The following is a 41,172-nucleotide window of genomic DNA, read 5'->3' on the forward strand; positions in this document are numbered from 1 at the left end:
GGCGGTGGCCGGGGGGTGGGGGGGGTGGCCGGGGGGTGGGGGGGGCGGGAGGGGGCGCCCCAAAACGTACGGCTAAAGGCCAAATGCCGGACCTAATCGGTGCCACCGGCAATTCCCCTTTCGAGGCCGTGGCGGGAATTGAACCCGCGTACATCGCTTTGCAGACGATTCCCTGAGCCACTCGGGCACACGGCCAGTGAATTCAGGATGGCGGACCGGCCGAATGGGGTCAATGACGTTGTGTAAATTCTGTGTGGCAATGTGTGCTACGGTCGGAGCAGGTGGTTGATTCCCCGCCACCCCGGACGAGCGCGTCGTACCCGGTGACGACAAGACGGCGCAGTTCAGCGGCAATCCGGCCGCTGTGGACTGCGGAGGTACGGCCGTCATGGCTTGGCTCGTTCTGATCGTCTCGGGTCTCCTGGAGACCGTCTGGGCAGTGGCCCTGGAATCGTCCAAGGGCTTCTCCCGCCTCGTTCCCAGCCTCGTCTTCGGCGTCGCGCTGCTGTTCAGCATGGGCGGGCTGGCGTACGCGATGCGCACCATCCCGATCGGCACCGGCTACGCGGTCTGGGTCGGCATCGGCGCGGTCGGCACCGCGGTCTACGGCATGGCCGTCCTGGGCGACGCGGTGACCATGGCCCGGATCGGCTGCCTGCTGCTGATCGTCTGCGGCGTGGTGGGGCTCAAGGTGCTGCACTGACGCCTGCCCCCGGGGCCGGTCCTAGGCCCTGCGACGGACCCGGTCAGGGACTCCGGTCAGGAGTCAAGGACGCGGACGGCTCTTACGATGTTACGTATGACCACTGCCTCCCCCACCTCGGTCGACTCCCCCTCGATACCCTCCGGAGCTGACCCCGGGGGCGGGGTCATGAGCGGCCGCTTCCGGGCCCTGACGCTCGGGATCGTGTCGGTCGTGCTGGTGATCGCCTTCGAGGCGACCGCCGTCAACACCGCGATGCCGACCGCGGCCCGGCAGCTGGACGGCCTGGGGCTGTACGCCTTCGCCTTCTCCGGTTACTTCACCACCACGCTGTTCGCCCTGGTCGTCTCCGGCCAGTGGTGCGACCGGCGCGGCCCGCTCCAGCCGCTGTTCACCGGCATCGCGGTGTTCGGCGCGGGCCTGGTGGTGGCCGGGACGGCGCCGGGCATGTGGGTGTTCGTGGCCGGGCGGGCGATCCAGGGGCTGGGCGGCGGGCTGGTGATCGTCGCGCTGTACGTGGTGGTCGGCCGGGCCTACCCGGAGCGCCTGCGGCCGGCGGTGTTCGCCGCCTTCTCCTCGGCCTGGGTGCTGCCCTCGATCGTCGGGCCGCTGGTCTCCGGGGCCGTCACCCAGCACCTCGGCTGGCGCTGGGTGTTCCTGGCGGTGCCGGTGCTGATCCTGCTGCCGCTGGCGGTGATGGGCCCGGCGCTGGCCCGCTCCGAGCGGGACCACCCGGTGCTCAAGGGCGCCGACTTCGACCGCCGCCGCACCCTGCTGGCCGCGATGGCGGCGGTCGGCGCCGGCCTGCTGCAGTACGCCGGCCAGCGCCGGGACCTGGTCGGGCTGCTCCCCGGCGTCGCCGGTGCGGCGCTGCTGGCCCCGGCCGTGCTGGGGCTGCTGCCGAAGCGGACCCTGCGGGCCGGGCGCGGGCTGCCGACGGTGATCCTGCTGCGCGGGCTGGCGGCGGGGGCGTTCCTCGGCGCCGAGGCCTTCGTCCCGCTGATGATGACCACCGAGCGCGGCCTCTCGCCGACCCTGTCCGGGCTCACCCTGACCAGCGGCGGGCTGACCTGGGCGCTGGGCTCCTGGCTGCAGGGCCGCCCGGGGGCCGAGCGGTACCGCGAGGCGATGATCCGGGGCGGCTTCGTGCTGACGGCGGTGGCGATCGCGGCCGCCGCGCTGGTGCTGGTCCCGGCGGTCCCGGCCTGGGTGGCCTCGGTGGCCTGGGGCGTCGGCGGCATCGGGATGGGGCTGACGGTCGCGAGCGTCAGCGTGCTGATGATGAAGCTCTCCGCGCCCGAGGACGCCGGGGCCAACTCGGCCGCGCTGCAGATGAGCGACGCCCTGGGCAACGTGCTGCTGACCGGTCTGGCCGGGGTGCTGTTCGCGGCGCTGGGCGGCGGGTCACTGGCCGCGGCGCACGAGGGCGCCGGGGCCGACGGCTCGCCCGGCGCCTTCGCGGTGATCCTGCTGGTGATGGCCGCGGTGGCGGCGCTGGGGGCGCTGCTCGCCGGGCGGGTGCGGGTCCGGGCCTGACCCGGGGTCAGGACGCGGCGGCGGTGGGGGAGGGGGAGGCGGCCGGCGGCGCGGCCGGGGTGCCGAGGAAGGCCTCCCAGCCGCCGGCCGGGGACTGGCCCGGGCCGAGGCCCTGGAGCTTGCGCAGCACCGCCGGGTCCTGGGCGTCCAGCCAGTCGACCAGTTGGCGGAAGGAGACCAGCCGCACCTCGGGCTTGCCCGCGATCGACTTGAGCACGTCCTCGACGGCGTTCATGTAGATGCCGCCGTTCCACTCCTCGAAGTGGTTGCCGATGATGTACGGCGCACGGTTGCTGTTGTAGGTGCGGTCGAAGCCCATCAGGTACGAGTCCCGGGCCTGGGCCTGGAAGCCCGGGTAGAGCGCCGGGTCGGCCTTGGTGTTGGGGCCGCACTGGTTGAACATGATGTTGTAGTCCATCGACAGCACCTGGAAGGTGTGCCCGGGGAAGGGGATGGACTGCAGCGGGAGGTCCCAGAGCGCGCCGCCCTGGATCTTCTGCGGCCAGACCTGGGTGCCGTTGCCGCTGCTGTCGTAGCGCCAGCCGCGCTTGACGGCGGTGGGCAGCAGGTTGCGCTGGCCCTCCAGGCAGGGGGTGCGGCTGCCGATCAGCTCCTTGCGGTAGTCGAAGGGCAGGGCCGGCAGGTCGGTGAAGCCGGTGTTGGTGCGCCAGCTCGTCACGAACTCCATCGCCTGCTGGATCTCGCTCTCCCACTCCTCCGGGGACCACGCGCTGACGCCGGTGGGGCCGCAGAAGTGGCCGTTGAAGTGGGTGCCGATCTCGTGGCCCTCCAGCCAGGCGGCGTGCACGTTCTCCAGGGTGTCGTGGATGTGCTGGTCGCTCAGGTAGCCGATCTCGGAGGCGCCGACCCTGTGCTGCGGCGGGCGGTACAGGTCCTTCTTGGACTCCGGCAGCAGGTAGAGCCCGCTGAGGAAGAAGGTCATCGAGGCGTTGTGCTCCTGGGCCAGCCGGCGGAAGCGCGCGAACAGCCCGTTGTCGAGCTCGCCGGCGCCGTCCCAGGAGAAGACCACGAACTGCGGGGGCCGCTGGCCGGGCTGGAGCCGGTCCGGGACGGGCTGGTGGGGCTGGGGGCCGGTGTCCGAGGTGGAACCGTCGCCGAGCAGGACGGCCTGCGGCTTCTGCGGGACCGCGGCGGGGGTGGCGCTCTGCCCCTCGGACGCCGGGGTGGCCGGGGCCGCGCCGCCGGCCGCGTGCTCCCCGCCCCCGCCGGCCCGGTCGCTGCCGCAGCCCGCCGCCAGGGTGGCGGCGCCGGCCGCTCCGGCGGCCAGCAGGGTTCGGCGGGAGAGCGCGTCCATGGTCACTCCGTTCGTGAGGTGTTCGACGGGCGGGCGGAGTCCGGCAGGCGCGCGCGGGGTGCGTTCGGGGTGCGTGCGGCGCGCGGAGGTCCGGTCGGCCCGGAGGGGGTGGAGCCCGTGACCGGGTCAGGATGGCATGTGGGCCGGAACGGTCGTAGAGGCGCAGCGAACGGTCGTGATCGATCGCCCGATTGACGCAACCGAAACGGCGGGCCGAAACGTCGAAGGTGTTCGTACGGGTGGGAGCGCCGCCCCCGGACGCGGAAGCGGAACGTCACGTACCGTGGCCGCCCACCCACTCCGTGCAGGTCCGGAGCCGTCATCCCTGCCGATCGGCGGGTGCGGATACGACCGTCGTGGGGACGTGCCTTAGGGTCCGATCCGATTGAATGAGTTCCCAGCAAACTCTCAGGAATGGGATCCGGGCCGGCAGAAGGGAGCACCCGTGGGCGTCCAGCAGAGCACGAGCCCCTGGCCGGGCACCCTGGCGGCCGGCGCCGCCCTGGTGCTCGGGGCCTGGCTGCTGCACGGGGGCGGCGCGCCCGTGCTGCCGCCGCTGCCGAGCGGACAGGCGCTGTCGGGCTTCGCCCCGGTCTCCGTCGTCCCCCCGCTCGGCCCGTCCGCCCCGACCCGGATCCGCATCCCGGCCGTCCGCCTGGACGCCCCCGTCACCGAGCTGGGACTGGACCCCGACGGCCACCTCCAGGCCCCGCCCGCGGCCGACCGCAACCTCGCGGGCTGGTACCGCGGCGGCGCCACCCCCGGCCAGCGCGGCACCGCCATCCTGGCGGGCCACGTCGACAACAAGGCCGGACCGGCCGTCTTCTACCACCTGGGAGCACTCCACCGGGGCGACCGGATCGAGATCGCCCGCGCCGACGGCGCCACCGCCGTCTACCAGCTGTACGCCATCGAAGTGCACGACCGAAAGGACTTCCCGGACGACCGGGTCTACCGCCAGGCCGCCGACGCTCAGCTGCGGGTGATCACCTGCGGCGGCGCGTACAGCGAGGAACACGGCTACGAGGGAAACGTCGTCGCCTACGGATTCCTGGCCGACACCACACCGCCGGGCAAAGCCGCATGACCACCCTCACCCTCGCCACCCGCTGGAACCCGATCGACTGGCCGCTCACCCACGGCCCCATCCCGCAAGCCGTCCTGCTGGCCGGCTGGGCGGCGCTGTTCGCGCTCGCCGTCGGCCGCGGCCGCAGCTGGTGGCGGGTCCGGCTGCCCGCCGCGCTGATCACCGCGGCGGCGCTCAGCCTGCTGCTGGAGGTCGTCGTCGACGGCTGGTGGCACCCCTTCCCGGAGGGCACCCCCCGGTACGTCACCTGGTGGATAGCCGTCGCCCTGCTGGGCTTCTGCCTGGCGGGGTACCGGATGCGCCGGCTGTCCTGGCCGCGCCGGGGCCTGGCGCTCGGCCTCAGCGGGCTGGTCCTGCTGATGGCCGCCTCCGAGGTGAACACCGGCTTCGGCCAGTTCCCCAACGGGCGGGTGATGCTGGCGCCGTGGCTGACCAGGACCGAGGGCCTGGTCGCCGCCAAGGTGGCGCAGACCGTCTCCGCCCAGCCGGAGCAGGTGCTGGACGAGGTCTGGCAGCCCCCGGCGAACCTGCCCGACAAGGGCACCGTCTCGGTGGTCCCGATCCCGGGCCTCAGGTCCGGCTTCAAGGCCCGGGACGCGTACGTCTACCTCCCGCCCGCCTACCAGGCCACCCCGCGGCCGCTGCTGCCCGTGGTCGTGATGCTCCCCGGCCAGCCCGGGCAGCCCGGGGACTGGGTGCTCTCCGGGCAGATCAACGCGGCGATGGACGCGTTCGCGGCCGAGCACCACGGCCTGGCGCCGATCGTCGTGATGCCCGACCAGCTCGGCTCGACCTGGGCCAACACGCTCTGCCTGGACTCGAAGATCGCCAAGGTGCAGACCTACCTCGCGGTGGACGTCCCCCGGTGGGTCCACCAGAACCTGCAGACCGCCACCGGCCCGAAGGCCTGGGCGATCGGCGGCGCCTCGATGGGCGGCACCTGCGCCCTCCAGCTCGGGGTCAACGCGCCCGACGTGTACGGCACCGTGCTCGACATGTCCGGGCAGGAGGAGCCCACCCTGGGCACCCGCGAGGAGACCGTCAAGGCGGCCTTCGGCGGCGACGGGAAGAAGTTCGAGGCGGTCGATCCCGCCCACGTGATGGCCCGCCGGAAGTTCCCGGACACCAGCGTCGCGCTGGTCGTCGGCGAACACGACGGGGAGTTCAGACCGCAGATGGAGAAGGTCTACCAGCTCGCTCAGGAGGCCGGTATGAAGGCGAAGTTCGAACTCATGCCGGGAGGTCACGGCTGGGTCGTCTTCCGCCCGGGCATCGTCCGGCAGATCCCGTGGCTGGCCCAGCAGACCGGGCTGACCCGGTGATCGGGACGGCGGCGCGCGTCGCCAAGGGGCGGGAGCGCGCGGAGGGGCGGGACGCGGAGGCCTCGCAACCGCAGGACGCCCACCTGGCCCCGGTCACCCCGACGCCGGAGGTCGGGCCGCAGCGGATCCGCCGGGCCGTCCGGATGCTCGGCGACCGGCTGCGCTCGGCGCCGCTGACCCTGGCGCTGCTGGCCGGGTTCTGGGCCCTCGGCGCGGCGACCGGCAGTCTGTCCGGCGGTCCGTCCGGGCGGCTGCTCGCCCGGGTCGGCGTCGGCCTGCCCACCCTCGGCGAGGGCCGCTGGTGGACGCCGGTCAGCTCGCTGTCCTTCTCCACGGGCATCGGCTCGTACGTCTTCACCAGCCTGCTGCTGCTCCTGGTCGGCCCGGCCGCCGAGCGCCGGTTCGGCCGGCTGCGCACCCTCGCGCTGCTGGTCGGCGGGCAGGTGGCCGGCACCCTGCTGGGCACCGGGCTGGTCGCGTTCGGCTCCTCGGCGGGGGAGCAGTGGACCGCCTCGGTGGCCGACCAGACCTCGGTCGGGCCCGCCGTCGGCCTGTTCGCCCTGGCCGGGGTGCTCGGCTACCGGCTCACCGTGCTCTGGCGCCGCCGGCTGCACCTGCTGGTGCTGCTCGTCCCGCTGGTCATGACCCTGTACGTGGGGCACCTGCAGAGCGTCCAGCGCTGCGCCGGCGCGCTGTTCGGCCTCGGCCTGGGCGCCCTGCTCAGCCGCGGCCGGCCGTACCTGCGCACCCACCGCTCCTCGCACGGCGAGACCCGGGTGCTGGTCGCGCTCTGCCTGGTCGCCGCCGCCTGCGGGCCGCTGATCGCCTCGCTGTACGACAACGCCAGCGGTCCGTTCAACACCTTCTCCGAGCTGTACCTCTCGCACCGGCTCAGCCCCGAGGAGGTGGCCGACTTCTGCGCCGCCTCGGCGCACGACTGCGCCCGGGCGCACGCCGTCGAGCGGATATTCGACACCCCCGCCCGGCTGATGGCCGCGCTCTTCCCGGCCCTGCTGCTGGTGCTCGCCGAGGGGCTGCGCCGGGGCCTGCGGTTCGCCTGGCGGATCAGCGTCGTCACCGAGGTGCTCTGGGCCGCGCTGCTGGCCTGGCTGTACTTCGAGGCCGGGCCGGTCAGCGGGGACGCGGTGCAGTACTTCGTCGAGGCGATGCTGCTGCCGCTGCTGACCACCGTGCTGCTGCTGGCCACCCGGCAGCGGTTCCGGCTGCGGCTGACCGGCCGGGCGGTGCGCCGGCTGGCCGTCGTGGTCGGCGGGGCCGCGCTGGTCGCCGCGGCCACCTACGTGGGCGTCGGGCGACTGGTGGCCGGGCAGTTCGAGCCGGGCGCGGGCGTGCGCGGACTGGTGAACGGGCTGCCCGCCCAGTTCCTGCCGCCCGCCTACAACGACCTGCTGCCGGACTACCCGATAGCCGTCGGCCCGATGGCGCTGTTCCTGGAGACGTACTGCGGGCCGGCGTTCTGGGTCGTCGCGCTGCTCGCGCTGCTGTCGGCGTTCCGCCGTCCGGTGCTGCGCACCGACACGGCCGCCGCCGCCCGGGCCCGGGCGCTGCTCGCCGAGCACGGCGGCGGGACGCTGTCCTTCATCACCACCTGGGAGGGCAACCACTACTGGTTCGACGAGCAGGGCCGCGCGGCCGTCGCCTACCGGGTGGTCGGCACCGTGGCGCTGACCACCGGCGACCCGTTCGGCGCCCCGGAGGCGCGGGCCCGGGCGGTGGCCGGATTCGCCCGCTACTGCGACGCCCGCGGCTGGACGCCGTGCTTCTACAGCGTCTGCGCCGAGACCAGGGCGGCGGCCGCGCAGCTGGGCTGGCGCTCGGTGCAGGTCGCCGAGGACACCGTGGTGCCGCTGCCCGAACTGGCCTTCACCGGCCGCAAGTGGCAGGACATCCGCACCGCCCTGAACAAGGCCGGGAAGCAGGGCATCACCGCGGAGTGGTGGACCTACCAGGAGGCGCCGCTCGCGCTGCGCGACCAGATCCGGGCCATCTCCGAGGAGTGGGTCTCCGAGAAGGGCCTGCCCGAGATGGGCTTCACGCTCGGCGGGCTGGAGGAGCTGGACGACCCGGACGTGCGGGTGCTGATCGCGGTGGACCAGGACCGGGTGGTGCACGGGCTCACCAGCTGGATGCCGGTGCACGAGGACGGCGTGCCGGTCGGCTGGACGCTCGACTTCATGCGGCGGCGCTCGGACGGCTTCCGCGGCGTGAACGAGTTCCTGATCGCCTCGGCCGCGCTCGGCTTCAAGGGCGAGGGCGCCCGCTTCCTCTCGCTGTCGGGGGCACCGCTGGCCCGCGCCCGGCAGGACGAGGAGCCCGCCGGCCTGCAGCGGATGCTGGACTGGATGGGCCGGGTGCTGGAGCCGGTGTACGGGTTCCGCTCGCTGCTGGCGTTCAAGGCGAAGTTCCAGCCGGAGTACCGGCCGATGTACATGGCGTACCCCGACCCGGCCGCGCTGCCCGGCATCACCAGGGCGATCGGCAAGGCCTATCTGCCGCACCTCACGGCGGCGCAGGGGGTCCGGCTGATGCGCAAGCTGTCCGGCTGAACCGGCTGAACCGGCCGGACCGGTGCTCGGGCGTGCGGCGGCCCCGGCCCCGGCCCCGGGCCCGGGGGCCGCGCCCACGTCAGCCGAGCAGCTGGGCGAGGGCGCGGTCGGCGTCCAGGTGCAGGTGCTCCTCGCCCTCCGGGACGAGCAGGCGGCTGCGCCACAGGAACCGGCGCAGGTCCCCGGTGTCGAACCGGAGCAGCGCGGTGCCCTCCGGTGCCCGCAGCTCGACCATGGTGTGCCGGGCGGGGGCCGGGCGGACGTGGACGTCGCCGACGCCGGCCGGCAGCTCCAGGCCGGCCGAGAGCAGCTGCCGGGCGAACACCCAGACGATGTCCTCGCCGGCCCGCTCGTCCGCGGGCCCGTCCAGCGAGAACTCGGCCGGGAAGGCCATCCGGACCGCGTACGGGTCCTCCGGCAGGTACGACAGGACCACGCGCAGCCGGGCGGAACGCTGGGGGGAGAGGATCAGGCGGGCCTGGACGGTCTCTTCGACGGCGGAGTACAAGGGGTGGGTCCCTTCGTTCGGTGCGGGCCGCCCGACGGCAGGTGGGGTTGGGGCGGCCTCACCCTGGTGAGAGTCCCGGGGACAGTGGGGATTACCCGGTTCCACGGAGGAATCGACGTGACCTGCGTCACAGCGATTTCCGGCCGCCCGGGCCCGGCACGGAGCCCGGCCTGGAGGCCCGAACGGCGCCGGCCCGGTACGCTGGGCGGGTTGTCCGATCGCCGCCCGACCGCGGGACGGGGCCGCCAAACCGCCCCTGACCTGCGATGATCCCCCCTCGGAGACCGTGAGTACTGCCGCCGCCTCCTCGATGCCGCTGTTTTCCGACGCACCGGAGCAGCAGGAGCCCGCCCGGGCCGTCGGCCACGCCGCGCCCGCCGCCTCGCACCACCTCTCCCCGGCCTTCCCCGGTCGTGCCCCCTGGGGCACCGCGGGCAAGCTGCGGGCCTGGCAGCAGGGTGCGCTGGACAAGTACATCGAGACCCAGCCGCGGGACTTCCTCGCGGTCGCCACCCCGGGCGCCGGCAAGACCACCTTCGCCCTCACCCTGGCCTCGTACCTGCTGCACAACCACCTGGTGCAGCAGGTGACCGTCGTCGCCCCGACCGAGCACCTCAAGAAGCAGTGGGCCGAGGCCGCCGCACGGATAGGCATCCGGCTGGACCCGGCGTACTCCTCCGGCCCGCTCTCCCGGGACTACCACGGCATCGTGGTCACCTACGCGGGCGTCGGGGTCAACCCGATGCTGCACCGGAACCGGACCGAGGCCCGCAAGACCCTCGTGATCATGGACGAGATCCACCACGCCGGTGACTCCAAGTCCTGGGGCGAGGCCTGCTTCGAGGCCTTCGAGCCGGCCACCCGCCGGCTGGCGCTGACCGGGACGCCGTTCCGCTCGGACACCAACCCGATCCCCTTCGTGGCCTACGACGCGGGCAGCGACGGCATCCGCAAGTCCATCGCCGACTACACCTACGGCTACGGGCACGCGCTCGCCGACCACGTCGTCCGCCCGGTGATCTTCCTCAGCTACAGCGGCAACATGCGCTGGCGCACCAAGTCCGGCGACGAGCTGGAGGCCCGGCTCGGCGAGCCGATGACCAAGGACCTGATCGCCCAGGCCTGGCGCACCGCGCTCTCCCCGCAGGGCGAGTGGATCCCCTCCGTCCTCCAGGCCGCCGACCGCCGGCTCACCGAGGTCCGCAAGGCGATCCCGGACGCCGGCGGACTGGTGATCGCCACCGACCAGAACGTGGCCCGCGCCTACGCCAAGATGCTGCGCGAGATCAGCGGCGAGAAGGTCACCCTGGTGCTCTCCGACGAGACCGAGGCCTCGAAGCGGATCTCCGACTACGCGGAGGGGACCTCGCGCTGGATGGTCGCCGTCCGCATGGTGTCCGAGGGCGTCGACGTGCCCCGGCTGTGCGTCGGGGTGTACGCCACCTCGATCTCCACCCCGCTGTTCTTCGCCCAGGCCGTCGGCCGCTTCGTGCGCGCCCGCAAGCGCGGCGAGACCGCCTCGGTGTTCCTGCCGACCATCCCGATGCTGCTGGGCTTCGCCAACGAGATGGAGCTCCAGCGCGACCACGTGCTGGACCGGCCGAAGAAGGAGGGCGACGGCCTCTTCGACGAGGAGGACCGGCTGCTCGCCGAGGCCGAGCGGGCCAACGACGGGCCGGACGGCGCGGGCGGCGAGGAGTTCTCCTACGAGGCGCTGGGCTCCGAGGCGGTCTTCGACCGGGTGCTGTACAACGCCATGGAGTTCGGCATGCAGGCCCACCCGGGGAGCGAGGAGGAGGAGGACTACCTCGGCATCCCGGGCCTGCTGGAGCCGGACCAGGTGCAGATGCTGCTGCAGAAGCGCCAGCACCGGCAGATCCAGCGCAGCAAGACCAAGCCCGCCGAGGAGGCCGACCTGCTGGAGCTCCCGGCCGAGCAGCGGCCGGTGGTCACCCACCAGGAGCTGCGCGAGCTGCGCAAGGAGCTGAACGCGCTGGTCGCCGCCTGGCACCACCGCACCAACCAGCCGCACGGAACCGTCCACAACGAGCTGCGCCGCCAGTGCGGCGGGCCGCTGACCGCGCAGGCCACCGCCAACCAGTTGACGGCGCGGATCGCCAAGATCCGGGAGTGGGCGAAGTAACGGTCCGGCAGGCGGATCCGGGCCGCCGCGGCCCGGACCGCCTCCCCCCGGAGTGTCCGGACATCGGACCGGGGTCGAACTGACGCCCTGGTCGGGCCGGTGGATCGGCAGGGTTTGTCCGGAATTCCCGGCGGCGGTGATGCCGATCACGACCGAATTTTGGACAACCACTTCCGCCGCGGGAATTCCTTCACTACCTTTCCCCCACGCTCTTCCGCCGGGCAACCCCCGCGGGACGGGCTCCGCAGGACCGTGCGGTCGTCAAGGACGACGCCGCACGGCCCGAGCGCGGCCACCCCCACCTGCGCGCGACACCGACCTTCTGGCCCGGCGCCGCACGCCCCGCGAGCGCCGCGGAAAGGACTGCCCGTCGTGACAGCAGAGACCTCCCAGACACTGGATCGCGGCGTCCGCGTCCTCAAGCTCCTCGCCGACTCCGAGCGCGGGCTCACCGTCACCGAGCTGGCCGCCCGCCTCGCCGTCAACCGCACCGTGGTCTACCGGCTCCTCGCCACCCTGGAGCAGCACGGCCTGGTCCGCCGTGACATCGGCGGCCGGGCCCGGGTCGGCCTCGGCGTGCTGCGCCTGGCCCACCGGGTCCACCCGCTGCTGCGCGAGGCCGCACTCCCCGCCCTGCGCAGCCTCGCCGAGGACCTCGGCGCCACCGCCCACCTGACCCTGGTGGACGGCAACGAGGCGCTGGCCGTCGCCGTCGTCGAGCCCAGCTGGACCGACTTCCACGTCGCCTACCGCACCGGCCTGCGCCACCCGCTCGGCGAGAGCGCGGCCGGCCGGGCGATCCTGGAGGCCCGCGGCTTCCCCAGCCAGCGCCGGCCCGAACAGGGATTCGTCATCACCCGTGCGGAGGAGCAGTCCGGGGCCAGCGGGGCCGCCGCCGCGCTGCTCGGGCTGAGCGGCATCGAGGGCAGCGTCGGCGTGGTGATGCTCAACGGGCTGGTGCCCGAACGGGTCGGCCCCCGGGTGGTGGAGGCGGCCACCGAGGTGGCCGACGCCCTGAGGTAGCGCCCGCCGTCCGGCGCGGGGCGAGCGGGCGAACCACGCGGGAGTGTCGGGTGTGTTTGGATTCCCCTTGTGTCCGACACCAAGCTGCCCAAGGCCCTCCCGTCCCCGCGGACCCGCTCGCTCGCGATCTGCGGGGTCCTGGTCGCCGCGCTGTTCGGCGTGGCGGCCTTCGTCCCGCTGCCGTACACGATCACCTGGCCGGGCCTGACCGCGGACACCCTCGGCAGCTACCAGGACCGGCCGGTGCTCACCATCACCGGGGCGCCGCTGCGCAGCACCGAGGGCGAGCTGCGGATGGTCACCATCTCGGCCACCAACCCGGGGCAGAAGACCACGTTCTGGCGGGGCCTGCGCGCCTGGTTCGACCCGAAGGAGGCCGTCCGGCCGACCGAGACGGTGTACCCGCAGGGCAACCCGGCCAAGGCGGAGCAGGTGACGGCCCAGCAGATGGCCGAGTCCCAGGACAGCGCCACCGCGGCTGCGCTCGGCTACCTCCACCTCTCGCCGGCCCAGGTGAAGGTCAAGGTCGACCTGGGGGACGTGGGCGGCCCCAGCGCCGGACAGATGCTGGCGCTGGGCATCGTCGACAAGCTGGCCGGTGACGGCAAGGGCGGCGACCTCACCGGCGGGCTCAGGATCGCGGGCACCGGCACCATCGACGACGACGGCACCGTCGGCCCGGTCGGCGGCGTCCCGTTGAAGACCCAGGCGGCGGCCCGGGACGGCGCCACGGTGTTCCTGCTGCCCAAGGACGAGTGCACGGACGCCAAGGTGAACACCCCCAGGACGCTGCGGCTGGTGCCGGTGGGCACGCTCGCCGAGTCGGTGCAGGCGCTCGAGGCGTTGAAGAGCGGCGGCAGCGTTCCCAGCTGCTGAGCCGCCCCGTCCTATTCGGCGGCCGCCTGGTCCACCAGCGGCAGGATCCGGTACGGCACCGGGTTCTCCAGCACGATCGCGGTGGAGGAGCGGACGATCCCGTCGAAGCCCAGCACCCGGTCGATCACCCGCTGGAGGTCGGCGTTGGAGCGGGCCACGATCCGCACCAGCATGTCCCCGATCCCGGTGATCGTGTGCAGCTCCAGCACCTCCGGCACCCGCGCCAGGTGCGCCCGCACGTCCGCGCCCTGGCCCTGGGAGATCTCCAGGGTGGCGAAGGCCGTCACCGGGTAGCCGATCGCGGCCGGGTCCACCTCCGGGCCGAACCCGCTGATCACCCCCTTGGCCTGCAGCCGGTCCAGCCGGGCCTGCACGGTGCCCCGGGCGACCTGGAGCCGGCGCGAGCACTCCAGCACGCCGATCCGGGGCTCCTCGGCGAGCAGCCGGATCAGTCGGCCGTCCAGGGCGTCGATGGTGTCGTTGCCGCCGCCGCCGCCGCCGGTGCCGGTGCCGGCGGCGGCCGGGGCCGCGGGGGCGCCCTGGGGGGCGGACGGGTCGGGGGAGCCCGGGGCGCTCGGGGAGTGGGCGGGGGGCATCGCGGCTCGGTCCTCCGGTGGGCATTCTGTACAGCGGTGCCGCCGATTCTCCCGCTCCGGGGCGCAGCTTGACCAGGAGGAAACGGAACAGTTGCGCGTCGGTCGGCCCGGCGCCACCCTCCAGCCACGATCCCGTGCTCCGGGCCCCACCCCGGGCGCCGGGTGGTCCGTACGCCTACCGGGAGGGCCGTCATGACCGACACCGCCGCCGAATCCGTCCTGCTCGCCGGGGGACCGGAGGACCCGGGGCCGCTGCCGCCCGGCCGCGCCGACGCGCTGGTGTTCGTGGTCGGCGACGCCGAGCGGGCGGCCCGCCGCTACCTGGCGGCGCTCGGGCTGCGCTGTACGGCGTACGCCGGGCCGGGGACCGGTGACCCGGAGGCGGTCTCCTACGTGCTGGCCGGGCCCGGGACGCGGATCGTGCTCACCTCGCCGGTGCAGGTGATCGGCCCGCGCGGCCGTGAGCTGGCGGCGCACCTGGAGCGCTACGGGGACGGGGTGCTGGACCTCGCGGTCGGCGTGCCGGACGTCCCCTACGCGTACGACTACGCGGTGGACCGGGGCGCGCTGTCGCTGGCCGAACCGTACGAGGTGCGGGACCGGTACGGCTCGGTGGTGCTGGCCACCATCGCGGTGCCGGGCGGCTCCCGGCACACCCTGGTCGACCGGTCGGGTTACGCGGGGCCGTACCTGCCGGGGTACGAGGCCTTCGCGGGGTGGTGACGGGGGTGTCCGCGCTGGTGGTGACCGGTACGGCGGGTGCGGTGCCGGGGTCGCGGGCGGCGGCGGGTCAGCGGACCGCCGTCTCCACGACCGGCGGGTGGCCGTTCCAGTAGACGAAGACCGAGTTGGCCTGGTTGTCCTTGGTGAAGTCCACCCGCATCCACTGGTCGCCGTTCCAGACCTGCATCTGCCAGCCCGGGTCCGGGGTGGCGGAGACCAGCGAGGCCCGGTCGGCGCGGATGTCCAGGGCGACCCGGCCGCCGGGGACGGGGTAGCTCTTCACCGTCGACGTCGGGGTGGTGGCGGCGGGCACGGGCTTCCTGGTCGGCGGGGCGGCCGCGGTGGTGACCGGGGCGTGCGCGGCGGTGGCGGCCGCGCTGGTGGCCGGGGAGGACGGCGGGGAGGGTGCGTCGCCGGTCGGCGTCCGGCCGGGGGCGGCGCTCGCTCCGTACGGGGTGCTCCCGACCTTGGGGGAGGGCAGCGGCAGCGCGGTGGGCCGCTCGAACGCGGCTCCGCTGAGCACGGCGTGCACGCCGAGCCAGGACAGCGCCACCGCCGCCCCGGTGGCCGCCGCCCAGGCGCAGAGCTGTACCAGTCCGTTCCGCATCGTCCGCACATCCTGCCGCATTTCCGGGCAGGTCGTGACGGGTACCCCCGGTGTTCGGCAGGGGAGTTGCACCATGTCCGGAGGCCGTGCGCAGCCACCCCCGAGGTACAGACCACTGCCCGCCGATGGCGTACCGTGCAGGGCCATGGCAACAGTGCTCGTGGTCGAGGACGACCCCTTCGTACGTTCCGCGCTCATCCGCCACCTGACCGACACCGGTCACGCGGTCCGCAGTGTGGGCACGGCCCTGGAGGCGCTGCGGGAGGTCGCCCAGGTCGGCTGCGACCTGGTGATCCTGGACCTGGGCCTGCCGGACCTGGACGGCAGCGAGGCGCTCAAGATGATCCGGGGACTGACCAACGTCCCGGTGATCATCTCGACCGCGCGGGACGACGAGGCCGAGATCGTCCGACTGCTCAACGACGGTGCCGACGACTACCTGGTGAAACCTTTCTCCGGGGAACACCTGAGCGCCCGGATGGCCGCCGTGCTGCGCCGGCTCGGCGGCGGCACCGCGCCCGTCGCCCAGGTGCTGCGGGTCGGCGGACTGGCCATCGACCTCCAGCGGCGCGAGGCCGTCCTGGACGGGCGGCTGCTCGACCTGACCCGGCGGGAGTTCGACCTGCTGGCCTTCCTGGCCGCCCGGCCCGGAGTGGTGGTGCCGCGCAAGGAGATCCTCGCCGAGGTCTGGCAGCAGACCTACGGCGGCGACCAGACCATCGACGTCCACCTCTCCTGGCTGCGCCGCAAGCTCGGCGAGACCGCCTCCAACCCCCGCTACCTGCACACCGTCCGGGGCGTCGGGGTCCGGCTGGAGGCCGCCACCGCGGGCCCCGCGACCGGGGGCCCCGCGGAGCACCGGACATGAAGCGGTTCACCCACTCGCTGCGCTGGGCCCTGATCAAGGCCGCCGTGGCCGGGACCACCATGGTCGCGCTGGCCTTCCTCATCCCGCTCGGCCTGATGGTCCAGCAGACCGCCCGGGACCGGGCGTTCACCGCCGCCGAGCGGCAGGCCGCGGCGCTCGGGCCGGCCCTGGCGATCACCACCGACCAGGACGCCGTCAACCGTGCGCTGGCCAGCACCGACGCGGGGGGCCAGGGCCGGATGGCGGTACACCTTCCGGTGCCCGCGGGGGAGTCCTGGGCCTCGGGCGGGGCCGGTGCGGCTGCAGGGTCGGGCGGTTCCGGCGGGGCCGGCCGGGCGGGTGGGGCCGAAGGGGCCGGGGCGGCTGCGGGGGCCGGTGCGACCCGGGCGCCCGCGGGGTCCGGCGGGCCCGACGGGCCGACCCTCGGGGAGGGGCGCGCCGCCGCGGCGGACGTGGCCACGGCCGGCGACCAGGGCCGGGCCTTCACCGTCGCGGTGCCCGGCGGCTACGCGCTGCTCCAGCCGGTCGCGGTGGACACCGGACGGACCGCCGTGGTCGAGGTGTTCGTCGCCGAGAGCGACCTCACCCGGGGCGTCGCCACCGCCTGGCTGGTGCTCTCCGCCGTCGCGCTCGGCCTGGTCGCCCTCTCGGTGCTGGTCGCCGACCGGATGGGCGGCCGGATCGTGGCCTCCGCCCGCCGGCTGGCCGCCGCCGCCCGCTCGCTGGGCGCCGGGGACCTCGCGGTGCGCGTCCCGGTGACGGGCAAGCAGGTCGACGGCAGCCCCGAGGAACTCCGCGAGGCCGCCAACGCGTTCAACGCCATGGCCGACCGGGTGGTCCAACTCCTCGCGGCAGAACGCGAGTTGGCAGCCGACCTGTCGCACCGACTGCGCACCCCGCTGACCGTGCTGCGGCTCAACGCCGCCTCCCTCGGCGACGGCGACGCGGCCGACGCCACCCGGCACGCGGTGGCCCAACTGGAGCGCGAGGTCGACCAGATCATCCGCTCCGCCCGCCGCGCCCCCGAGGACGCGCCCGCCGTCGCGGTCGGCTGCGACGCCGCCGAGGTGATCCGCGAACGGGTCGGCTTCTGGTCCGCGCTGGCCGAGGACGAGGGCCGCCGCTGGCAACTGGCCGGCGCCGAACGCGCCGCGCCCGTCCCCGTCCAGCGCGGCGACCTGGCCGCCGCCGTCGACGCCCTGCTCGGCAACGTCTTCCGGCACACCGCCGTCGGCACCGCCTTCTCGGTGGACGTCCTGGCCACCGAGAACGCGGTGATCGTGCTGGTCGGCGACGCCGGGCCCGGCTACAGCGACCCGGCCGCCGCCCTCAAACGCGGCGAGGGCCACGGCGGCGAGGGCTCCACCGGCCTCGGACTGGACATCGTGCGCAAGCTCGCCGAGTCCACCGGCGGCGACCTGGCACTCGGCCGCTCCGCCGTGCTCGGCGGCGCGGAGACCAGGCTGCGGCTGCGCACCCGCCCGAAGGAGGCCCCGCCCGCGCGGGCCGGACGGCGGCGGACCCGGGGTGCGCTGTTCCCGAAGTGACGGCGGGTCGGGAGGGTGGCCTCTTCCTCCGGGGCCTTCTCCTCCGGCGCCTTCTCCTCCAGGGCGTCCTCCTCCGGCGCCTTCTCCTCCGGGGCCTCTTCCTTAACTGCGGCCTAAGGGAGCTTCACCCCTCGCTCAGCCCGCGGTTTCCGGCCCCCGGGCGCGGCTAGCGTCGGTCGCGCCGGTCACCCGACCGAGCCGGGCCGGCCGCCCGGGACGTCCCCGCGCACCCGTGCGCGGCCCGTCCGGACGGCGGCCGACCGCAGGCACCCGCGAACGGTGCCGACCGCAGGCTCCCGCGGAGGTAACGCGCATGACCACCCGACCCACCCGCCGTTCCGGCCGCCGCAGGCGCAGCCGCAAGGGGACGATCATCGGGGCCTCGGCGGTCGCCGCCGCCCTGGTCGCGGGCGGGACGGTGGTGCTCGCCTCCTCGGCCAGCGCCGCCCCGCTCGGCGCCGTCTACAGCCGGACCAGCAGCTGGGACACCGGCTACACCGGCCAGTACCTGGTCACCAACCCGGCCGCCGATCCGATCGAGGACTGGACGCTCAGCTTCGACCTGCCGGCCGGCGCGAAGATCGACTCGCTCTGGAACGCCACCTTCACCGTCGCCGGACAGCACGTCACCGTCAGGCCGGAGGCCTGGAGCAAGCGGCTGGACCCGGGGAAGGGCGTGGTGGTCGGCTTCGTCGCCCAGGGCGCCGGCCCGGCGCAGGCCGAGCCCGGGAACTGCCTGATCAACAACGCCTCCTGCACGGCCGGCGAGAGCCCCGCGCCCACCCCCTCCGGACGCCCGACCACCACCCCCACGGTGGCGCCCACCGGCTCGGCCTCGCCCACCGCGACCGCGACGGCCGGTCCGACCGCCACTGCCACTGCCACGGCCACCGGGAAGCCGACCCCGACCGCCACCGCGAAGCCGACCGCCACCCCGACCGCCACCCCCACGGTGACCGGTGTGCCCGTCCCCCCGGCCGGCACCGGGGGCGGCTTCGCCCCGTACGTCGACACCTCGCTCTACCCGCCCTACGACCTGGTCGCCACCGCCAAGGCCACCGGGGTGAAGCGGTTCACCCTCGCCTTCGTGGTCTCCGGCGGCGGCTGCGTACCCAAGTGGGGCGGGGTCAGCGACCTGTCCGCCGACGCGGTGGCCGCCCAGATCGGCGCCCTGCGCGCGATCGGCGGCGACGTCCGGGTCTCCTTCGGCGGCGCCAACGGCAGCGAGCTGGCCCTGGCCTGCGGCTCCACCGCGGACCTGGCCGCCGCGTACCGCACGGTGATCGACGCGTACGGCGTGACCCGGCTCGACTTCGACGTCGAGGGCGGTGCGATCGACGACACCGCCGCCAACACCCGGCGGGCCCAGGCCGTCGCCCAGCTCCAGCGCGAGGCCGCCGCGAAGGGCAGTCCGCTCGACGTCTCCTTCACCCTGCCCGCGCTGCCCTCCGGCCTGACCCAGGACGGCGTCGACCTGGTCGCCGGTGCCAAGGCCGCCGGCGTCGCGATCGGTGCCGTCAACATCATGGCCATGGACTTCGGCGACGGCGTCGCCCCCAACCCGCAGGGGCGGATGGGCACGTACGCGATCGCCGCGGCCACCGCCACCCAGGCCCAGGTCAAGAGCGTGCTGGGGCTGGACGACGCGGCCGCCTGGCGCAAGGTCGCGGTCACCCCGATGATCGGCGTCAACGACGTCGCCAGCGAGGTCTTCACGGTGGCCGACGCCGAGCAGCTGGCCGACTTCGCGGCCGGCAAGCACCTCGCCTGGCTGGCCATGTGGTCCGGGACCCGGGACAAGGCCTGCGCCGGCGGCGCCAGGCCCACCGCGGACGCCAGTTGCAGCAGCATCGTCCAGCAGCCGCTGGACTTCACCCGGGCCTTCGGCCGCTACACCGGCTGAGGCCCCCGCGCCGGGCTCCGGCCCCTCGGACCGCCCCGGCCGCCCGTGCTCAGCCCGCAGCCGGGCACGGTCGGTCGGGGCATTGTCGGTCGGGGCACTGTCGGTCAGGGCACGGTCGGTCGGGGCACTGTCGTCACTGCGAGTAGTCGATCGCGCCCAGGACGGGATGGGTCGCATCCGGTATCGTCGCTGGTTGGCCGAGCGGTGGACGGAGTGGACAGGTGACAGCGGTACAAGACGAGCGCAGCCCGGTGCGGACCGTATCCGCCCCGTCGCCCGCTCCCCTGTCCGACCGGCTGCGCGTCGCGCTCGGTGCCCCCGTGCGCGCAGTGCGTGAGGCCCCCCGCCGCCCGATGCTGATCGCCTCGTCCGTGGCGCTGCTGTCGCTGGTCGTGTACGCAGTGGTCCGCCACTTCGTCCACACCTCGATGGTCGACATGATCGTCTACCGGGCCGAGGGCGCCGCCGTCGCCAACGGCACCGACCTCTACGCGCTGCGCGTCACCGAGTGGAACCTCCCCGCGACCTACCCCCCGTTCGCGGCCATGCTGTTCGTCCCGACCACCTGGCTGCCGATCCCCGTCCTCCGCGTGGTGATCACTCTCGGCAACCTCGGGCTGCTCGCGCTGATGTCCCACCTGTCCTTCAAGCTGGTCGGCTGGCCGCGCCGCGAACTCCGGCCGATCGGTGTGGTCCTGATCACCGGCCTCGGCGTCTGGCTCGAACCCGTCTTCACCACGCTCCGGTACGGCCAGATCAACCTCGCGCTCGGCTGCCTGATCCTCTGGGACCTCACCCGGTCCGACGCCCACCGCAGCAAGGGCATCGCGATCGGCATCGCCGCCGGGATCAAGCTCACCCCCGGCCTGTTCGCCGTCTACCTGCTGATCACCGGCCGGGTCCGGGCCGCCTTCACCGCCGGCCTCACCTTCCTCGGCACCTTCCTGATCGGCGCGCTCTTCCTCCCCGACGCCACCTGGGGCTTCTGGACCAAGTACCTCTACGACTCCTCCCGGGTCGGCAAGACCGAGATCGTCGACAACCAGTCGCTGCGCGGCGCCTTCGCCCGGCTGCTGCACAGCGCCGACCCCGGCTTCCTCGCCACCCTCGGGGCGGGCCTGGCCGCGGTGGCCGGCCTCGCCGTCGCCGCCTGGGCCGTCCGCAGCGGCCGCTGGCTGCCCCGGGCCGAGGCCTGGGGCTTCTGCGTCACCGCCGTCACGGCCGTGCTGATCTCGCCGATCAGCTGGACCCACCACTGGGTCTGGTGCGTGCCGGTCCTCGTGCTGCTGGCCGCCGAGGCCTCCGTCGAGCGCGCCCGCCCGGCCGGCGTCCGCCGACTGCGCTGGCGGGCCGCGTTCTGGGCCACCCTGCTGGCCTTCCTGTCCTTCGCGATGTGGGCCGCCAAGCCGGTCGGCGCGGCCGTGCTCCACATGTCACCGCTGAACCAGCTGCCGACCTCGATCTATCCGTGGGTCGGCCTCTGCTTCCTGCTCGCCGCCGCCATCCGGATAAGGGCACGTCGGCGCTCGGCCGGTGCCCCGCTGGTCCGGCTGCCCGGACAGCGCGACGGCGACGGCGGCCCGGACGCCGCCCGCGGTCGTCAGCAGGCCCCCGCGGCCCGCTGAGCCGGCGGGGGCTCTCCGTACGCTCCGCAGCCTCCGCACGCTCCGCAGCCTCCGTACGCTCCGCAGCCTCCGTACGCTCCGTACGCTCCGTACGTTGCGGCGTGCGACCGGCACGACCGGCACGACCCGCATGGCCCGCATGGCCCGCACGTCTACGCGAGCAGCTCGGCGAGCGAGCCGTCCATGTCGAGGGCGGCCAGCTCGCTGCCCGGCGGGACCAGCCGGTGCGCCCGCTCCAGCCAGGCCGCGACGACCGGCAGCGGCGCCTCCAGCAGCGCGTCCCCGGCCGGGGAGCTCAGCGCCATGCACAGCACGCTGCGCCGGCCCGAACGGGTCGGCCAGATCCGCACGTCGCCCTGGCCGCACGGGCGGAAGGTGCCCTCGACCAGCAGCTCGCGGGCGAACACCCAGGTCACCGGGGAGCCGGTGTCCAGGTGGAAGGTGATGTACACGGCGTACGGGTCGTGGCTGCCGTAGGTCAGCCGGGCCGGGACGGGGACGCTGTGCTCCGGGGAGAGCACCAGGTTCAGCTCCAGCTCGTGCTCCACGACGCTGACGGGGCGGTCCATGATCGTCTTCCTCTCTGCCTTCGGTTCGTGCCCGCTTCCGGGCCCTGTGACCTTTGAGAGGGCGGTCCGCGCCGGTTCTTACACACGTTTCCGGGATTTCTCCGGGAAGTTTCGGGCGGCGGGGTGTGGCGGTCCCGCCGCGCGTGGGCCCCTACCCCGGGCGGGCCTCCGCTGTCCGGGGAATCGTCAACTTTCCTTGGGGGCTCCGGCGAGGTACTACCCTTTGTAACTGTCCGGCGACTGTCCGCCTTCGGTGGCGCCCCCACGTGCCCCGAGCGCCCCGTACGCCCCGGGGTGTGCGCGGGCGCGGCGTGGCCCTGTGCTCGGACCGACCCGGTTCCGACCACGTTTCGATCTTTGGATCTGCCGAGGCCCGCCCCTCAACGGCCCTCGTCAAGGCCCGACAGGAGAGAAGACCCCCATGACGGACCGCTCCTTCGCCGCCGGCGGCGACCCGGCCGTCGCACCCGAGCCCGGCTACTACGCCGACCCGTCCATCCCCGGGTTCGTCCGCTACTGGGGCGGCTCGGCCTGGGTGCCGGGCACCAGCCGGCCCGCCCCCGTCGAGGGCGAGGTGCTGCAGCCGCCCCGGTACGCCACCCGGCGGCCCGCCCCCGCCCCCGCCCCCGCCCCCGCCCCCGACGTCGCGGCGGCGCGGGTGGTGCCGCCACCGGTGGTGCCGGTGCCGCCGGCGCGGTCGGAGTCGCCGGTGCCGCTGGTCGTGCCGGTGCCTTTGTCCGTGCCTGTTTCTGCGCCGGTGTCCGTGCCTGGTTCTGCGCCGGGGCCGGTGCCGGTGGTGCCCGTGCTGGACGGGCGGGAGGCTCCGGGGGCAGGGGACACCGGGCCGGTGTACCTGGACCAGACCACGGGCGGGGCGTCCTTCGTGGTCGGGCCGCGGGTCGCCGAGGTGATCGGCGGGCCGGTGTTCCGGATCGTCGAGCCCGCGCTGGAGGAGGCTCCCGGGGTGGGCGGTGCCGCCGAGGCCGGTGCCGGTGCCGACGCCGGAGCCTCGGGGTGGCAGGCGGATCCGCGGGCGCAGCGGGGCCTGATGGAGACCGGTGGGGCCCCGCGCTGGGTGTCCTGGGGGGTGCTTCCGGGGGCGCTCGAGGAGGAAGAGGGGCGTGCGGAGGGGGAGCGCGCTGCGGTTGCCGTGGAGGTGGCGGCGGCTGTCGCGCCCGCCATGACGGGCGCGGTCCGCGAGGTGGCGGCGCCGACCGCCGGGGCAGCCGTCGAACCGGCGGCCCAGGTGGTGGCCGAAGTGGCGCCCGGGCCCGGAGCGGGGGCCGGTCCCGGGTCGGCGCCGGTCCCGGCCGTCGTCGCCGCGTTGCCGGTGGTGCGGCCGGCCCGGGAGTCCGCCGTCCGTCGCCGACCGGCATCCCCGGCGCCCCTGGTGCCCGCCGGGCTGGGGCGGCGGCTGGCGGCCCGGGCGGTGGACGCCGCGGTGCTGCTGGTGGTCGCCGTCGCGGCCGGGATCCCGCTCGGCAGCTCGGTCTCCGACCACCTCCAGCAGAAGGTCGACCAGGCCAGGATGGCCAGCTCCCTCGCCCGCCGCCACGTGCAGGTCTGGCTGGTCGACGACGTGGTGCTGGCCAAGGTCGCCGCCCTGCTCGGCATCCTGGTGTTCGTCAGCCTCGTCTACGAGGTGCTGCCGATCGCCCGGACCGGCCAGACCTTCGGCAAACGCCTGGCCCGGATCCGGGTGGTGGACGCCGGTGCCCCCGGCGGACGGACCACCCGGCTGAGCCTCGGCCGCTCGCTGCTGCGGTGGGTCGTCCGGCAGCTCGGCACGGTGCTGCTGCTCGGCCTGGTCTGGCCGGTGTTCGACCGGTCGGCCCGGCGCGGCTGGCAGGACCGGGCGGCCCGGACCAGGGTGGTCCGCAGCTGAGCCGGCCGTTGCGGTCCTGGGTGCCCGGGTGCCCGGGTGCCCAGGTGCCCGGGTGGCGTTCGCCGGGTCGCCGATCGAGCTGCGTGACAGCAAAACGGACAAAATGTCCCAAAAGCTGAGAATCCTCGATGTTCTACTCGGGGGATGAGCACCCACGACCCCTCAGGCCCCCAGCCGGAGGGGGGCGGTCCGCCCTCCTTCGACAAGCAGCCCCCCACCCCGGGCGGCGGCACGCCGGACGGCGAACCGCCACGACCCGCCCCGTCCGGCGCCCCCGGGGAGGGCCCCGGCGCCTACCAGGGCAGCTACGGCGGACCGACCCCCGGTCAGAACCCCTACGGCCAAACGCCCTACGGCGGACAGCCCTACGACCAGCCCCCACCCGGCCACGGCCCCGACTCCGCCCCGTACGGCACCCCCAGCGGCGGACCCGTCCCCGGCATGCCGCCGATCGGCACCTGGCCCAAGCGGATCGTCGCCCGCCTCATCGACTACGTCCTGATGCAGGCCATCGGCGTCATCGTCATCGGCCCCTTCGTCGACCTCAGCACCCGGGAGGGCACCACCGAGGCCTTCTGGCTCGGCTGCGCCGTCTACCTCGTCTACGAGGCGCTGATGCTCAGCCGGGACGGCCAGACCCTCGGCAAGAAGGCCATGAAGATCCGCGTCGCCATGCTGATCGACGGCAACTCGCCGACGCAGTCCGCCGCGTGGACCCGGGCCGCCGTCTACATCCTCCCGGCCGTGCTCTGCTGCGCCGCCGTGTGGTGGGTCATCGACGGCCTCTTCGGCGTCTTCGACAAGCCCTACCGGCAGTGCCTCCACGACAAGGCCGCGAAGACCGTCGTGGTCACCACCGAGATCTGACCGCGACAGCGCTGATCCGTCGCCCCGTCGCCCCGTCGACCCGTCGATCAGCTGATCGGCGGATCAGCGCTGCCGGGCGTACTCGCGCCCGGCAGCGGCCGCGGAGGCCCCGGAGCGGTCGCCGACCGCCGCCGAGCGGGCGGACACCGCCATCGAGAGCACCGTCACCACGGTGCCGAGCGCCAGCGCGAACCCCACCAGCACCGCGACCTCCAGGACGCCCGAGGCGCCCGAGACGGCCAGCAGCGCCACTGTGGTGGCGACGACGGTGAACGAGCCGAGGCAGAACTGGGCAGCGGACGGACGTGGCATGGCGGGGGGTCCTTCGCACGTCGGGGGAAACGGGCGGGAATGATGCCGGTGCCAGAAGTCCTACCCGGCAAGGGAGTTCGGCACGACCAGGCTAGCCCGCGAGGCCGGGGGCACAGGGGGCGCACGGGCTCACCCCGGGGTCGTCCGCACCCCTCGGTACGGTGGAACCCGTCCGACACCACGCAGACCCGGGGGAACCGACCGTGCCCATCCCCACCGACTGGCCCACCACCGAGGCCCAGGCGCTCGCCGAACAGGAACGACTGCGGCCGCTCGTCCGCGCCCAGGACGACGGCACCCCCGGCCCGCTCATCGCCGGAGTCGACGTCGCCTACGACGACGACCACGACCTCGTCGTCGCCGCCGCCGTCCTCCTCGACCGGGACACCCTGGACGTCGTCGAGGAAGCCACCGCCGTCGGCCGGATCGCCTTCCCCTACGTCCCCGGACTGCTAGCCTTCCGCGAACTCCCCGCCGTCCTCGACGCGCTGGCCGCCCTCACCCGCACCCCCGACACCGTCGTCTGCGACGGATACGGCCTCGCCCACCCCCGCCGCCTCGGCCTCGCCAGCCACCTCGGCGTCCTCACCGGACTGCGCACCCTCGGCGTCGCCAAGACCCCCTTCACCTTCGACCACCACGACCCCGAGGCCGCACGCGGCTCCTGGACCCCGCTCACCGACCCCGTCACCGGCGAAGAGGTCGGCCGCGCGGTGCGCACCCAGCCCGGCGTCAAACCCGTCTACGTCTCCGTCGGCCACCGCATCGGCCTCGACACCGCCGTCCGCACCACCCTCGACCTCGCCCGCCGCTACCGCCAACCCGAGACCACCCGGCACGCCGACTCCCTCTGCCGCCGCGCCCTCGCCGAAGCCCTGCAGACCAGGACGCCCTCGAACTGACCGTGCACCGGGCGGGGTTCCGACCCGGTGTGTTAGACATGGGACACCGGGGCCCGGGCCCCGAAGGCCAGGAACGGACGCACGGGGGGCGCCGCAATGGGAACAGGGACCGGTTCGACCGGCGGGGCCAACCAGGGCTACCGGGTCGAGATCGAGCAACTGCGCACGTTCGCCGGGCAGGTACGGCTGCTGTTGAAGGAATTCGAGAAGGACGCCAACGGCAGCACCACCCACGGACGCAGCGGCATCGGCAAGACCGCCTTCGGCACCTTCGCGGAGGCGACGGAGATCCACGGCCGCTACAGCACCATGCGGGACGCCCTGCGGGACGTGCTGAACCAGCTCCAGCAGGCGATCGATCAGGCCCAGAAGAAGGCAGAACTCACCGCGACCAACTACGAGGAGCAGGACCAGCACGTGGGCACGAAGCTCAAGCTGGCCGGCGACGGTTGGTCCGTGTCCGATCCCTCGGCCACCAGCCAGGTCGCGTACCAGGCCAACCAGGTCCCGTCCCGGCGTGGCAACGCCACCATCTGACCGATCGCCCGACCGGAGGTGAACAACCCGTGACCTACACCGATTTCACCAAGTACAGCCATGCCGATCTCCGCACGATGGCACAGGCCCTCGACCCCGGCGCGGTGATGGCCGCCGGCGACCCCTGGCGCAAGGCGGCGACCACGCTCAAGGAGATCCGCAAGACCCTCACCAACGTGAGCACCGAGGCGGCCACCTCCTGGGAGGGCACCAGCAGCGACTCCTTCCACACCTCGATGCTGACCCTCGCCACCAACATCAACGAGGCCGCCGCGTACGCCAACGACGCGGCCAACACGCTGCACAACATGTCCGAGGCGATGGCGACGGCCAAGCGCACCATGCCCGAGGAACCGGGCAGCTGGGACCAGTTCAAGGACAAGGTCGGGGACTTCTTCAGCAGCGAGGACGACCACATCCAGCTCACGGACCAGAAGAAGGCCGAAGCGGCAGCCGTCATGCAGACCCTCGCGATGCACTACCGCATCGCGACACCTGCCTTGAAGGCTCCGCCGTTGCCGGATTCCAAGCGGCGGGTGACGGTCGACGATCCTGACTCGGGGGCGCAGAACGACCAGAGTGGGGCGGCAGCCATGGCGGCTGCAGTCGTGTCGGGAACGTCCTTCGGAGCCGGGGGTACGACGCGGTCGGCAACTGTCACTGCACCACAGCGGCCCAGGTCTGCTGCTCCATCGATGGTGTCCGGCTCTGCATCACGGAGCGTGGCCGTCCCGACTGACTCTGGGATCAAGGGGGGTACGCCGCAAGCCTCGCCGAGGCCGTCGACCGCCGAGAGTCGTGGTCCTGGTGCGGGTATCTCGGGTGCTCCGGTCTCCTCTCCGAGTGGGAGTGTGCCGAGCCCTGTCACCTCGGGGACCCAGACGTCCGGTCTGAACACGACGACACCCACAGGTCCGGGGAACGGACCGATCGTTGGCGGTGGTGGTCAGGCAACCGCAAGCCCTACGAGGCCGACCACGCCGAGTTCTCCGGTTGCCTTCGGCATCGGCGGCAAGGAGTTCCCTGGCGGCGCCACGCCGGTGGAGGGCACGAGCCCACGCGAGGGGCGAGCCGTCGCTACCGGCCGCGGCGATGCAGCCTACCCGGGGGCCGGAGCCGGGGGCCGGGGGGTGTCCGGCGCCAAACAGATCGGTGGATCTCTGGCCCGACCTGGTGGGGCTGTCCGTGAGACAGCGCCTCCGGCTCCTGGGACGGGAGGCAAGCAGGCCTTCACGGAGGGCGGGTCCGGGCTGGGGGCTCGGAGTCGGCTAGGCGTCGAACCTGGGTCCCGTGGCCCAGGCGTCATGTCTCCCGGGATGCCGATGAGTGAGGCACAGCGCCGGAAGAAGGACCGAGGTAAGGACGGCAAGCGGCCGGACTACCTCGTTGAAGACGAGGAGACCTGGGCGTCGGACAAGCGGGCCAATCCGAACGTGGTGGAATGAGACCGGTCCGCAAGCGGACGAGTGATCTGATCGCATCCCGCAGGTCGGTGATCTGCGGGATGCCTCGTTGAGTGGGGTGACCGGATTTGGCGAGCCGCTGGTTGGCGCGCGGTGCAGTGACTCTCGCCGCTGGGGCACTGATGTCGGGTGTCGCTGTACCGACGGCATCTGCTGACCAGATCAGGGACCAGCAGTGGGCTCTGAAGACCTTCGAAGCAGAGGCGAAGGTCTGGGCGGTGAGCGAGGGCGACGGGGTGGTCGTCGCGGTGATCGACACTGGGGTGAACCAAGATCACCAGGATCTTGCCGGGCAGGTGCTTCCCGGGGCGGACTTCTCCGGAGGGAACACGGACGGTCGTGTGGACAGCGACGGGCACGGCACCGGGATGGCAAGCCTGATCGCAGGTCATGGCCACGGGGCGCAGGCCGGGGTCATGGGGTTGGCCCCGAAGGCGAAGATCTTGCCGGTGAAAGTGGGGACGGCCGGCGACGGCCCCAGTGCTCAGCCGACCCTCGACTCTCAACAGCACGATCTGGCAGATGCAATTCGATTTGCGGCGGACCATGGTGCGAAGGTCGTCAATGTCTCCCTCGCGGGTGACTCCCGCTTCGACTCAAATCTGCGGAACGCCGTCAACTATGCCGTCTCGAAAGACGTTGTGCTGGTCGCCGGGACGGGCAACACCGGGGCGCAGAACGATGTCCAGTATCCGGCTGCTTTCCCGGGGGTAGTGGCCGTAGGGGCGGTGGATTCCAGCGGGGGTGTGTGGGAGAAGTCCACAGCCGGCCCAGAGACCACGCTCGTCGCGCCCGGTGTGAAGATCTACCGTGCCACGGCGAAGTCCTCGACGAGTTACAGCGAGGCGAGCGGCACTTCGGACTCCACCGCCTACGTATCCGCCACTGCCGCGCTCATCCGCTCCAAGTACCCCACCCTGTCCGCGGGGCAGGTGATCAACCGGTTGATCAAATCCGCCACCCCGCCTGCCAACGGCACGGTGGTGCCCAACAACCACTACGGCTACGGCCTCCTTGCCCCAGGGAAGGCGTTGGAGCCGAACCCCGCGGTGGACAACGGGCCCAAGGAGAACCCCTTGGTGAAGCGGCCAGAGTCGAAGGGCGCACCGCCGAGCGATGACGACACCGACGCGACCGACCAGCCCTCGGCCGTTCCCGGGGCCACGTCCGGCGGTGAGGGTGGTGATGGCACTGGGCTGGTGATCGTCGCTGGTGCTGCCGGTGTGGTGGTGGTCGGGGTGTCGGTGGTTGCGGTGCTGGTGAGGAGGGGCCGGAGACGGAGGATGGCAGAGGGGCCGTTTCCGCCGCAGTCGCCCTACGGTGGCGCAGGTCAGTGAGTGCTGAGCCAGCAGACGGACGGGTGATCTGATCGCATCCCCGCAGGTCGGTGATCTGCAGGATGCCTCGTTGAGTGGGGTGACCGGGGTTGACGAGCCGCTCGTTGGCACGTGGTACGGCGGTCCTTGCGGCTGGGGCGCTGGTCTGGGCCGTCGCCGCGCCGGCGGCTCTGGCCGATGAGGTCAGGGACAAGCAATGGGCTCTCAAGACCTTCCAGGCCGACGCGAAGGTCTGGCCGGTGAGTCAGGGCGAGGGTGTCACTGTTGCGGTGATCGACAGCGGGGTGAATCCGGACCACCATGACCTGATCGGGCAGGTGCTTCCGGGGGCTGACTTCTCCGGTGCCAAGTCGGACGGTCGTACTGACACGGACGGTCACGGTACTGGCATGGCGAGCCTGATCGCGGGCCACGGACACGGCGCCCAAGCCGGAGTGATGGGGCTGGCTCCCAAGGCGAAGATCCTGCCGGTGAAGGTGCGCACGAGTGACGGCGGTCCTGTTCCCGGCCAGAACGACCTGGCGGCGGCGATCCGCTTCGCGGTGGACAACCAGGCGAAGGTGATCAATATGTCCATCGTGGGATCGTCGCGCTTCGACACCCAGGCGCGGAAGGCCGTTGCGTACGCGGTGTCGAAGGACGTCGTCCTGGTCGCGGGTACGGGCAACGACGGTTCGACCCAGGGGGTCGGGTACCCGGCGGCCTTCCCAGGGGTAGTGGCCGTAGGGGCAGCGGACTCCAAGGGGGTCGTCTGGGACGACTCCACCTCAGGCTCCGAGACCACGCTCATCGCACCTGGCGTGGGGATCTACCACGCCTCGGTGAAATCGCCGACGAGCTATGTGACCGCCGACGGCACGTCCGATTCCACCGCCTACGTCTCGGCCACCGCGGCGCTCATCCGGTCCAAGTATCCGAGCCTGTCCGCCGGGCAGGTGATCAACCGGATGATCAAGTCGGCGACACCTCCCGCAGACGGTACGGCGGTGCCGAACAACCGCTATGGCTACGGAACGGTGTCCCCGGCAAGGGCATTGGAGCCGAACTCCGCTGTGGACAACGGGTCGACGGACAACCCGTTGGTGAAGCGGCCGGAGACGAAGGGCGCGCCGCCGGTCGACGACGACAGCGACGCGACGGACGCGCCGTCCGTGGCGCCCGTGGTGCCTGAGGCCGGCGGCAGCAGCGGCAGTGGGCTGGTGATCGGCGTCGGTGCGGCCGGTGTTGTGGTGGTGGGGGCGGTGGTCGCCGCGGTGGTGCTGCGGCGGCGGGGGCGGCGGGGGGTTGAGGGGGCGCCGTACGGTGGGGGCGGTCAGTGAGTGCTGAGCCAGTCGTCGCGTAGGGCGGCCATGTGGAGGACGTCCCAGTAGCGGTCGTCCCAGTGGTGGGCCTGGCGGGCGCGGCCTTCGAGGACGAAGCCGGCCTTGGTGTAGGCGCGGGCGGCGCGTTCGTTGTACTCGAAGACGTCGAGGTGGACGCGGTGGAGGCCGACGGTGGCGAAGGCGTGGCGGAGGACCAGGACGGTGGTCTCGGTGCCGATGCCGCGGCCGACGCTGTCGGGGGTGAGGGCGATCCGGTAGTCGGCGGAGTTGTTGTCCGGGTCGACGTTGGTGAGGGCGGTGTCGCCGAGGAAGCGGCCGGTGGTCGGGTCCTCGACGGCGAGGTCGAGCCGGTCGGGGTGGTCGGCGCGGGTGGCGCACCACTGGGCGATCTGGTCGCGGGTGAAGGCGGTGCGGGTGCCGGTGAGGCGGTTGGTCTCCTGGTCGGTGCAGTGCGCCCACAGCGGGTCGGTGTGCCGGGCCGCCAGGGGGACGAGGCGGATGGTGGGGCCGTGCAGGGTGGGTTTCACCGCGAGGGCTGAGAGGTCCGTGGCCATGGTGCCCAGGATGCCCGGTGGGGCCGGTTCGTGCCGGGATTTTCGGTGCGGGGCCTATGCGGCGACGGCGATCTGCTGCCGGTGGTGGGTGGGGGTGGTGAGTTGGTCGACGATGGCGAGGGCGAGGTCGGCCTGGGCGATCCGGGGGCCGAGGACGTGGGGGCCGCCGATCCGGTAGCGGCCGGTGCCGGGGGCGGTGCGGTCGAGGTCCATGGGCGGGGTGACGACGACCCAGTCGAGGGTGGCGGGGGAGTCGTGGAGCAGGTCGAGGGCGGCGGAGTGGCCGAGGGAGAAGGTGCGGTAGGCGTCGGGGAAGGCGGGGTCGTCGTGGACGGCGACGCCGGGGGCGGTCTGCAGGGTGGTGGCGATGCCGACGCTGAGCAGCCGGGGGACGCCGGCGCGGCCGAGGCCGTCGACGAGGGCGCTGGTGGCGGCGCGGTAGAACTCGGTGGACGGGGTGTCGGGGGTGTAGACGGAGCTGACGGCGGCGGGGTGTCCGGGGGCGGTGGCGGCGACGGCGGCCGGGTCGGTGACGTCACAGCGCACCAGGGTGACGCCCCCGCCGGCGAGGTCGGCGTGGCGCTCGGGGTCGCGGACGGCGGCGGTGACGGTGAGGCCGCAAGTGGGCCTGGCGGATCATCCGTTGCCTGGAGGGCGGGCCGCGCCGGTTCTCGGAGCTGCGGGTGCCGTTGGCGGGCATCACGGCGAAGGTGCTGGCGGAGTCGCTGCGTTCGATGGAGCAGGACGGCGCGGTGGTCCGGACCGAGTACGCGGAGAATCCGCCGCGGGTCGAGTACGCGCTGACGCCGTTGGGGCGGACCCTGCTGGGGCCGATGGACGCGGTGTGCGAGTGGAGCCGGGAGAATCTGGGCAGCCTGCTGGCGGCCCGGCTGGAGTACGAGCGGGCCGGGGGCTGATCGCGCCGGGGCTGATCGTGCCGCGCACCGCTCGGACGGGTGCCGATCGGACGGGCGCCGGCCTGGCAGCATTTCGGCGGTCGCTGGCGGCCTTGGCGCTGGTGGGGCCGGGTGCGGGGCGGCCATGCTGGGCCCATGAGCACTCCTGACCAGCACCTCGCGAACCCCGTCGACGCCAGCACTTCCGCCCCGGGCACCCCCGCCCCGGGCACCCCCGCCCCCAGCGCCCCGGACGCGATCGTCCCGGACGCCAAGGACTGGACCTGGGTGCTCGAACGCGCCTGCCCCGACTGCGGGTTGGACACTCCGGCGGTGGCCCCGACGGAGGTCGCCGCGATGGTCCGGGCGAACGCCGAGGCCTGGCTGGCGGTGCTGGCGGGGGACGAGGACGGGCTGCGCCGTCGGCCGGCTCCGGGGGTGTGGTCGGACCTGGAGTACGCCTGCCACGTCCGGGACGTCTTCCGGCTGTTCCTGGTCCGGCTGGACCTGATGCTCGACCAGGACGGCCCGCTCTTCCCGAACTGGGACCAGGACGAGACCGCGGTCGCCGAGCGCTACCGGGAGCAGCGGCCGCAGGTGGTGGCCGGGGAGCTGGCGGAGGCCGCGGCGGCGTTGGCGGCGGCGTTCGGGGCGGTGTCGGGGGAGCAGTGGGAGCGGACCGGGAGCCGCAGCGACGGGGCGCGCTTCACCGTCGGGTCCTTCGCCCGCTACCTGATCCACGACCCGGTGCACCACCTGTTCGACGTGACGGGCGAGCGGGTCTGACCCCGGTCGCCGCGGTTCACCAGCCGGAGGCCTCGCGGAGCATGGTGCGCCGGAGCCGGCCCGCGACGCTGGCGGTGTCGGTACCGATGACGTCGGCGATCTCGGGGGCGGCGAGGCCGACGACGTAGTGCAGGATCGCCAGGTCGTCGTCGGCGGGGTGGCGGTCGGGGACGGGGATCTCCTGCGGGGTGTGTTCGGCGACGGTGCCGCGCAGGATCTGCCAGGCGAGCGCGGTCGGGTTGGGGCTGGTGAGCAATTCCCGCCACTGGACGGCGATTTCGGCGAACGCCTGTTGGACGGCGGTGGCCGCTTCGGCGTGCTCGGTCAGCCACACCCGGGCGTAGCTGAGGTACCGGGGGCGGTGGAGTTCGCAGAAGGCCGCGAACTCCAGCGGTACGTCCTCCGGTTCGCCGGGCCCCGGGGGTGGCTCGGCGGCGCTCGTGTGACGGTTGGTCATCTCGTCTTCTCGGAAGGGGAGATGGGTTTCTGACGGTCGATCATCTGTGCTCACTCTACGGTAGGCCCTCGGTGCGCTGGGTGACCAATCCGATGGAATGCCTGGAACCCGCTGCGGCGCGTCCGGTTCCGGTGACGGGCGGTGCGGCGCGGCGGCGGTACTGCCGGTGGAGGCCGGTGAAGGGCCGGTCGAGGGCCGGTCGAGGGCTGGTGGTGGGTCGACCGGGGCCGCCGGGGCCCGGCCGGGGGAGTGCTGCACAGTGGTGCGGTGGCGCGGGTGCGAGCGTGTCGCAGCTGGTCAGGGGGTGTGGGACGGCAGGGGTCGCACGGCAGTTGAGGTGCCACCGTAGGGCCTGCCGGGTCCGGCGTCCACGCCCAGGGCGCGAAGCCGGGGCCGCACAACCGTCTGCGCAACCGCGCTCACGACGGGGGTTGCGCCGGGCCGGATGGCGGGGGGTGCGTCGAAAGCGCCCCGGCGGCCTGCGGCGACCGGGGCGCGGATCGGGGCGGGGAGGTGCCGCCCGGTCAGGGGGTCGGCCGGGCCTCCGTGGGGGCGATCAGGTCGTCGGCGGTGTTGCCGCGTTCGACCTGGGCGGGGAAGGACTCGACGGCCCGGCGCCGGGCCAGCTGGGCGGCCGTCGCGGCCGCTGCCGCGGCAGCCGCGGCGGCTCCGGCGGCGGCCTCCTCGCGCTCGCACCGGTGGGTGCCGGGCGCTGCGGTGGCCTGTGCGGCCGAGGGGTGACCGGCTGTGGCGTGTGCGCCCGCCGGAAACCCGTTGGCCGGATGCCCGTTGGTCGGGTGTCCGTTGGTCGGGTGTCCGTTGGTCTGGTGTCCGTTCGCCGGGTGGCTGTTGGCGAGGTGGCCGTTCGCCTGGTGTCCGCCCGCCGGATACCCGTTCGCCGCATGGCCGACGGCGTGCTGTCCGGCGGCGTGCGCCCCTCCGGCGTGCGTCGCGCCCGTGCGCGCCCCCGCCGCGCGTCGTCGGCGCCCGAGTTCCGCCCGTTCGGCGTGTTCCTCGGCCGCCTGTCTAGCGGCCAGGTAGGCCTGGACGGCGGCCATGCCGTAGACCGGCTGGATGAGCTGGTGGCCCTTGAAGAAGGGTCTGGCCGGGGCGAACCCGGCGGCGACCACGAGGTCGCGGATCTCTGCTATCTCGGCCTCGCTCCGGGCGGTGAAGCGGACCTCCCAGCCCTTCTTGTACGTATGGCCCTTCTCGCCGCTGCGGCGGGCCGGATCCGGGCGGCGGACGTACCCGGGCAGACGGCCGAGGCGGAGCTGGGCCGCGCGGAGGCCGGCGGTCTCGTCACGTGACATGACGTAAGCCTAGGCAATCCCGGAAGCGCGTTTGACGCCCCGGGGGTCCCTCGCCGTATGCCCTTGATCACTCTGGGTCAGACGACCAGGTCGGCGATCGTTTCCGATCAAACACGATAGCCATATGAACGTCATTTACTCCAAATGAGTGAGGGTATGAGGACTTTAGTGCAGGCTGATCCCGGTTTCGCGACGGTTGAGTAACAGTGCGTCAGGCAGTGGCACGGGGGGCGTGGCGGTTGGGGATGGTGGGCGCATGAACGAACGTAGTGAGCGATTCGTCGAGGGGCGCGCATGAGCTACCGGATCCCCTCGCCGCCGCCGTCCCTGGAGGAGCTGGCGAAGCGTCAGCAGAACGTCGTCACCGCGAGCCAGCTGCGCGCCCGGGGCGTGCCGGCCCGGGTCATCACCGAGCACTGCCGCCACGGCGGCCCCTGGCAGCGGCTGCTGCCCAGGGTCTACCTGCTCCAGTCCGGCGAGCCCACCCCGGAGCAGCGGATGTGGGCCGCGCTGCTGTACGCGGCGCAGAACGGCCGGGAGGAGGGCCGCCGGGAGGGTGCGGTGATCACCGGGGCGGCCGCGCTGGCGCTGTACGGCTTCGCCGCCGTGCCCCGGCTGCCCGCGGTGACCGGGGTGGACGTCCTGGTGCCCCGCCAGCGTCGGCTCAAGGACGCCGGCGAGGTGCGGATCCGGCGCACCGAACGGGAGTTGGTGGCCCGCTCGGTCCACGGGCTGGCCTGCGCTCCGGTGGCCCGGGCGGTCGCCGACGCGCTGGCCGAGTGGACGGCGGACGGGCTCCCGGTGGACGCTCCGGTGCCGGTGCGCGAGGTGCTCCGGGAGGCCGTCGCCCGCCCGGAGAACCGCTGCACGGTGCGGGAGTTGGCCGCCGAGCTGGTCGAGTCGGGGCTGACCGGGGAGCCCCGGGTGCGGGCCGCGCTGGACGAACTCCTGGCCGCCGAGCGGGAGTTCGTGCTGGAGCGGGTCGACCGGCTGGTGGACGAGTGGCTGCTGCCCGCCCCGCTGGTCGCCCCGGAGCTGCGGATGCGCGGCGGCACCTACATCGGTGTCCCGGACCTCTACTGGCCGGAGCAGGGCGTCGCGGTGGAGGTGGACTCGGACCTGCGCTGCGTCAGCGAGGGCGAGGCCGCCTGGGTGCGCGGCGGCCAGCACCGGATGGAGTACCTGGGGATCCGGGTGGTGTACGTCTCCGGCGCCCGGCTGGCCGCGGACCCGGAGGCGGTCGGCGGCGAGCTGCGCGAGGCCTACCGGGCGGGCGGGACGGACGTGGTGGAGCTGATGGTGGTCTGAGCACCGACCGCACCGACCGCACCGCTCGGGCGCGGGCCGGGTCCAGCAGGTCCGGCTCAGGCCGGCCGGACCACCGGCGCGCCGACCAGCTCGACCCCGGCCGCCCGCAGTTCCTCCAGCGCGGCGGCGGTGGTCTCCGGCGCCACCCCGGCGGTGAGGTCGAGCAGCACCCGGGTGGTGAAGCCGGCCCGGGCGGCGTCCAGGGCGGTGGCCCGGACGCAGTGGTCGGTGGCGATGCCGACCACGTCGATCTCGTCGACCTGCCGTTCGCGCAGCCACTCCACCGGGCCGCGGTTGTTCTCGTCCAGCCCCTCGAAGCCGCTGTAGGCCGCCGAGTAGGCGCCCTTGTCGAAGACCGCCTCGACCGCGCCGGAGATCACCGAGGGGGCGAAGTTGGGGTGGAAGCCCACGCCTTCGGTCCCGGCCACGCAGTGCACCGGCCAGCTGGAGACGTAGTCCGGCTCGGCGGAGAAGTGCCCGCCCGGGTCGATGTGGTGGTCCCGGGTGGCGAGGATGTGCTGGTAGCCGGCGGGGGACTCGGCGATCAGGTCGGTGATGGCGGCGGCCACCTCGGCGCCGCCCGGGACGGCCAGGCTGCCGCCCTCGCAGAAGTCGTTCTGCACGTCGACGACGATCAGTGCCCGGTGCATGGCTCGCATCCTCGGATGTGGGGGGCGGGTGCGCCCCGGTGGCGGGTCCCTCGCGAACGCCGGACGGCCGGGGAGGAACTCCAGGGGAACTCTACGGCTGACTCTAGGGAGTGGCGCGCGGCGGCGGAAGGCTTGGGGCCCGTCTTCGGGCCCGGCGGCCCACCGCCGGTCCGCGCGGCCGTCCGCGACGCTCCGCAGGAGTCGGCAGGTCTGTCGGCAGGTCGGCCAACCGGTCGTCTGCCGGCCAGCCGGCCGACCGGACCGCCGGTCAGTCGATCCAGCCGGCCGACCGGACCGCCGGTCAGTCGATCAGCTCGGTGGGGATGACCGGGTCCCCCTTGGAGAGCTGGGTGGCCGACAGCGGCAGCGCGGCCCGGGCCCGGACGTGGCGGTCGCGGGCGGCGGTCAGCGGCTCGCGGCCGACGGTCTCGCCGGCCAGGACCAGCGGCACCTGGACGAGGTGGGGCCGCAGTTCCTCGGGGATCGGCCCGGTGCCGACCACCTCGGCCTCGGCGACGCCCTCGGCGTCGGGTCGGCGGGCGGCCCACTTGCGGCCGCCGACGCTGGTCTTGCCGCCGGCCGCGCGCTTGGCGACCGGGACGAGCGGGCCGTCCGGGGTCTCGGCGCGGGCGACCAGCTTGTAGACCATGGCGCAGGTCGGGTGGCCGCTGCCGGTGACCAGGCTGGTGCCGACGCCGTAGCCGTCCACCGGGGCGGCGGCGAGGGCGGCGATGGCGTACTCGTCCAGGTCCGAGGTGACGATGATCCGGGTCTTCTCGGCGCCGAGTTCGTCGAGCTGACGGCGGACCCGGTGGGCGGCCAGGATGAGGTCGCCGGAGTCGATCCGGACGGCGCCGAGTTCGGGCCCGGCCACCTCGACGGCGGTGCGGACGGCCTCGTGCAGGTCGAAGGTGTCGATCAGCAGGGTGGTGCCCCGGCCCATCGACTCGATCTGGGCCCGGAAGGCGTCCCGTTCGCTGTCGTGCACCAGGGTGAAGGCGTGTGCGGAGGTGCCGGTGGTGGGGATGCCGTACCGGTAGCCGGCCTCCAGGTCGGAGGTGGCGGCGAAGCCGGCCACGTAGGCGGCCCGGGCGGCGGCGACGGCGGCCTGCTCGTGGGCCCGGCGGGCGCCCAGTTCGATCACCGGCCGGCCGCCGGCCGCGGCGGTCATCCGGGAGGCGGCGGCCGCGACGGCGGAGTCGAAGTTGAGGATCGAGAGGATCACCGTCTCCAGGATCACCGTCTCGGCGAAGCTGCCCTCGACGGTGAGCACGGGGGAGCCGGGGAAGTAGACCTCGCCCTCGGGGTAGCCGTGGATGTCGCCGCGGAAGCGGTAGTCGGCCAGGAACCGCAGGGTGTCCTCGTCCACCACGCCCTGCTCGGACAGCCAGTCCAGCTGGGCGGTGTCGAAGCGGAAGTTCTCGACGGCGTCCAGCACCCGGCCGGTGCCGGCCATCACGCCGTAGCGGCGGCCGCTGGGGAGGCGTCGGGTGAACGCCTCGAAGACGGAGCGGCGGTGCGCGGCCCCGCTGCGCAGGGCGGCCTGCAGCATGGTGAGCTCGTAGCGGTCGGTGAGCAGCGCGGTCGAACCGGCCGCGCGCACTGATGTGGCGTCCATGAGGATGATGCTACTACCACTTAGCGTCAGAGTGACGATTTCTCTCGTTGCGACCCGGGGCGGAATCGCCCGGGTGTCCCCCGGATGGCAGCATGGGGCGTGAGAAGTCACGGACGAGTGTGCAACGAGGAGGCCTGCCGGTGAGTGTCGCGCCCGTGGAGATCGAGCGCCCGGAGGTCGAAGGACTGCCGGTGGCGGAGCCGGACACGCCCTGGGTGACCATCGTGCACAACGACCCGGTCAACCTCATGAGCTACGTCCAGTACGTCTTCCAGGCCTACTTCGGCTATCCGAAGGACAAGGCCCGGAAGCTGATGATGGACGTGCACAGCAAGGGTCGGGCGGTGGTCTCCAGTGGCTCCCGCGAGGAGATGGAGCGGGACGTCCAGGCGATGCACGGCTACGGCCTGTGGGCGACGCTGCAGCACGACTGACCTCCCCTCCGGCGTACGACCGACCGGGCGACCGACTGACCGCCCGCCTCCCCGGCGGTGCGGGCGAAGACGACGAAGACGGGCTGACCGATACAGATGGCTGGGTTGTTCGAGAGCACCGGCGATGGTGGCGCGGCGATCGCGCTGGACGAGGTGGAGGCCTCCATCCTGCGCTCGCTGGAAGTGCAGATGCTGGAGCTGATCGGCCCCGGCCCGGGCGGGGAGAGCGACGACCCGCTGGCGGCGCTGTTCGCCGAGGGGCCGAGCGAGGCGCCCGCGGACCCGGCGCTGGCCCGGCTGTTCCCGGACGCCTACGGCGACCCGGCCGCGCCGGCCGACACCGAGGCGCAGGCCGCCTCGGCCGAGTTCCGCCGCTACACCGAGCTCGACCTGCGGGCCCGCAAGCGGGACGACGCGCTGCAGGTGGTCCGGTCGCTGGACGGCCTGGGCGGCGGCGGGGTGCTCAAGCTGCCGGCCCCCGACTGCCTGCGCTGGCTGGGCGCGCTCAACGACCTGCGGCTGACCCTCGGGGCGCGGCTGGAGATCACCGAGGAGGGCGAGCAGGGCCTCTACGGGCTGCCGGACGGCGACGAGCGCAAGCCGCTGGTGATGGCCTACCTGTGGCTCGGGGCGCTCCAGGAGTCGCTGCTGGAGGCGATCGCCGACTGACGGTGGAGCGGTTTCCTCCGCTTCGTCCGGCGATCCTGCCCGCTTTCGGGCAAGCCCCGGCCGTTCCGTCCAGCATGCGGACGATCGGCCGGGGCATTTTCGCATAAATCGGGCAAAACCTAGCAGGACATGCTCAAATATCGCTCAGATGAACACCGGTATCCGGATCGGGCGTGGTACGACTTCTCCCCACAAACGAGACCCACCAGGACGGTGACCATGGCCGAGCAGACCTACGACCAGGTGGTCGACGGGAAACCGGACGAAGAGGGCTACGAGCGGGGGCTCGGCAGCCGCCAGATCCAGATGATCGCGATCGGCGGCGCGATCGGCACCGGCCTCTTCCTCGGCGCCGGCACCGCGATCTCCAAGTCCGGGCCGAGCCTGATCCTCTCCTACGCGGTCGCCGGCCTGGTGATCTTCGCGATCATGCGCGCCCTCGGCGAACTCCTCACCTACCGCCCGGTCTCCGGCAGCTTCGCCGAGTACGCCCGGGAGTTCCTCGGCCCCTTCGCCGGCTACGTCACCGGCTGGACGTACTGGCTGTTCTGGGTCGTCACCGGCATGGCCGAGACCACCGCGGCCGCCGTGTACGTCAAGTTCTGGGCGCCCGGCATCCCGCAGTGGGCCAGCGCGTTGACCTTCCTGGTCATCCTCTACGCGGCCAACCTGATCTCGGTGAAGCTGTTCGGCGAGATCGAGTTCTGGTTCTCCATGGTCAAGGTCACCGCCATCATCGGCATGATCCTGATCGGCATCGGCGTGCTCACCCTCGGGTTCAGCAAGGCCGGTGACACCGCGTCGATCACCCACCTGTGGCAGGACGGCGGCTTCTTCCCCAAGGGCATCGGCGCCACCGTGATGACCCTGCAGATCGTCATGTTCGCCTACCTGGGCGTCGAACTCGTCGGCGTCACCGCGGGCGAGAGCGAGAACCCCGAGAAGACCCTGCCGCGCGCCATCAACACCCTGCCCTGGCGCATCGCGCTGTTCTACATCGGCGCCCTGGTGGTCATCCTCTCGCTGGTGCCGTGGCGGGAGTTCCAGCCCGGCGTCAGCCCGTTCGTCGCCGCCTTCGGCAAGATCGGCATCCCGGCCGCGGCCGGCATCATCAACTTCGTGGTGCTCACCGCGGCGCTCTCCTCCTGCAACTCCGGGATGTACTCCACCGGCCGGATGCTGCGCGACCTCGCCCTGCGCGGCCAGGCCCCCGGGCAGCTCACCAAGCTCAACAGCCGCCGCACCCCGGCCTTCGCGATCACCATCTCCTGTGTGCTGATGGGCGCCGGCGTGGTCCTCAACTACCTCGTCCCGGCACGGGCGTTCGAGTACATCACCTCGGTCGCCACGGTCTGCGGGCTGTGGACCTGGGCGATGATCCTGATCTCCCAGATCCGCTACCGCAAGGCCTGGCAGGCCGGCCACCTGCCGCCGCCCACCTTCAAGGCCCCCGGCGGCGCCTGGGTCAGCTGGGCCGCCCTCGCCTTCCTGGCCATGGTCGTGGTGCTGATCGCCCTGGACGCCGACAACCGGATCTCGCTGTACGTCTTCCCCGGCTGGGCGCTGGTGCTGGTGATCGGCTACCAGGTGCTCAAGCGCCGCAACCCGGAGTCCGTCCACGGCACCGCCCACGACCACCTGCACGCCCGCAACGGCGGCTGACACCCCCGGCGCGGCCGGGCGTCCGCGGGCCCGCGACCGGGTGGCGGACACCCGGCGACCGGGCCTCGGACGCCCCGGCGGACATCCGGTAGGGCGTGGCATCCTGGCCGACATGCTGACCATCACCCGAGAGATCCGCGACCGGATCGTGGCCCACGCCCGCGCCGACCACCCGGACGAGGCCTGCGGCGTGGTCGCCGGCCCGGCCGGCAGCGGCCGGCCCGAGCGGTTCGTCCCGATGCTCAACGCGGCCCGCTCGCCCACCTTCTACGAGTTCGACTCGGGCGACCTGCTCAAGCTCTACCGCGAGATGGACGACCTGGACGAGGAGCCGGTGATCGTCTACCACTCGCACACCGCCACCGAGGCCTACCCCTCCCGCACCGACGTGAGCTACGCCTCCGAGCCGTTCGCCCACTACGTCCTCGTCTCCACCGCCGAGGGAGCCGCCGAGGACGACCCCTACGAGTTCCGCTCGTTCCGCATCGTGGACGGCGAGATCACGGAGGAAGACGTCCAGGTCGTCGAGGCCCACCCGGCCTGACCGGCACCCACCCGGACCCGGGCGCCCCCCCCCCCCCCCCCCGGGGGGGGGGCCCCCCCGGGCCGGGGGGATAAAAGGAATGGGAAATGAATAATCACGTTGGCGGGGGCGGGCTGGTGGGGGGGGGCCCGGGAAGAT

General features: G+C 73.3%; 37 protein-coding genes, 1 tRNA gene, 2 pseudogenes and 1 riboswitch. Of the genes and pseudogenes, 27 read left to right on the plus strand and 13 right to left on the minus strand.

The features are described from left to right. Positions 1–123: 123 nt before the first annotated feature. Positions 124–195, minus strand: a tRNA-Cys gene (locus ACFWXO_RS05880). Between the two features lie 80 nt (positions 196–275). Further along, a riboswitch (guanidine-III (ykkC-III) riboswitch) is annotated at positions 276–344 on the plus strand. 44 nt (positions 345–388) lie between these two features. Here ACFWXO_RS05880 and ACFWXO_RS05885 point away from each other — a divergent pair. Both ACFWXO_RS05885 and ACFWXO_RS05890 read left to right on the plus strand, forming a co-directional pair. After that, on the plus strand, positions 389–703 hold the full coding sequence (locus ACFWXO_RS05885) for a DMT family transporter (protein WP_375883009.1): 315 nt from the start codon (positions 389–391) through the stop codon (positions 701–703). Positions 704–799: 96 nt separating this feature from the next. Further along, the gene (locus tag ACFWXO_RS05890) at positions 800–2,239 is read left to right on the plus strand and encodes an MFS transporter (RefSeq protein ID WP_375883011.1); all 1,440 of its coding nucleotides are present in this window, start codon (positions 800–802) and stop codon (positions 2,237–2,239) included. A gap of 7 nt (positions 2,240–2,246) precedes the next feature. On the opposite strand, the gene ACFWXO_RS05895 is transcribed toward ACFWXO_RS05890, so the two are convergent. Further along, positions 2,247–3,554, minus strand: coding sequence for a hypothetical protein (locus ACFWXO_RS05895; protein WP_380522509.1), 1,308 nt, complete (start codon positions 3,552–3,554; stop codon positions 2,247–2,249). 445 nt (positions 3,555–3,999) lie between these two features. On the opposite strand from ACFWXO_RS05895, the gene ACFWXO_RS05900 reads away from it, so the two are divergent. Genes ACFWXO_RS05900 through ACFWXO_RS05910 form a run of 3 tightly spaced genes read left to right on the plus strand, consistent with a single transcriptional unit; the run spans position 4,000 to position 8,530 of the window. Continuing rightward, positions 4,000–4,641 carry a class F sortase gene (locus tag ACFWXO_RS05900; protein WP_380522510.1) on the plus strand — a complete coding sequence of 214 codons (642 nt, stop codon included), beginning with the start codon at positions 4,000–4,002 and terminating at the stop codon, positions 4,639–4,641. Then, on the plus strand, positions 4,638–5,963 hold the full coding sequence (locus ACFWXO_RS05905) for an alpha/beta hydrolase-fold protein (protein WP_375883019.1): 1,326 nt from the start codon (positions 4,638–4,640) through the stop codon (positions 5,961–5,963). The genes ACFWXO_RS05900 and ACFWXO_RS05905 overlap by 4 nt, the downstream gene beginning before the upstream one ends. Beyond that, the gene (locus tag ACFWXO_RS05910) at positions 5,930–8,530 is read left to right on the plus strand and encodes a rhomboid family intramembrane serine protease (RefSeq protein WP_380522511.1); all 2,601 of its coding nucleotides are present in this window, start codon (positions 5,930–5,932) and stop codon (positions 8,528–8,530) included. Before ACFWXO_RS05905 ends, ACFWXO_RS05910 begins: the two co-directional genes overlap by 34 nt. Before the next feature lie 79 nt (positions 8,531–8,609). On the opposite strand, the gene ACFWXO_RS05915 is transcribed toward ACFWXO_RS05910, so the two are convergent. Continuing rightward, complete coding sequence (locus ACFWXO_RS05915; RefSeq protein ID WP_375883023.1) at positions 8,610–9,038, minus strand: SsgA family sporulation/cell division regulator; 429 nt, start codon at positions 9,036–9,038, stop codon at positions 8,610–8,612. Between the two features lie 310 nt (positions 9,039–9,348). Between ACFWXO_RS05915 and ACFWXO_RS05920 the strand changes: the two genes are divergently transcribed. The 3 genes from ACFWXO_RS05920 to ACFWXO_RS05930 all read left to right on the plus strand — a co-directional run bounded on the left by ACFWXO_RS05920 (position 9,349) and on the right by ACFWXO_RS05930 (position 13,080). Continuing rightward, a complete protein-coding gene (locus ACFWXO_RS05920) occupies positions 9,349–11,181 on the plus strand; it encodes a DEAD/DEAH box helicase (RefSeq protein ID WP_375883453.1) in 1,833 nt (610 codons plus the stop codon). A gap of 372 nt (positions 11,182–11,553) precedes the next feature. Beyond that, on the plus strand, positions 11,554–12,204 hold the full coding sequence (locus ACFWXO_RS05925) for a helix-turn-helix domain-containing protein (protein WP_350564128.1): 651 nt from the start codon (positions 11,554–11,556) through the stop codon (positions 12,202–12,204). A gap of 69 nt (positions 12,205–12,273) precedes the next feature. Then, positions 12,274–13,080 carry a S16 family serine protease gene (locus ACFWXO_RS05930; RefSeq protein WP_380522513.1) on the plus strand — a complete coding sequence of 269 codons (807 nt, stop codon included), beginning with the start codon at positions 12,274–12,276 and terminating at the stop codon, positions 13,078–13,080. An 11-nt stretch (positions 13,081–13,091) separates the two neighbouring features. Here ACFWXO_RS05930 and ACFWXO_RS05935 read toward each other — a convergent pair whose 3' ends face one another. After that, positions 13,092–13,676 (minus strand): Lrp/AsnC family transcriptional regulator, encoded by a 585-nt coding sequence (locus ACFWXO_RS05935; RefSeq protein WP_380522514.1) that lies wholly within the window; start codon positions 13,674–13,676, stop codon positions 13,092–13,094. Between the two features lie 192 nt (positions 13,677–13,868). Between ACFWXO_RS05935 and ACFWXO_RS05940 the strand changes: the two genes are divergently transcribed. After that, a complete protein-coding gene (locus tag ACFWXO_RS05940) occupies positions 13,869–14,399 on the plus strand; it encodes a VOC family protein (protein ID WP_380522515.1) in 531 nt (176 codons plus the stop codon). A gap of 67 nt (positions 14,400–14,466) precedes the next feature. Here ACFWXO_RS05940 and ACFWXO_RS05945 read toward each other — a convergent pair whose 3' ends face one another. Continuing rightward, the gene (locus tag ACFWXO_RS05945; RefSeq protein ID WP_380522516.1) at positions 14,467–15,006 is read right to left on the minus strand and encodes a hypothetical protein; all 540 of its coding nucleotides are present in this window, start codon (positions 15,004–15,006) and stop codon (positions 14,467–14,469) included. A gap of 145 nt (positions 15,007–15,151) precedes the next feature. Between ACFWXO_RS05945 and ACFWXO_RS05950 the strand changes: the two genes are divergently transcribed. The 4 genes from ACFWXO_RS05950 (at position 15,152) to ACFWXO_RS05965 (ending at position 20,949) form a co-directional block, all read left to right on the plus strand. Beyond that, positions 15,152–15,874: a response regulator transcription factor gene (locus ACFWXO_RS05950; RefSeq protein ID WP_375883033.1), complete on the plus strand. Its 723-nt coding sequence runs from the start codon at positions 15,152–15,154 to the stop codon at positions 15,872–15,874. Beyond that, positions 15,871–17,421: a sensor histidine kinase gene (locus tag ACFWXO_RS05955; RefSeq protein WP_380522517.1), complete on the plus strand. Its 1,551-nt coding sequence runs from the start codon at positions 15,871–15,873 to the stop codon at positions 17,419–17,421. Before ACFWXO_RS05950 ends, ACFWXO_RS05955 begins: the two co-directional genes overlap by 4 nt. A 313-nt stretch (positions 17,422–17,734) precedes the next feature. Beyond that, positions 17,735–19,324, plus strand: coding sequence for a cellulose binding domain-containing protein (locus ACFWXO_RS05960; RefSeq protein ID WP_380522518.1), 1,590 nt, complete (start codon positions 17,735–17,737; stop codon positions 19,322–19,324). Between the two features lie 221 nt (positions 19,325–19,545). Next, positions 19,546–20,949 carry a glycosyltransferase 87 family protein gene (locus ACFWXO_RS05965; RefSeq protein ID WP_380522519.1) on the plus strand — a complete coding sequence of 468 codons (1,404 nt, stop codon included), beginning with the start codon at positions 19,546–19,548 and terminating at the stop codon, positions 20,947–20,949. A gap of 152 nt (positions 20,950–21,101) precedes the next feature. On the opposite strand, the gene ACFWXO_RS05970 is transcribed toward ACFWXO_RS05965, so the two are convergent. After that, a complete protein-coding gene (locus tag ACFWXO_RS05970; RefSeq protein ID WP_188307044.1) occupies positions 21,102–21,518 on the minus strand; it encodes an SsgA family sporulation/cell division regulator in 417 nt (138 codons plus the stop codon). 421 nt (positions 21,519–21,939) lie between these two features. Between ACFWXO_RS05970 and ACFWXO_RS05975 the strand changes: the two genes are divergently transcribed. Further along, positions 21,940–23,403 carry an RDD family protein gene (locus ACFWXO_RS05975; protein ID WP_380522520.1) on the plus strand — a complete coding sequence of 488 codons (1,464 nt, stop codon included), beginning with the start codon at positions 21,940–21,942 and terminating at the stop codon, positions 23,401–23,403. 144 nt (positions 23,404–23,547) lie between these two features. Continuing rightward, entirely contained in the window at positions 23,548–24,270 is a 723-nt protein-coding gene (locus ACFWXO_RS05980; RefSeq protein ID WP_380522521.1) for an RDD family protein, read from the plus strand. A gap of 63 nt (positions 24,271–24,333) precedes the next feature. Here ACFWXO_RS05980 and ACFWXO_RS05985 read toward each other — a convergent pair whose 3' ends face one another. Beyond that, the gene (locus ACFWXO_RS05985) at positions 24,334–24,582 is read right to left on the minus strand and encodes a hypothetical protein (protein ID WP_380522522.1); all 249 of its coding nucleotides are present in this window, start codon (positions 24,580–24,582) and stop codon (positions 24,334–24,336) included. A 203-nt stretch (positions 24,583–24,785) separates the two neighbouring features. Between ACFWXO_RS05985 and ACFWXO_RS05990 the strand changes: the two genes are divergently transcribed. The 5 genes from ACFWXO_RS05990 to ACFWXO_RS06010 all read left to right on the plus strand — a co-directional run bounded on the left by ACFWXO_RS05990 (position 24,786) and on the right by ACFWXO_RS06010 (position 30,140). Beyond that, complete coding sequence (locus ACFWXO_RS05990) at positions 24,786–25,484, plus strand: endonuclease V (protein ID WP_380522523.1); 699 nt, start codon at positions 24,786–24,788, stop codon at positions 25,482–25,484. Positions 25,485–25,580: 96 nt separating this feature from the next. After that, positions 25,581–26,021: a hypothetical protein gene (locus ACFWXO_RS05995; protein WP_380522524.1), complete on the plus strand. Its 441-nt coding sequence runs from the start codon at positions 25,581–25,583 to the stop codon at positions 26,019–26,021. A 29-nt stretch (positions 26,022–26,050) separates the two neighbouring features. Then, entirely contained in the window at positions 26,051–27,466 is a 1,416-nt protein-coding gene (locus tag ACFWXO_RS06000; RefSeq protein WP_380522525.1) for a WXG100 family type VII secretion target, read from the plus strand. Between the two features lie 140 nt (positions 27,467–27,606). Continuing rightward, positions 27,607–28,821, plus strand: coding sequence for a type VII secretion-associated serine protease mycosin (gene mycP / locus ACFWXO_RS06005; RefSeq protein ID WP_380522526.1), 1,215 nt, complete (start codon positions 27,607–27,609; stop codon positions 28,819–28,821). Positions 28,822–28,910: 89 nt separating this feature from the next. After that, positions 28,911–30,140, plus strand: coding sequence for a S8 family serine peptidase (locus ACFWXO_RS06010; RefSeq protein WP_380522527.1), 1,230 nt, complete (start codon positions 28,911–28,913; stop codon positions 30,138–30,140). Here the strand turns inward: ACFWXO_RS06010 and ACFWXO_RS06015 are convergent. Further along, entirely contained in the window at positions 30,134–30,697 is a 564-nt protein-coding gene (locus ACFWXO_RS06015) for a GNAT family N-acetyltransferase (protein ID WP_380522528.1), read from the minus strand. The genes ACFWXO_RS06010 and ACFWXO_RS06015 overlap by 7 nt on opposite strands. Before the next feature lie 54 nt (positions 30,698–30,751). Continuing rightward, positions 30,752–31,255 (minus strand): annotated as a pseudogene (locus ACFWXO_RS06020) (NAD(P)-dependent oxidoreductase); the annotation flags it as partial. 68 nt (positions 31,256–31,323) lie between these two features. Here ACFWXO_RS06020 and ACFWXO_RS06025 point away from each other — a divergent pair. Next, a pseudogene (locus ACFWXO_RS06025) lies at positions 31,324–31,614 on the plus strand (winged helix-turn-helix transcriptional regulator); the annotation flags it as partial. Between the two features lie 135 nt (positions 31,615–31,749). Further along, positions 31,750–32,379 (plus strand): DinB family protein, encoded by a 630-nt coding sequence (locus ACFWXO_RS06030; protein WP_380522529.1) that lies wholly within the window; start codon positions 31,750–31,752, stop codon positions 32,377–32,379. Between the two features lie 16 nt (positions 32,380–32,395). Here ACFWXO_RS06030 and ACFWXO_RS06035 read toward each other — a convergent pair whose 3' ends face one another. Together ACFWXO_RS06035 and ACFWXO_RS06040 are read right to left on the minus strand one after the other, a co-directional pair. Continuing rightward, the gene (locus ACFWXO_RS06035; RefSeq protein WP_375883069.1) at positions 32,396–32,836 is read right to left on the minus strand and encodes a hypothetical protein; all 441 of its coding nucleotides are present in this window, start codon (positions 32,834–32,836) and stop codon (positions 32,396–32,398) included. A gap of 524 nt (positions 32,837–33,360) precedes the next feature. Continuing rightward, the gene (locus ACFWXO_RS06040) at positions 33,361–34,149 is read right to left on the minus strand and encodes a hypothetical protein (RefSeq protein WP_380522530.1); all 789 of its coding nucleotides are present in this window, start codon (positions 34,147–34,149) and stop codon (positions 33,361–33,363) included. 294 nt (positions 34,150–34,443) lie between these two features. On the opposite strand from ACFWXO_RS06040, the gene ACFWXO_RS06045 reads away from it, so the two are divergent. Further along, a complete protein-coding gene (locus ACFWXO_RS06045) occupies positions 34,444–35,457 on the plus strand; it encodes a hypothetical protein (RefSeq protein ID WP_375883072.1) in 1,014 nt (337 codons plus the stop codon). A 56-nt stretch (positions 35,458–35,513) separates the two neighbouring features. Here the strand turns inward: ACFWXO_RS06045 and ACFWXO_RS06050 are convergent, their stop codons facing one another. Further along, the gene (locus ACFWXO_RS06050; protein WP_375883075.1) at positions 35,514–36,107 is read right to left on the minus strand and encodes an isochorismatase family protein; all 594 of its coding nucleotides are present in this window, start codon (positions 36,105–36,107) and stop codon (positions 35,514–35,516) included. Between the two features lie 301 nt (positions 36,108–36,408). Continuing rightward, positions 36,409–37,725 (minus strand): nicotinate phosphoribosyltransferase, encoded by a 1,317-nt coding sequence (locus tag ACFWXO_RS06055; protein WP_380402776.1) that lies wholly within the window; start codon positions 37,723–37,725, stop codon positions 36,409–36,411. Positions 37,726–37,865: 140 nt separating this feature from the next. Between ACFWXO_RS06055 and clpS the strand changes: the two genes are divergently transcribed. The 4 genes from clpS to ACFWXO_RS06075 all read left to right on the plus strand — a co-directional run bounded on the left by clpS (position 37,866) and on the right by ACFWXO_RS06075 (position 41,034). Continuing rightward, on the plus strand, positions 37,866–38,159 hold the full coding sequence (clpS, locus tag ACFWXO_RS06060) for an ATP-dependent Clp protease adapter ClpS (protein WP_380522531.1): 294 nt from the start codon (positions 37,866–37,868) through the stop codon (positions 38,157–38,159). 96 nt (positions 38,160–38,255) lie between these two features. Next, on the plus strand, positions 38,256–38,828 hold the full coding sequence (locus ACFWXO_RS06065) for a DUF2017 domain-containing protein (protein ID WP_380522532.1): 573 nt from the start codon (positions 38,256–38,258) through the stop codon (positions 38,826–38,828). A 219-nt stretch (positions 38,829–39,047) separates the two neighbouring features. Continuing rightward, complete coding sequence (locus ACFWXO_RS06070; protein ID WP_375883083.1) at positions 39,048–40,490, plus strand: amino acid permease; 1,443 nt, start codon at positions 39,048–39,050, stop codon at positions 40,488–40,490. A 112-nt stretch (positions 40,491–40,602) separates the two neighbouring features. Further along, the gene (locus ACFWXO_RS06075; protein ID WP_375883086.1) at positions 40,603–41,034 is read left to right on the plus strand and encodes a Mov34/MPN/PAD-1 family protein; all 432 of its coding nucleotides are present in this window, start codon (positions 40,603–40,605) and stop codon (positions 41,032–41,034) included. The last annotated feature ends 138 nt before the right edge of the window (positions 41,035–41,172 follow it).

The sequence above is a fragment of the Kitasatospora sp. NPDC059088 genome (assembly GCF_042738155.1).
Classification (GTDB): domain Bacteria; phylum Actinomycetota; class Actinomycetes; order Streptomycetales; family Streptomycetaceae; genus Kitasatospora.

Excerpts from the sequence above, each read along its gene's own strand:
- ACFWXO_RS05960 (WP_380522518.1), top strand. The coding sequence starts at position 17,735 with ATGACCACCCGACCCACCCGCCGTTCCGGCCGCCGCAGGCGCAGCCGC.
- ACFWXO_RS05895 (WP_380522509.1), bottom strand. The coding sequence starts at position 3,554 with ATGGACGCGCTCTCCCGCCGAACCCTGCTGGCCGCCGGAGCGGCCGGC.
- ACFWXO_RS05995 (WP_380522524.1), top strand. The coding sequence starts at position 25,581 with ATGGGAACAGGGACCGGTTCGACCGGCGGGGCCAACCAGGGCTACCGG.
- ACFWXO_RS05890 (WP_375883011.1), top strand. The coding sequence starts at position 800 with ATGACCACTGCCTCCCCCACCTCGGTCGACTCCCCCTCGATACCCTCC.
- ACFWXO_RS05940 (WP_380522515.1), top strand. The coding sequence starts at position 13,869 with ATGACCGACACCGCCGCCGAATCCGTCCTGCTCGCCGGGGGACCGGAG.
- ACFWXO_RS05945 (WP_380522516.1), bottom strand. The coding sequence starts at position 15,006 with ATGCGGAACGGACTGGTACAGCTCTGCGCCTGGGCGGCGGCCACCGGG.
- ACFWXO_RS06075 (WP_375883086.1), top strand. The coding sequence starts at position 40,603 with ATGCTGACCATCACCCGAGAGATCCGCGACCGGATCGTGGCCCACGCC.
- ACFWXO_RS05955 (WP_380522517.1), top strand. The coding sequence starts at position 15,871 with ATGAAGCGGTTCACCCACTCGCTGCGCTGGGCCCTGATCAAGGCCGCC.
- ACFWXO_RS06040 (WP_380522530.1), bottom strand. The coding sequence starts at position 34,149 with ATGTCACGTGACGAGACCGCCGGCCTCCGCGCGGCCCAGCTCCGCCTC.
- ACFWXO_RS06035 (WP_375883069.1), bottom strand. The coding sequence starts at position 32,836 with ATGACCAACCGTCACACGAGCGCCGCCGAGCCACCCCCGGGGCCCGGC.
- ACFWXO_RS06050 (WP_375883075.1), bottom strand. The coding sequence starts at position 36,107 with ATGCACCGGGCACTGATCGTCGTCGACGTGCAGAACGACTTCTGCGAG.
- ACFWXO_RS06030 (WP_380522529.1), top strand. The coding sequence starts at position 31,750 with ATGAGCACTCCTGACCAGCACCTCGCGAACCCCGTCGACGCCAGCACT.
- ACFWXO_RS05975 (WP_380522520.1), top strand. The coding sequence starts at position 21,940 with ATGACGGACCGCTCCTTCGCCGCCGGCGGCGACCCGGCCGTCGCACCC.
- ACFWXO_RS05920 (WP_375883453.1), top strand. The coding sequence starts at position 9,349 with ATGCCGCTGTTTTCCGACGCACCGGAGCAGCAGGAGCCCGCCCGGGCC.
- ACFWXO_RS05885 (WP_375883009.1), top strand. The coding sequence starts at position 389 with ATGGCTTGGCTCGTTCTGATCGTCTCGGGTCTCCTGGAGACCGTCTGG.
- ACFWXO_RS05950 (WP_375883033.1), top strand. The coding sequence starts at position 15,152 with ATGGCAACAGTGCTCGTGGTCGAGGACGACCCCTTCGTACGTTCCGCG.
- ACFWXO_RS06070 (WP_375883083.1), top strand. The coding sequence starts at position 39,048 with ATGGCCGAGCAGACCTACGACCAGGTGGTCGACGGGAAACCGGACGAA.
- ACFWXO_RS06045 (WP_375883072.1), top strand. The coding sequence starts at position 34,444 with ATGAGCTACCGGATCCCCTCGCCGCCGCCGTCCCTGGAGGAGCTGGCG.
- ACFWXO_RS06015 (WP_380522528.1), bottom strand. The coding sequence starts at position 30,697 with ATGGCCACGGACCTCTCAGCCCTCGCGGTGAAACCCACCCTGCACGGC.
- ACFWXO_RS05905 (WP_375883019.1), top strand. The coding sequence starts at position 4,638 with ATGACCACCCTCACCCTCGCCACCCGCTGGAACCCGATCGACTGGCCG.
- ACFWXO_RS06065 (WP_380522532.1), top strand. The coding sequence starts at position 38,256 with ATGGCTGGGTTGTTCGAGAGCACCGGCGATGGTGGCGCGGCGATCGCG.
- mycP (WP_380522526.1), top strand. The coding sequence starts at position 27,607 with ATGTCGGGTGTCGCTGTACCGACGGCATCTGCTGACCAGATCAGGGAC.
- ACFWXO_RS05970 (WP_188307044.1), bottom strand. The coding sequence starts at position 21,518 with ATGGACCGCCCCGTCAGCGTCGTGGAGCACGAGCTGGAGCTGAACCTG.
- ACFWXO_RS06055 (WP_380402776.1), bottom strand. The coding sequence starts at position 37,725 with ATGGACGCCACATCAGTGCGCGCGGCCGGTTCGACCGCGCTGCTCACC.
- ACFWXO_RS05985 (WP_380522522.1), bottom strand. The coding sequence starts at position 24,582 with ATGCCACGTCCGTCCGCTGCCCAGTTCTGCCTCGGCTCGTTCACCGTC.
- ACFWXO_RS05935 (WP_380522514.1), bottom strand. The coding sequence starts at position 13,676 with ATGCCCCCCGCCCACTCCCCGAGCGCCCCGGGCTCCCCCGACCCGTCC.
- ACFWXO_RS05980 (WP_380522521.1), top strand. The coding sequence starts at position 23,548 with ATGAGCACCCACGACCCCTCAGGCCCCCAGCCGGAGGGGGGCGGTCCG.